This window comes from Parasphingomonas zepuensis (genome assembly GCF_036663735.1).
Classification (GTDB): Bacteria; Pseudomonadota; Alphaproteobacteria; order Sphingomonadales; family Sphingomonadaceae; genus Sphingomonas.
This window is the reverse complement of the sequence record NZ_JAXOJO010000003.1, coordinates 741,789-795,682: the sequence shown is the minus strand read 5'-3', so window position 1 is coordinate 795,682 and position 53,894 is coordinate 741,789. Positions and strand designations below refer to the sequence as shown.

The 53,894-nt window shown below is 65.8% G+C and carries 60 protein-coding genes and 1 pseudogene (2 of these 61 cut by a window edge); 24 read left to right on the top strand and 37 right to left on the bottom strand.

Annotated elements, in window-relative coordinates:
* The 4 genes from rpsI to U1769_RS15060 all read right to left on the bottom strand — a co-directional run.
* On the bottom strand, positions 1 to 500 hold the 5' portion of the coding sequence (gene rpsI / locus U1769_RS15075; RefSeq protein ID WP_332717509.1) for a 30S ribosomal protein S9. Its footprint begins 49 nt before the window's first position; only the first 500 of its 549 coding nucleotides appear in the window; it begins with the start codon at positions 498 to 500; its stop codon lies beyond the left edge, outside the window.
* Positions 500 to 979 (bottom strand): 50S ribosomal protein L13, encoded by a 480-nt coding sequence (rplM, locus tag U1769_RS15070; protein ID WP_332717507.1) that lies wholly within the window; start codon positions 977 to 979, stop codon positions 500 to 502. The genes rpsI and rplM overlap by 1 nt, the downstream gene beginning before the upstream one ends.
* 120 nt (positions 980 to 1,099) lie before the next feature.
* Complete coding sequence (gene cutA / locus U1769_RS15065; RefSeq protein ID WP_332717505.1) at positions 1,100 to 1,420, bottom strand: divalent-cation tolerance protein CutA; 321 nt, start codon at positions 1,418 to 1,420, stop codon at positions 1,100 to 1,102.
* Positions 1,417 to 2,454, bottom strand: coding sequence for a COX15/CtaA family protein (locus U1769_RS15060; protein ID WP_332717503.1), 1,038 nt, complete (start codon positions 2,452 to 2,454; stop codon positions 1,417 to 1,419). The genes cutA and U1769_RS15060 overlap by 4 nt, the downstream gene beginning before the upstream one ends.
* A gap of 117 nt (positions 2,455 to 2,571) precedes the next feature.
* Between U1769_RS15060 and U1769_RS15055 the strand changes: the two genes are divergently transcribed.
* The 3 genes from U1769_RS15055 to dxs all read left to right on the top strand — a co-directional run bounded on the left by U1769_RS15055 (position 2,572) and on the right by dxs (position 5,648).
* Positions 2,572 to 2,967 (top strand): MerC domain-containing protein, encoded by a 396-nt coding sequence (locus tag U1769_RS15055; RefSeq protein ID WP_332717501.1) that lies wholly within the window; start codon positions 2,572 to 2,574, stop codon positions 2,965 to 2,967.
* 69 nt (positions 2,968 to 3,036) lie between these two features.
* Complete coding sequence (locus U1769_RS15050) at positions 3,037 to 3,498, top strand: Fur family transcriptional regulator (RefSeq protein ID WP_332717499.1); 462 nt, start codon at positions 3,037 to 3,039, stop codon at positions 3,496 to 3,498.
* Between the two features lie 224 nt (positions 3,499 to 3,722).
* Entirely contained in the window at positions 3,723 to 5,648 is a 1,926-nt protein-coding gene (dxs, locus tag U1769_RS15045; RefSeq protein WP_332717497.1) for a 1-deoxy-D-xylulose-5-phosphate synthase, read from the top strand.
* A gap of 17 nt (positions 5,649 to 5,665) precedes the next feature.
* On the opposite strand, the gene U1769_RS15040 is transcribed toward dxs, so the two are convergent.
* Complete coding sequence (locus U1769_RS15040) at positions 5,666 to 6,076, bottom strand: group II truncated hemoglobin (RefSeq protein ID WP_443030364.1); 411 nt, start codon at positions 6,074 to 6,076, stop codon at positions 5,666 to 5,668.
* A gap of 150 nt (positions 6,077 to 6,226) precedes the next feature.
* Here U1769_RS15040 and U1769_RS15035 point away from each other — a divergent pair, with 150 nt between their 5' ends.
* Positions 6,227 to 6,463 carry a hypothetical protein gene (locus tag U1769_RS15035; protein ID WP_332717495.1) on the top strand — a complete coding sequence of 79 codons (237 nt, stop codon included), beginning with the start codon at positions 6,227 to 6,229 and terminating at the stop codon, positions 6,461 to 6,463.
* Between the two features lie 137 nt (positions 6,464 to 6,600).
* The gene (locus U1769_RS15030) at positions 6,601 to 7,008 is read left to right on the top strand and encodes a CHRD domain-containing protein (protein WP_332717494.1); all 408 of its coding nucleotides are present in this window, start codon (positions 6,601 to 6,603) and stop codon (positions 7,006 to 7,008) included.
* 4 nt (positions 7,009 to 7,012) lie between these two features.
* Here the strand turns inward: U1769_RS15030 and U1769_RS15025 are convergent, their stop codons facing one another.
* From U1769_RS15025 to U1769_RS15015, 3 genes are all read right to left on the bottom strand, one after another.
* A complete protein-coding gene (locus U1769_RS15025; RefSeq protein WP_332717493.1) occupies positions 7,013 to 7,234 on the bottom strand; it encodes a hypothetical protein in 222 nt (73 codons plus the stop codon).
* Between the two features lie 3 nt (positions 7,235 to 7,237).
* On the bottom strand, positions 7,238 to 7,654 hold the full coding sequence (rnk, locus tag U1769_RS15020; protein WP_332717492.1) for a nucleoside diphosphate kinase regulator: 417 nt from the start codon (positions 7,652 to 7,654) through the stop codon (positions 7,238 to 7,240).
* Positions 7,655 to 7,902: 248 nt separating this feature from the next.
* Positions 7,903 to 9,372: a CYTH and CHAD domain-containing protein gene (locus U1769_RS15015; protein WP_332717490.1), complete on the bottom strand. Its 1,470-nt coding sequence runs from the start codon at positions 9,370 to 9,372 to the stop codon at positions 7,903 to 7,905.
* Between the two features lie 338 nt (positions 9,373 to 9,710).
* Between U1769_RS15015 and U1769_RS15010 the strand changes: the two genes are divergently transcribed.
* The gene (locus tag U1769_RS15010; protein WP_332717488.1) at positions 9,711 to 10,274 is read left to right on the top strand and encodes an outer membrane beta-barrel protein; all 564 of its coding nucleotides are present in this window, start codon (positions 9,711 to 9,713) and stop codon (positions 10,272 to 10,274) included.
* Between the two features lie 66 nt (positions 10,275 to 10,340).
* On the opposite strand, the gene U1769_RS15005 is transcribed toward U1769_RS15010, so the two are convergent.
* Positions 10,341 to 11,003, bottom strand: coding sequence for a DUF4893 domain-containing protein (locus U1769_RS15005; RefSeq protein WP_332717487.1), 663 nt, complete (start codon positions 11,001 to 11,003; stop codon positions 10,341 to 10,343).
* Positions 11,004 to 11,349: 346 nt separating this feature from the next.
* Between U1769_RS15005 and U1769_RS15000 the strand changes: the two genes are divergently transcribed.
* The gene (locus U1769_RS15000; protein ID WP_332717486.1) at positions 11,350 to 14,772 is read left to right on the top strand and encodes a hypothetical protein; all 3,423 of its coding nucleotides are present in this window, start codon (positions 11,350 to 11,352) and stop codon (positions 14,770 to 14,772) included.
* A gap of 41 nt (positions 14,773 to 14,813) precedes the next feature.
* Here the strand turns inward: U1769_RS15000 and U1769_RS14995 are convergent, their stop codons facing one another.
* Positions 14,814 to 15,161: an excalibur calcium-binding domain-containing protein gene (locus U1769_RS14995; protein ID WP_332717484.1), complete on the bottom strand. Its 348-nt coding sequence runs from the start codon at positions 15,159 to 15,161 to the stop codon at positions 14,814 to 14,816.
* A 279-nt stretch (positions 15,162 to 15,440) separates the two neighbouring features.
* Between U1769_RS14995 and U1769_RS14990 the strand changes: the two genes are divergently transcribed.
* Together U1769_RS14990 and fusA are read left to right on the top strand one after the other, a co-directional pair.
* Positions 15,441 to 16,319, top strand: a complete 879-nt coding sequence (locus U1769_RS14990) for an alpha/beta hydrolase family protein (RefSeq protein WP_332717482.1) — start codon at positions 15,441 to 15,443, stop codon at positions 16,317 to 16,319.
* Between the two features lie 380 nt (positions 16,320 to 16,699).
* On the top strand, positions 16,700 to 18,757 hold the full coding sequence (gene fusA / locus U1769_RS14985; protein ID WP_332717481.1) for an elongation factor G: 2,058 nt from the start codon (positions 16,700 to 16,702) through the stop codon (positions 18,755 to 18,757).
* Positions 18,758 to 18,870: 113 nt separating this feature from the next.
* Here the strand turns inward: fusA and U1769_RS14980 are convergent, their stop codons facing one another.
* The 6 genes from U1769_RS14980 to U1769_RS14955 form a co-directional block, all read right to left on the bottom strand.
* Positions 18,871 to 19,152: a hypothetical protein gene (locus U1769_RS14980; protein WP_332717479.1), complete on the bottom strand. Its 282-nt coding sequence runs from the start codon at positions 19,150 to 19,152 to the stop codon at positions 18,871 to 18,873.
* A gap of 95 nt (positions 19,153 to 19,247) precedes the next feature.
* Positions 19,248 to 20,312 carry a ribonucleotide-diphosphate reductase subunit beta gene (locus U1769_RS14975; RefSeq protein WP_332717477.1) on the bottom strand — a complete coding sequence of 355 codons (1,065 nt, stop codon included), beginning with the start codon at positions 20,310 to 20,312 and terminating at the stop codon, positions 19,248 to 19,250.
* A gap of 21 nt (positions 20,313 to 20,333) precedes the next feature.
* Entirely contained in the window at positions 20,334 to 20,606 is a 273-nt protein-coding gene (locus U1769_RS14970; RefSeq protein ID WP_332717475.1) for a hypothetical protein, read from the bottom strand.
* On the bottom strand, positions 20,603 to 20,797 hold the full coding sequence (locus tag U1769_RS14965; RefSeq protein WP_332717473.1) for a hypothetical protein: 195 nt from the start codon (positions 20,795 to 20,797) through the stop codon (positions 20,603 to 20,605). Before U1769_RS14965 ends, U1769_RS14970 begins: the two co-directional genes overlap by 4 nt.
* Positions 20,794 to 21,093 (bottom strand): hypothetical protein, encoded by a 300-nt coding sequence (locus U1769_RS14960; RefSeq protein WP_332717471.1) that lies wholly within the window; start codon positions 21,091 to 21,093, stop codon positions 20,794 to 20,796. The genes U1769_RS14965 and U1769_RS14960 overlap by 4 nt, the downstream gene beginning before the upstream one ends.
* Entirely contained in the window at positions 21,090 to 21,278 is a 189-nt protein-coding gene (locus U1769_RS14955; protein WP_332717469.1) for a hypothetical protein, read from the bottom strand. Before U1769_RS14955 ends, U1769_RS14960 begins: the two co-directional genes overlap by 4 nt.
* A 77-nt stretch (positions 21,279 to 21,355) precedes the next feature.
* Here U1769_RS14955 and U1769_RS14950 point away from each other — a divergent pair, with 77 nt between their 5' ends.
* Entirely contained in the window at positions 21,356 to 21,598 is a 243-nt protein-coding gene (locus tag U1769_RS14950; protein WP_332717467.1) for a DUF2171 domain-containing protein, read from the top strand.
* A gap of 2 nt (positions 21,599 to 21,600) precedes the next feature.
* Here U1769_RS14950 and U1769_RS14945 read toward each other — a convergent pair whose 3' ends face one another.
* The 4 genes from U1769_RS14945 to U1769_RS14930 form a co-directional block, all read right to left on the bottom strand.
* Positions 21,601 to 22,098, bottom strand: a complete 498-nt coding sequence (locus U1769_RS14945; protein ID WP_332717465.1) for an endonuclease domain-containing protein — start codon at positions 22,096 to 22,098, stop codon at positions 21,601 to 21,603.
* A 144-nt stretch (positions 22,099 to 22,242) separates the two neighbouring features.
* Positions 22,243 to 24,183, bottom strand: coding sequence for a ribonucleoside-diphosphate reductase subunit alpha (locus U1769_RS14940; protein ID WP_332717462.1), 1,941 nt, complete (start codon positions 24,181 to 24,183; stop codon positions 22,243 to 22,245).
* A 404-nt stretch (positions 24,184 to 24,587) separates the two neighbouring features.
* Positions 24,588 to 25,982 carry an ATP-binding protein gene (locus U1769_RS14935; RefSeq protein WP_332717460.1) on the bottom strand — a complete coding sequence of 465 codons (1,395 nt, stop codon included), beginning with the start codon at positions 25,980 to 25,982 and terminating at the stop codon, positions 24,588 to 24,590.
* The gene (locus U1769_RS14930) at positions 25,979 to 26,644 is read right to left on the bottom strand and encodes a response regulator (RefSeq protein ID WP_332717458.1); all 666 of its coding nucleotides are present in this window, start codon (positions 26,642 to 26,644) and stop codon (positions 25,979 to 25,981) included. Before U1769_RS14930 ends, U1769_RS14935 begins: the two co-directional genes overlap by 4 nt.
* A 123-nt stretch (positions 26,645 to 26,767) precedes the next feature.
* On the opposite strand from U1769_RS14930, the gene U1769_RS14925 reads away from it, so the two are divergent.
* Positions 26,768 to 27,340 carry a hypothetical protein gene (locus U1769_RS14925; RefSeq protein ID WP_332717456.1) on the top strand — a complete coding sequence of 191 codons (573 nt, stop codon included), beginning with the start codon at positions 26,768 to 26,770 and terminating at the stop codon, positions 27,338 to 27,340.
* A gap of 126 nt (positions 27,341 to 27,466) precedes the next feature.
* Here the strand turns inward: U1769_RS14925 and U1769_RS14920 are convergent, their stop codons facing one another.
* Positions 27,467 to 27,964, bottom strand: a complete 498-nt coding sequence (locus U1769_RS14920) for a winged helix-turn-helix transcriptional regulator (protein WP_332717618.1) — start codon at positions 27,962 to 27,964, stop codon at positions 27,467 to 27,469.
* A gap of 71 nt (positions 27,965 to 28,035) precedes the next feature.
* Between U1769_RS14920 and U1769_RS14915 the strand changes: the two genes are divergently transcribed.
* From U1769_RS14915 to U1769_RS14890, 6 genes are all read left to right on the top strand, one after another.
* Complete coding sequence (locus U1769_RS14915) at positions 28,036 to 28,689, top strand: dihydrofolate reductase family protein (RefSeq protein WP_332717454.1); 654 nt, start codon at positions 28,036 to 28,038, stop codon at positions 28,687 to 28,689.
* Positions 28,686 to 29,345 carry a glutathione S-transferase family protein gene (locus U1769_RS14910; protein ID WP_332717452.1) on the top strand — a complete coding sequence of 220 codons (660 nt, stop codon included), beginning with the start codon at positions 28,686 to 28,688 and terminating at the stop codon, positions 29,343 to 29,345. The genes U1769_RS14915 and U1769_RS14910 overlap by 4 nt, the downstream gene beginning before the upstream one ends.
* Before the next feature lie 72 nt (positions 29,346 to 29,417).
* Complete coding sequence (locus U1769_RS14905) at positions 29,418 to 30,938, top strand: fumarate hydratase (RefSeq protein ID WP_332717450.1); 1,521 nt, start codon at positions 29,418 to 29,420, stop codon at positions 30,936 to 30,938.
* 3 nt (positions 30,939 to 30,941) lie between these two features.
* The gene (locus U1769_RS14900) at positions 30,942 to 31,433 is read left to right on the top strand and encodes a hypothetical protein (protein WP_332717448.1); all 492 of its coding nucleotides are present in this window, start codon (positions 30,942 to 30,944) and stop codon (positions 31,431 to 31,433) included.
* A 46-nt stretch (positions 31,434 to 31,479) separates the two neighbouring features.
* Positions 31,480 to 32,400 carry a DMT family transporter gene (locus U1769_RS14895; RefSeq protein ID WP_332717446.1) on the top strand — a complete coding sequence of 307 codons (921 nt, stop codon included), beginning with the start codon at positions 31,480 to 31,482 and terminating at the stop codon, positions 32,398 to 32,400.
* A gap of 10 nt (positions 32,401 to 32,410) precedes the next feature.
* A complete protein-coding gene (locus tag U1769_RS14890; protein WP_332717444.1) occupies positions 32,411 to 33,778 on the top strand; it encodes an MFS transporter in 1,368 nt (455 codons plus the stop codon).
* Positions 33,779 to 33,866: 88 nt separating this feature from the next.
* On the opposite strand, the gene U1769_RS14885 is transcribed toward U1769_RS14890, so the two are convergent.
* The 3 genes from U1769_RS14885 to U1769_RS14875 all read right to left on the bottom strand — a co-directional run bounded on the left by U1769_RS14885 (position 33,867) and on the right by U1769_RS14875 (position 34,960).
* Positions 33,867 to 34,211 (bottom strand): hypothetical protein, encoded by a 345-nt coding sequence (locus U1769_RS14885; protein WP_332717442.1) that lies wholly within the window; start codon positions 34,209 to 34,211, stop codon positions 33,867 to 33,869.
* 47 nt (positions 34,212 to 34,258) lie between these two features.
* The gene (locus U1769_RS14880; protein ID WP_332717440.1) at positions 34,259 to 34,723 is read right to left on the bottom strand and encodes a hypothetical protein; all 465 of its coding nucleotides are present in this window, start codon (positions 34,721 to 34,723) and stop codon (positions 34,259 to 34,261) included.
* A gap of 63 nt (positions 34,724 to 34,786) precedes the next feature.
* Positions 34,787 to 34,960 (bottom strand): hypothetical protein, encoded by a 174-nt coding sequence (locus U1769_RS14875; RefSeq protein ID WP_332717438.1) that lies wholly within the window; start codon positions 34,958 to 34,960, stop codon positions 34,787 to 34,789.
* A 184-nt stretch (positions 34,961 to 35,144) separates the two neighbouring features.
* Here U1769_RS14875 and U1769_RS14870 point away from each other — a divergent pair, with 184 nt between their 5' ends.
* Entirely contained in the window at positions 35,145 to 35,615 is a 471-nt protein-coding gene (locus tag U1769_RS14870) for a hypothetical protein (protein WP_332717436.1), read from the top strand.
* On the opposite strand, the gene U1769_RS14865 is transcribed toward U1769_RS14870, so the two are convergent.
* From U1769_RS14865 to U1769_RS14855, 3 genes and pseudogenes are all read right to left on the bottom strand, one after another.
* Positions 35,612 to 36,130, bottom strand: a complete 519-nt coding sequence (locus U1769_RS14865; protein WP_332717433.1) for a DUF3617 domain-containing protein — start codon at positions 36,128 to 36,130, stop codon at positions 35,612 to 35,614. The genes U1769_RS14870 and U1769_RS14865 overlap by 4 nt on opposite strands.
* A gap of 39 nt (positions 36,131 to 36,169) precedes the next feature.
* Positions 36,170 to 36,498: pseudogene (locus U1769_RS14860) on the bottom strand (DUF3617 domain-containing protein).
* 248 nt (positions 36,499 to 36,746) lie between these two features.
* Positions 36,747 to 37,304, bottom strand: a complete 558-nt coding sequence (locus U1769_RS14855) for a hypothetical protein (protein WP_332717430.1) — start codon at positions 37,302 to 37,304, stop codon at positions 36,747 to 36,749.
* Between the two features lie 62 nt (positions 37,305 to 37,366).
* On the opposite strand from U1769_RS14855, the gene uvrB reads away from it, so the two are divergent.
* Positions 37,367 to 39,559, top strand: coding sequence for an excinuclease ABC subunit UvrB (uvrB, locus tag U1769_RS14850; RefSeq protein WP_332717427.1), 2,193 nt, complete (start codon positions 37,367 to 37,369; stop codon positions 39,557 to 39,559).
* Positions 39,560 to 39,579: 20 nt separating this feature from the next.
* Here uvrB and U1769_RS14845 read toward each other — a convergent pair whose 3' ends face one another.
* On the bottom strand, positions 39,580 to 40,890 hold the full coding sequence (locus U1769_RS14845; protein WP_332717424.1) for an alpha/beta hydrolase family protein: 1,311 nt from the start codon (positions 40,888 to 40,890) through the stop codon (positions 39,580 to 39,582).
* Complete coding sequence (locus U1769_RS14840; protein ID WP_332717421.1) at positions 40,890 to 41,408, bottom strand: MarR family winged helix-turn-helix transcriptional regulator; 519 nt, start codon at positions 41,406 to 41,408, stop codon at positions 40,890 to 40,892. Before U1769_RS14840 ends, U1769_RS14845 begins: the two co-directional genes overlap by 1 nt.
* Positions 41,409 to 41,578: 170 nt before the next feature.
* On the opposite strand from U1769_RS14840, the gene U1769_RS14835 reads away from it, so the two are divergent.
* The gene (locus U1769_RS14835) at positions 41,579 to 42,502 is read left to right on the top strand and encodes a CPBP family intramembrane glutamic endopeptidase (RefSeq protein WP_332717418.1); all 924 of its coding nucleotides are present in this window, start codon (positions 41,579 to 41,581) and stop codon (positions 42,500 to 42,502) included.
* Between the two features lie 164 nt (positions 42,503 to 42,666).
* Positions 42,667 to 44,184 carry a PQQ-dependent sugar dehydrogenase gene (locus U1769_RS14830; RefSeq protein ID WP_332717416.1) on the top strand — a complete coding sequence of 506 codons (1,518 nt, stop codon included), beginning with the start codon at positions 42,667 to 42,669 and terminating at the stop codon, positions 44,182 to 44,184.
* On the opposite strand, the gene U1769_RS14825 is transcribed toward U1769_RS14830, so the two are convergent.
* Together U1769_RS14825 and U1769_RS14820 are read right to left on the bottom strand one after the other, a co-directional pair.
* Entirely contained in the window at positions 44,163 to 44,564 is a 402-nt protein-coding gene (locus U1769_RS14825; protein ID WP_443030358.1) for a PRC-barrel domain-containing protein, read from the bottom strand. The genes U1769_RS14830 and U1769_RS14825 overlap by 22 nt on opposite strands.
* Positions 44,565 to 44,577: 13 nt before the next feature.
* On the bottom strand, positions 44,578 to 45,852 hold the full coding sequence (locus U1769_RS14820; RefSeq protein ID WP_332717414.1) for an MFS transporter: 1,275 nt from the start codon (positions 45,850 to 45,852) through the stop codon (positions 44,578 to 44,580).
* A gap of 123 nt (positions 45,853 to 45,975) precedes the next feature.
* Between U1769_RS14820 and U1769_RS14815 the strand changes: the two genes are divergently transcribed.
* Complete coding sequence (locus U1769_RS14815; RefSeq protein WP_332717411.1) at positions 45,976 to 46,512, top strand: hypothetical protein; 537 nt, start codon at positions 45,976 to 45,978, stop codon at positions 46,510 to 46,512.
* A gap of 546 nt (positions 46,513 to 47,058) precedes the next feature.
* On the opposite strand, the gene U1769_RS14810 is transcribed toward U1769_RS14815, so the two are convergent.
* Complete coding sequence (locus U1769_RS14810) at positions 47,059 to 47,421, bottom strand: DUF4345 domain-containing protein (RefSeq protein ID WP_332717408.1); 363 nt, start codon at positions 47,419 to 47,421, stop codon at positions 47,059 to 47,061.
* A 35-nt stretch (positions 47,422 to 47,456) separates the two neighbouring features.
* Positions 47,457 to 47,954, bottom strand: a complete 498-nt coding sequence (locus U1769_RS14805) for a DUF2721 domain-containing protein (protein WP_443030357.1) — start codon at positions 47,952 to 47,954, stop codon at positions 47,457 to 47,459.
* A gap of 43 nt (positions 47,955 to 47,997) precedes the next feature.
* Between U1769_RS14805 and U1769_RS14800 the strand changes: the two genes are divergently transcribed.
* Both U1769_RS14800 and U1769_RS14795 read left to right on the top strand, forming a co-directional pair.
* Positions 47,998 to 49,071, top strand: a complete 1,074-nt coding sequence (locus U1769_RS14800; RefSeq protein ID WP_332717405.1) for a GNAT family N-acetyltransferase — start codon at positions 47,998 to 48,000, stop codon at positions 49,069 to 49,071.
* 272 nt (positions 49,072 to 49,343) lie between these two features.
* The gene (locus U1769_RS14795) at positions 49,344 to 50,039 is read left to right on the top strand and encodes a PilZ domain-containing protein (RefSeq protein ID WP_332717402.1); all 696 of its coding nucleotides are present in this window, start codon (positions 49,344 to 49,346) and stop codon (positions 50,037 to 50,039) included.
* 39 nt (positions 50,040 to 50,078) lie between these two features.
* Here U1769_RS14795 and U1769_RS14790 read toward each other — a convergent pair whose 3' ends face one another.
* The 4 genes from U1769_RS14790 to lnt all read right to left on the bottom strand — a co-directional run.
* Positions 50,079 to 51,452: a DUF418 domain-containing protein gene (locus tag U1769_RS14790; RefSeq protein WP_332717399.1), complete on the bottom strand. Its 1,374-nt coding sequence runs from the start codon at positions 51,450 to 51,452 to the stop codon at positions 50,079 to 50,081.
* Positions 51,453 to 51,687: 235 nt separating this feature from the next.
* The gene (gene trmB / locus U1769_RS14785) at positions 51,688 to 52,368 is read right to left on the bottom strand and encodes a tRNA (guanosine(46)-N7)-methyltransferase TrmB (protein WP_332717396.1); all 681 of its coding nucleotides are present in this window, start codon (positions 52,366 to 52,368) and stop codon (positions 51,688 to 51,690) included.
* A gap of 105 nt (positions 52,369 to 52,473) precedes the next feature.
* Positions 52,474 to 53,691 (bottom strand): methionine adenosyltransferase, encoded by a 1,218-nt coding sequence (metK, locus tag U1769_RS14780; protein ID WP_332717393.1) that lies wholly within the window; start codon positions 53,689 to 53,691, stop codon positions 52,474 to 52,476.
* A 70-nt stretch (positions 53,692 to 53,761) separates the two neighbouring features.
* Positions 53,762 to 53,894, bottom strand: the 3' end of a protein-coding gene (gene lnt, locus U1769_RS14775; protein WP_332717390.1) for an apolipoprotein N-acyltransferase. 1,451 nt of this gene lie beyond the right edge of the window; the window shows 133 of its 1,584 coding nt (coding positions 1,452–1,584); its start codon lies beyond the right edge, outside the window — the gene reads right to left on this strand; it ends in the stop codon at positions 53,762 to 53,764.

Sequence of the window (53,894 nt, the reverse complement as noted above, 5' to 3'; positions counted from 1 at the left end):
TTCTTGCGCTCGACCGTACGGCTGTCGCGGGTCAGGAACCCGGCTGCCTTGACGGACGCACGCAGGATCGGCTCGAACTTGGTCAGCGCCTGGCTGATGCCATGCTTGACCGCGCCAGCCTGGCCGGAAAGGCCGCCGCCCTTGACGGTGCAGACAACGTCATAGGCACCATCACGCTCGGCGACGCCGAACGGCTGATTGATGACGAGGCGCAGCGTCGGACGTGCGAAATACACTTCCTGGTCACGGCCGTTGATCGTGATCTTGCCCGAACCCGGCTTGATCCAGACGCGCGCAACGGCGTCCTTGCGGCGGCCGGTCGCATAGGCGCGGCCCTGCTTGTCGAGGATCTGATCGCGCAGCGGCATCGGCTCGCGCACGACGACTGGAGCGGAGGGTGCATATTCATCACCGGCAAGAACCGTGGACGTGGCTGCGACGGGTGCCGGCTGGTTGGTCAGCTCAGCGAGATCGGACAGGGACTGACGATTGTCGGACATCAATTGCCCACCTTGTTCTTGCGGTTCATCGAACCGATGTCGAGGACTTCGGGGTTCTGCGCTGCGTGCGGATGCTCGGTGCCGGCGAAGACGCGCAGGTTGCGCATCTGCTCACGGCCGAGCGGGCCGCGCGGGATCATGCGCTCGATGGCCTTTTCCAGGATGCGCTCAGGGAAGCGACCCTCGAGAATCTTGCCCGCTGCGACGCCCTTGATGCCGCCGGCATAACCGGTGTGGCGGTAATAGATCTTGTCCTTGAGCTTGTTGCCCGTGAACCGGATCTTGTCCGCGTTGATGACGATGACATTGTCACCGCAATCGACATGGGGGGTGAAGCTCGGCTTGTGCTTGCCGCGCAGGACATTGGCGATGATCGAGGCTGCACGACCGACCACAAGGCCGTCGGCATCGACGATATGCCATTTTTTCTCCACCTCGTGCGGCTTTACCGACTTGGTGGTCTTCATCAGCGCCTTCATGGGGCCAGACCTCTTTGCTTTAAACGACATGCGCCGCCCCATGCGGGACGGCGCTGATGGCGGGCTAATGTGCGGAAGGGCCAAAAAAGTCAAGCGAAAGGGCGGGTTTCATGACGGGTATCATGATACCGCAGTCGTTTCAGCGCTGATCCACGCGGCAACGGCCTGATCGACCTCGGCTTCCCACGCTTCGATCGCGGGCAACTCATAGCTATGTAGTCCCCCGAACGCCGCCATGAGGGCGGCACCGCGATCCTGCGTCGTCTTGAACAGGACGACGGTCTCGTCGTCGGTTTCGACCGTGCCCTTCCAGCGATAGATGGACCGAGTCGGTGCAAGCGAGGCGCAGGCGGCAAGGCGATCGTCGATCATCAGGCGGGCTATACGCGCGGCTTCATCCGGGTCGCCAAAGGTCGTCCGGACGAGCAGGATCCTGCTCACCGGGTCGTGCGGCCGATCGCATGGGCCGCGAAGGTGGCTGCCACCAAAGTCAGCGCCGCGTTCGCCTGATGCGCGATCGCGACGACGATCTGCACGCCGCTCATCAGCGTGGCGATGCCGAGGATGATCTGCAGCAGCACCAGCCAGACGAGCAGCCTGCCGGCAATGCCGGCGCCCTGCCGAATCGATCGCAGCGCCAGCACGATCAGCGCGGCGGCGGTGATAAAGGCGAACCAGCGGTGGATGAACTGCACCACCACCGGATTGTCGACCGCGTTGCGCCAGACGGGCTCGAGAAACGCGACGCCGGCCGGGAACAGCGTGTTGCCCATCAGCGGCCAACTGGAAAAGGCGTAGCCCGCGTTCAGGCCGGCGGTGAAGGCGCCGAACATGATCTGGCTGAACAGCAGCGCGAGCGCGAGCGCCGCGAGCGGGCGGAGCGATGCCGGGGTGGACAGGCGGCTCGCGGCTAGCGCGCGCAGGTCGAGCGCCGTCCATACCAGCCCTGAGAGGAGCACGAGTGCCGTGATCAGATGGACGGCGAGCCGGACATGGCTGACGTCGGTCCGAACCGACAGGCCTGAGGCGACCATCCACCAGCCGATCGCGCCCTGGAGTCCTCCAAGCGCGAGCAGCGCGACCAGCCGCCAGCCATAGCCGGGCGGAATCCGGCGGCGCACTGCAAACCACAGCAGCGGGAGGGCGAAGGCGAGGCCGATCACGCGGCCGAGCAGGCGATGGGCGAATTCCCAGAAAAAGATCGCCTTGAACCCGGCGAGCGTCATGCCGCTGTTGATCTGGGTATATTCGGGGATGCGCTTGTAGTTGGCGAACTCGGCCTGCCACGCCGCGTCGGTGAGCGGCGGGATAATGCCGCTGATCGGCTTCCATTCAGTGATCGACAGGCCCGACTCGGTCAGGCGGGTGATGCCGCCGATCACCACCATCAGCACGACCAGCCCGGCGACGGAAAACAGCCAGGTCGCAAGGGCACGCGGCCGGGACGGGTGAGCAAGCGAGGAAGCCTGAAGCATGCCCCGCTCCTAGCGCTACCGCGCGCGTGCGTCGATCCGGGATTGCGACAAGTGGCAGCGCAAAAAACAACGATGATATATTGTAACTTGCGATCGGCTGTGCCAAATGGGCTCGGCATGACAACGCACGTCCACACATCCTCGCCCGCTTTCGCGTGGTTCGAATCGCGCTTCGACCGATTCGCCATCGGCCTTTCGGGGCTGTGCGCGGTGCATTGCCTGGCGAGCTCGGTGTTCCTGGCGCTCGCCGCATCGGCGGGTGGCCTGCTGCTCAATCCGCTGTTCCATGAGATCGGCCTGACCATCGCGATCGGCTTCGGCGTGCTGGCGCTTGGCCGCGGGATCTTCTCGCACGGCTATATGATGCCGGCTGTCGTCGGTTCGCTGGGCCTGGGCATCATGGCGGGCGCAATCACCATGCCGCATGACGGCGGCACGGAGACGGTCTGGACACTGATCGGCGTCGCGATCCTCGCGCTCGGCCACGATCTGAACCGTCGCGCGACCTACTGAGCCTGCATCCGGGCCTGCGCCGGAGTCCACGCCTTGCCGCAGGGTGCTATCGCGCCTAAATTGACGTCCATGGCCGCACATCATCAGCATCACGAGCCGCAAGGCGCCGACCTCTCCCGGGCGGCACGCGAAACGCTCGAGAAATCGGGCGAACAGTGGACGACGATGCGCGCCCAGATCTTCGAGGCGCTGGCCGGTTTCGACAAGCCGGCCTCGGCCTATGATATCGCCGAGGCGGTATCGAAGGCCGAAGGGCGGCGTGTGGCGGCGAACAGCGTGTACCGCATCCTCGACCTGTTCGTCGGCGCGAATCTGGCGCGGCGGGTCGAAAGCTCGAACGCCTATATCGCCAACGCGCATCCCGATTGCCTGCACGATTGCATCTTCCTGGTCTGCGACAGCTGCGGCCAGACCACGCATCTGGACAATGACCGCATCACCAGCGGCGTGCGCTTGGCCGCTGAGGCCGCCGGCTTCTCGCCGGTGCGGCCGGTGATCGAGGTTCGCGGGAAATGCGCCGATTGCGAGTAGCCGGAGCGCAGGCCCATCCGGACGAGGGCTGGGCGACTCGCTGGATTTCGGTAGAGCCTGACCTGGGTTCGCGGGCCCGCCTGCCAGTCGATCGCCCTTGCCGGCAAGGCGATGAGCAAGGGTTTCCATGTACCCTTGTCGCGATCCGGTGCAGGTAACGTCAAGAAATGTCCGAATTGCTCCGCACAATCGACACCCATGGCGGCGTCCGCTAAGCAGGGTTGATGGCTGAAGTTTCTAAAACGCCGTTGCTCGACACGGTCCACACGCCCGCAGATCTTCGGGCACTTCCTCCGACCAGTCTGCGGCAGCTTGCCGACGAACTGCGCGCGGAAACGATCGCCGCTGTCGGCGTGACCGGCGGGCATCTCGGATCGGGGCTCGGCGTGGTCGAACTGACGACCGCGATCCATTACGTGTTCGATACCCCGCGCGACCGGTTGATCTGGGACGTCGGTCATCAATGCTATCCGCACAAGATCCTGACCGGCCGGCGCGATCGCATCCGCACCCTGCGCATGGGCGGTGGCCTCAGCGGCTTCACCAAGCGTAGCGAGAGCGAATATGATCCGTTCGGCGCGGCGCACAGCTCGACCTCGATCTCTTCCGCGCTTGGCTTCGCGATCGCCAACAAGATCAAGGACGTGCCCGGCAAGGCGATCGCCGTGATCGGCGACGGCGCGATGAGCGCCGGCATGGCCTATGAGGCGATGAACAATGCCGAGGCCGCCGGCAACCGGCTGGTGGTGATCCTCAACGACAACGACATGTCGATTGCGCCGCCGGTCGGTGGTCTTTCGGCCTATCTCTCCCGCATCGTTTCAAGCCGCGAGTTCCTGAACCTGCGCGAACTTGCCCGCCGGCTGGCGCGCAAGCTACCGCGTCCGCTTCATTCGGCGGCACGCAAGACCGACGAATTCGCGCGCGGCATGGCGATGGGCGGGACGTTGTTCGAGGAGCTCGGTTTCTATTATGTCGGGCCGGTCGATGGCCATAATCTAGACCAGCTGATCCCTGTGCTCGAGAATGTGCGCGATGCCGAACAGGGCCCGATCCTGGTCCATGTCGTGACCAAGAAGGGCAAGGGCTATGCCCCGGCCGAAGCGGCGGCGGACAAATATCACGGCGTGCAGAAGTTCGACGTGATCACCGGCACGCAGGACAAGGCGCCGCCCGGGCCGCCTGCCTATCAGAATGTGTTCGGCGCGGCTTTGGCGGCCGAGGCGGCGAGCGATCCCCGGATCTGCGCGATCACCGCGGCGATGCCGTCGGGTACCGGCCTCGACAAGTTCGCGGCGGCTTATCCCGACCGGTTCTTCGATGTCGGCATCGCTGAGCAGCATGCGGTTACCTTCGCCGCGGGCCTCGCCGCGCAGGGCATGCGGCCATTCTGCGCGATCTATTCGACCTTCCTGCAGCGCGCTTACGACCAGGTCGTGCACGATGTGGCGATCCAGAACCTGCCGGTGCGCTTCGCGATCGATCGTGCCGGGCTGGTCGGCGCCGATGGGGCGACTCATGCCGGCAGCTTCGACGTGACCTATCTCGCGACTCTGCCCAACTTCGTGGTGATGGCCGCAGCCGACGAGGCCGAGCTGGTCCATATGACGCACACTTGCGTGCTCCACGATTCCGGGCCGATCGCGGTGCGCTATCCGCGCGGCAACGGTACCGGCGTCGCCTTGCCGGCAACGCCGGAGCTCCTCGAGATCGGCAAGGGGCGGATCGTGCGCGAGGGCAAGAAGGTCGCGATCCTGTCGCTCGGCACGCGCCTTGGCGAGGCGCTCAAGGCGGCCGATGCGCTCGATGCGCGGGGGTTGTCCACCACGGTGGCCGATCTCCGCTTTGCAAAGCCGCTCGACGAAGCGCTGATCCGCAAGCTGCTGACTACGCATGAAGTTGCGGTTACGATCGAGGAAGGTGCGATCGGCGGGCTGGGCGCGCACGTGCTGACTCTGGCCAGCGATACCGGGCTGATCGATGCCGGGCTCAAGCTGCGCACCATGCGGCTGCCCGATACCTTCCAGGACCAGGACAAGCCCGAGAAGCAATATGCCGAAGCCGGGCTCGACGCCGATGCGATCGTCGAGACGGTGCTGAAGGCGCTGCGCCACAATTCCGGCGGCGTGGTCGAGGGCGCGCGGGCCTAATCCTGCGCTGCGCGGGATCAGGCCGATAGCGGCTGACTAGCCATCGCGCTGGCCATCCGGGTTAGAGCCTGCGCCATCTGGGCGGCGAGATCGGGCGGGATGGCCGGTTGAGCGCCGATCGCGCGATCCATCGCATTGATCCACTGGCCGGCAAGATCCGGCGTGATCGGTATCGCGCGGTGCAGCGACATGACGCAGGTGCCGGGCCTTTGCGTGAACCAGTCGCGTGGGCCGCCGAGCCAGGCAGTGAGGAACCCGGTCAGCGAGGCGCGCATCGGATCAAGATCCTCGGCATGCATCGCGCGCAGGCCCTGATAGCGCAGATCCTGGTCCATCAGATCGTAGAAAAGCTGGACGATCGCTGCGACCTGCTCGCCGCCGATCCGATCATAGGGTGTCTCTGGCATGGCCGACGCGTAGCGGCCCATCGGCGGGTCGCGGTTGATCGCCGTCAAATCCAGTCCGATCGCCAAGCATTTGGGCTCGATCGCTTTTAGCACCGATTCGGTGGTTGGCTTAGCAATCGGGTTACCAATGGTGACTAAGGTACAGATCGAACGCGGGGCGGGGGCAGGACGATGCGGCACGACGATCAGTGGCACCGGGCGGGGAAGCGCGGCCGGGGGGGCGGGCGCCGGGATTTCCGATCCGGGCGGCGCCGGTGGCACTGGTTCAAATTGTGCGTGACGGTCGCCATGGGGACGGTCGCCGGGCTGGCGGTGGCACAGGGGCTGAACGCGGCGGATCAGTCGCGCTATGATCGGCTCCTGACGGGCGCCGACCTGGCGCCGCCGCGCAGCGCCGGGATCGGCTGACCGGGCGCACGGGCGAGACGAATCGAGACGCGCGCGCATCGCCCAGATTGACCAGCCCTTGCACCGCGCCCACAACCGGGCCGGGAACGCCCGCGGGTCCGGGCCTGCGCAAGGCGTTCCGGATATGGAGGAACGCGATGCGCTTGATCCTGCTAACCCTCGCTGCGGTGATGTCTGCCGCTCCGGCGCTGGCCGCCGATCCCGTCAAACTCCAGGCGACTTTGGCCGGCAGCGCCGAAAGCGATGCCGACGGCACCGGATCGGCTACGGTGACGATCGACCCGGCCAAGAGCGAGGTCTGCTACACGCTGAAGGTCTCGGGCATCGAGCCGGCGACGATGGCGCATATCCACAAGGGCGCGGCGGGCGTGTCCGGGCCGGTCGTGGTGCCGCTCGACGCGCCGACCAGCGGCACGGCGCAGGGTTGCAAGCCGGCAGCGGCCGAAGTGATCGCCGCGATCGTGGCAAGCCCGGCGGACTATTATGTCAACGTCCACAATGCGACCTTCCCGAAGGGCGCGATCCGCGGCCAGCTGAGCCGATAGCGCGTCAGCGAAGCCGCACCAGCAAGGCGCCGCTTCCCACGACCTGGAAGGTCTGCGCACTGACATGGCGCACCAGCTCTCCGGTGGTGAGCGCCATCTGGCGCCTGCCGGCATAGCGTCGCGGCGGACCACGCTGGGACTGCCCGACATGGACATAGCGGAACTCGACGACGGTCACCGACGAGCCGTCGTCGCCGACGCAGCGATAGCGGGCGAGCTCCTCCATGGCTCAGCCCTCCCGCGCCGTGACGCTGACGATCTCGAGCCAGCGTTCATGGCCGTCGCGACCCGGCCAAAGGATGGATTGTCCGGTAGCAAGGCCGATCAGGCCGGCGCCGACCGGAGTCAGGATCGATATCTTGCCCGCGTCGATGTCGGCTTCCTGCGGATAGACGAGCTCCACCGTGCGGCTGGTGCCGCTGCCGCGATCGATGAAGGTCACGGTCGAATGCATGGAAACGATACCGGGCGGCAATGCCGGCGCGGGATAGACCTCGGCACGTTCCAGTTCCGCCAGCAGCAGCCGGGCGGTGGCCGGATGGCGGTGCGCGGCGGTCAGGGCAAGCGCGGCGATCGAATCATATTCGCTGTCGATGATGTGGAGCGGCGGCCGCGCAGGCGGCAGCGCATGAACATGGTTGCTCACTGGATGGATCTTTCATTTTTCGGGTGATGCGACCGCTCGGTTTCATCCTGGGAAACCGGCCGGCTTGGCGCTGATGCTGTGCCCGGGACTGGCGCGAACGACCGCTCCAGCCCGGGCTAGGTACGCGCGGGGAGTTGACCCGAATGGTGGCGGCTTTGCCGCTGTCTCGCCGAAATGATCATCTGCATGAGATGAGGTCTCGCCACCACGAAGTCAAATCCGCCAGGTCTCTTCGCTGAAAGCAGGCGTCAGGTGTCGGGCTCGCCGCGCCAGAAGCGCCTGGCATGTATCAACGCGTCATAGGCCTGCTCCGCCGCGTCGAGCAGATGCTTGCGCTTGCCTGCTTTCGGCAAAACGGCGTCGATCCCGAGCTGTGCCAGCAGGTCCGGGGCGACGGCGATATCGTTCAGCTCGCCCAGCAGATCCTGCAACGTCTCGATCGTCGCGATGAAGCGTGCGTGGCGCCGCGCGGGCTTTCCCGCCGGGTACAGTGCCGCGAAGAATTCGGCCGCGTAGCGGAGCTTCTTGACCTCGATCCGCACGGCGTGCCGATGCCGTGGGCCGAGGCCGGCCAGCCCCTTGCCGAGCCGTTTCACCCGCGCACGCTGGCGATCGAGCAGATCGTGGGCGAACGGGAGAATGGCGCGGTCGAGCGCCTCACCTGCGCCCGTTCGCCATGTGTCGAGCGCCAGCCATTCGGCGAGATCGAGCATCAGGAGCCTGGTCCGCGCCGAGGCGAGCTCGTCCCGGACCTGGTCGAAGCGTTGCGTCCGCGCAGCGGCGAGGCGGTCGCGGACGTCGCCATCGAACCGCCGGGCCAGCACATCGATGTTGCGCACTTCGCCCAGCTCGGCCGCGAGCCAGCGCAGCTCGCTGCGCAGCATCGGCGGCGGCCCGCCCTCCGCCAGGAAGGGGCCATATAACGACAGGGCCGACCGCAACCGGCGCAGTCCGACGCGTGCCTGGTGGAGCGGCTCGACGCCTCCGGACGGCAGCAGCAGCGCCTCGTTAAGCCGGAAATGGCGGATACAGGCCTGGGCAATGGCCTGAAAGGCATCGCCGGCATCGCCGGTGCGATCGAGCAGGATCGGCTCGGCCTTCACCGCAGCCGGGGGCGTATCGGCGAGCAGGGCATAACCGCGTTCCGATTTCGACCGCACGCCGAGCCGCAACGGCACGCGCTCGTTCAGCTGCCGCGCGAGATCGAACAGCGCGGCGGGTGAGCCGTCGCGCAGCTCCAGCTCCACCTCGCACAGCGACTCGGCGCATTCGCCGGCGCGGACCGCACCTTTATCGACCGCCAGCTCGATCGTCGCGCCGTCCTGCTCGATCCGGCATGCCGCACGTCTCATGTCGGTCGTGAAGACCGGCCCGATCCGTTCCAGCAGCGGGGCGCCGAGCGCCTCCGCGAGCGGGCCACAGTCCGGGTCGAACCGGGGGCGATCGTCAGCAAGGGCGCATTCCCATTCCGGGCGGACGAACAGCCCGGCGGATTGATCGCCTGCCGCCTTCACCGTCTGGATATGCTGCGCTCCGTTCCGGCGCACCCGCAGGGTGTAGCCCGCGGCCAGCAGGTCGTTATCCGGCGTATCGAAATAGGTCGAGACGAGATGACGGGTCTTCCCCGCCGCGCCTTTGAGCGCCGGCGCCGATCCGAGGCGCCTGCGATCGGCAGGGTCGAATTCAAGCTTCAGCTCGATCTCGATCGGATCGGTCATTGCCTTCTCCCGGCCCGTTCGGAGTTTGCCCCGGGACCGTTTCACAAGGTGCCACGGCCAGGCGCAAAGGCAAAGTGTCGGCCGCTTCTATTGCAGCTGCGAGACGCGGTTTAGCCGCGCATAACCGCCTCAGCTTCGCCCGATAACGCGCTGATTCCTGCCACGTTTCGTTCATCGCAGCGACAGAAACAGTTGCCTTGAGGTCACAATCCGCGCTGTTCCGGGCTTATTTGCGCTGCGATGCAACGCGCCCGTGGTTGAGGGGTTGGGAGGGGCCTCGGTGATGTCGGCATGCACGAGGCAGTCGATAGCCGGGCGAAACAACCAAAGGTGTATTCATGCGTAAGCTTTTCATCGTGACCGCCGCAGCGGCCGCGTTCGTCGCCGTCCCCGCGCTCGCGCAGGATTCCGGGACGTCAGAGTCCGCGTCCGAGAGCAGCGTATCGCGCTTCGAACCCTATGTCGGCGTGATGGGCGGCTGGGAGCAGTTCGACAACGAGCGCAACGCGGGCATCCCGCAGTCGGCCGATCGCCGCGACCGGCTTGACGGTTCGCTCGTCCAGGGTGTCGCCGGCGTCAATATCGGCCTGGTCGGCCCGGTGTTCGTCGGTGTCGAAGGCAATGCCGCCAAGGGCATCAAGGGCGATATCGATTGGGAATATGGCGCCGCCGGCCGCGTCGGCCTGCGCACCGGCACCAGCGGCCTGATCTATGGCAAGGTCGGCTACCAGTGGGTCAATTTCGACCGGTTCGGCGAGAATAGCCGCGACTATCACGCGATGACCTATGGCGCCGGCCTCGAAATCGGCATGAAGGGTGGCGTCCGCGTGCGCGGCGAAGTGAACACTTTCGGTAACGCGCACAGCGTGCGGCCGATGGCGGGTCTCGTAAAGGCTTTCTAAGCCTCGCAGACCAAGCGATCCGGGGCGGGTATGGCGATGGCCGTGCCCGCCCTTTCGTGTCGATCGTCACTCGTCCGCGGAAAGCTGCGCCTCGGCGGGAACTGGCGTGAGATCATAGACGGTGAGCTGCGCCGAGCCGTCGGCCGGCACGAGCGTCACGCGCCAGCGGAAATGCGCGATGCGCTCGACCACGCCCAGCGCATCGCGGCCCGGCAACGCCCCATAGGCCGGCGCGCGCGCCTTGCCCTCGGCAAAGGCACCGAGGAAGACGAGCCGTGTGTCGCCATCGGGATAGAGCCGGCCGGCGGGGCGCTCATTGCCGGTCTGCTTGGCGAAGGACTGGGCATCGTCCTCGCCGCCGACGTGACAGAAGCCGGGCGGGAAGGCGCGATAGGCGGGCTGGCGCGGCGCGGCGGGGCCGAGCTTCACCGCGCGGCAGCGATAGGAGCCGGGCGGCAGCGCCGGATAGCCGAGCGCGCGGCGAGGATCGAGCAGCGCGCCCTCCCGTGCCAGCGCGGTGGCGAAGCGTGGCCGGGCCGCGGCGCGGGCGGAAGACCATAGCATTGGCAGGGCGGCGAGCCTCTGCGCCGCCGCCGGATCGACTCGCCTTTCCCATTCCTTGCCGGGCTCGCGCTCGACGATCGTGGCATGGCGCCCAGCCGTGGTCGTGCAGCCGGCAAGCGTCGCGGAGACCAGGCAAAGGGCGGCAGAGCGAAGGTTGCGGCGCATCGGCATCCCTTTCGGCGGGCGATTCAGAATGATTGCCAATCCGTTAACTATGATAGGTCGCGGCGGTTAACGAAAGGTAAAAATGCTGCGGTGCGGCGGCATCTGAAGGCGATGCCCGACCGCCTTTTATCGCTATCCGGATAGCACCAATGTGGAGATAACAACTCCTGACCGGATCCAAAAATTCTGCATATTTACCATGACGGGTCGTTCGATCCGGCGGGGGACAAGGCAACACAGGTTCGTTCGCAATGCTGAGCGGCATTCGCCGCTGGGAGGGGCGTCACTGACGCAAACTTGCCCCGGCGGTCCTGCGTGGTTTCCGGAGTTCGATTGGGGGGAGCAAATGGTCAGCAAGCAGACGTCGACGATCATGAACCAGCTACGGTTCTTCCATTCGATGCCGAGTTCGGACGGCATCGCCAAGATCAACGACGTCACTGTCCAGAACAGCACGCAGCAGGAAAAACACAAGACCGCGACCGGGCTCCACATCATCATCGACGACAAGGATCCGGAACAGACGCTGTTCGGCGTGACTTCGGTTCCGCTCGAAACCCGCCTTGCCGCCGCCACGCGCGAAAAAGCCTGGCAGAAGGTCGCGAAGCTGACCGTCATCTGCGACACGCTGACCGTGCGGTGCGCCTGGTGGTTGCCCGAATGCGACCTGACGATCTACGCCCGCAAGATCGAGTTCGAGGGCGATGGGAAGATCGACACCAGCCCGCCCGCATGGTCGCTCCCCAAGGCGCAGGACTCGACCGGCACCACTCCCGGAGCGAACGGCGCCAATGGTCATGCCGGCGGCGATGCCATTATCTATGTCGACGAGGTGGTCACGCCGAAGGGCACTACCCGCAAACGCATCATCACAGACGGCATGGACGGCCAGGGCGGTGGCAAGGGCCAGAATGGGGCGCACGGCAGCAGCGTAAGCCAGCTCTATATCCCGGTCGGCTATATCGACCGGAAGGCCCATACCGACAGCTTCATCAAGACGACGGTCGCGGTGAAGCTCGACAAGCACGCCGGCCGCGAGGTCCTCGGCATCAGGCGGATCTGGCGGGTGGCCGAGTTCTTCGAGCGCAGCAACCTGGTGGAGGGCACGACGCAGAAGCCGACCAACGGGACGCCGAGCGTCGCCCCCGGCAATGCCGGCGACGGTGGCCCGGCAGGCCGGCTGATCACCAACCAGGCAGCGATCCAGAAGCTCTGGTCCGGCAAGCCCGGCAAGGCGGGCGCCGTTCCGCCCAAGGCGCTGGGCGGCGAGGGCGGCAGCCCGCGCGCCAGCGGCTTCTATACCTGCACCTATTTTCACGAGATCCATTTCACGAGCAACGACGACAACAGTTCGAGCGCAAAGATCGAATTCGCCGAACACAACACCCAGAACGGCAAGGATTCGGAAGGGAAGGCGGGCAAGGATGCCGGCCCGGCGAGCGAGACGGTGGAGCAGACGGATGCCGCGATCTGGCTGCATCCCACGCTCGTCCCGCTGGTGATGAACCATGTCCGCGAATGCTATCTGACCGAACAGCGCGACGCGGCGAAAAGCCTGATCGACACTTATGCCGGGGCCTTTCTCAATCCGCTGCCGACCGCCAACAAGGCGTGGAAGGGCAAGGACGAGATCTACTGGCGATCGATCCAGACCGAACTGGCGACGCTGGCCCAGCGGCTTGCATCGCGGCTCGATTATTTCGGCAAGCCCGCCGGCTATACGCCTTTATTGTCGCTCTCGAGCTCCTTCCAGCTCTACCGCATGGAAACCGACCTCGCGCTCGAAGTGCTGATGTTCACCAGCTGGGTCGCGGAGAAGCAGCGCGCACAGACCGAGGCGGCCCAGAGCAGCGAGGCCGCGGCACGGCTGATCCTGAAGGAGAATGCGAAGCTCGTCGACCAGATCGCGGCCGCCGAGGTCAAATCGGCTGAACTCACCCAGCGCATCGACGCGCTCGCCACGGCGCAGGACGCTATCCAGGACAAGCTCAACACCACCTATACCCGGCTCTACAACGCCGCCTCGAACGACGCAGCGAAGAAGGGTGAAATCAAGTTCGCGGTGAACCTGGCGGCCGGGCTGTGCCAGGTGATTCCCGTCGGCCAGCCGATCCTTGGCGGTGTCGCCTCGATGGCGGCCGACGCCACCGATCTGCTCGACAAGGAACCGGCCGAGGTGATCGCATCGCTCAAGACCAGGCTGAGCGACACGGCCGCCGCCTACAAGAGCGCGAAGAAGGATGCGGACGACGTCATCAAGAAGGCCAAGGCCGAGGCGAAGGAACTGGCTGGAGCCGAGGGCGGCAAGAAGCTGACCGTCGACCAGATCAAAAAGCTGTCGCAGACCAAGCCCTCCGCCTGGTCGACGGTGGGCAAGGGGCTCGCCCCGGCCGCATCGCATCTCAAGAAAGCCTATGAGAGCGTTCAGCTCTCGCAGTCGGAGATCGAGGCGCAACTGGCCAAGCTCGCCGCAAAGGACGAAGACTGGAAGAAGCTGTCCAAGGAGATCAAGGAGGTCATTGAACAGCGCGCCGCCGTGCATGACGAGGTGATCGAGCTCGGCCAGCAGGTCGGCCAGGGCTATGCCGATCTGGCCGACAATATGGATAGCCTGGCCGGGCTGTTCGACGTCGAGGCTTCGGCGCGGGCTCGCCTGCTCAACGGCAACGCATTCACCGCGATCGAGGGCATGCGCAGTCGCGCCCGCATCGCGCTCACCGAGGCGCTGTACAATCTGGTGCGGGCGTTCGAATCCTCGCTGCTCAAATCGGTCAAGGTCAACTGGTCGCTCGATACGCTGTACGAGCAGGTCAACACCCTGCTCAGCGACAAGCCGCTGCACAACTGGACCGACAAGGACGTGCGCGACCGCGTCGCCACGCTGAAGCCGCTGTTCAAGAGCAATCTGGCCGAGGTCCGGGCGAGCCTGATCCGGGACCTGGAAAAGCTCGACATGGTCGACCGGGACGTCGACCTCGTCCTCGATCATGAGACCCCCGGCGATCCGATCGCGCTGATGAACGAGGGCGCCAGCGCCCAGCTGGATACGCTTCGGCTCGGCGTGATCGAGCCCGACTGGCAGCGGCAGATGATGGCGGATATCAAGGTGAACCGCATCCTGTTCGACGCGCCGGCCGGGAGCCTGCCCGACAAGGGCGATGTCGAGATCATCATCGAGATCGGCGAACTGGGGATCGTGCGCAACGAGGATCAGCTCTACGGCCTCAGGCTGCCCGTCTCGCTCGTCCGATCCTATCGCTATCATTTCTCCAACGGCACCATCACCAAGGCGCAGCAGAGCGACCTGGCCAAGGACCTGATGAACCTGATCCTCGACGATGCCGACAACCGCATCAAACAGAAGATGGCGATGCCCTCCGCCTGGACGACGCTGACCTTGAAGGCGAACTTCAACGGGCTGGGCAACAAGCCGGCGCCGAGCATCAAGCGGATCGACCTGACCATGGTGGTCAGCAGCGTGAAGGCGAAATCCCGGCAGGTGGTGCTCGACATTGCTGCGTCGGACGGGTTTTCGGCCGTGGCGTTGCCCGGCCTGTCGCCCGATGGTTTTTCCGAAACCTATCGGATCTTCGACGGCAAGCAGGGCGATACGGAGATCAAGGTGGTGGACACTGGCGCGGGCACCAGCCTGGAGCGCTGGGTGATCCGGCAGGGCAAGAATGTCGAGGAGCGAACCGGCCCGTCGATCAGGCTGCCGATCGATCGCAACACGCGGATCGAGGCGGTGTTCGGGCCGGTATCGGCCTGACCGCGGCGGAGGATACCGTCAGCCAGGGCATGGTAGCGGGCTTAGAAGTGAACCCGACGCGGTACGCGGATGCGGGGAGCGCTTCGTTCACCGGTTGCGTTTCGATATGGTTCGCAGGCGATGCCGTCTCCGTCGCCGTCCATTTCGGGGCGATAGCCGGGCTGATCGCGATAGAGCGGCGCCGCACCGGCGGCCCGCACCGCATTGCAGCCCGAATACCAGATGTCGGGTGACGCGGCGCGTTCGGCTAGGGCCTCCCGCTCCGATCCGGACAGCGCGACCGGCGGCGCCGAGGGCCGTTCACCCGCCGATGGTGCGGTGAGCAGCAATACCCCGCCGAACATCAGCGCCGACGCCGTGGCCGTCAGGACGAGAAAGCCATGCTTCATCCGGCGAGCATGGCCATCGCTGGTTTAGAAAGGGTGATGCCGCGCGGGCCCCGGATTCCGGATGGCGTTATGGCTGCAACGATGAGAAACAAGCGGGGAAGATCCGCCGGGACAGCCTTTCTAGCCGGCTGGACGAAGCGGTTGAATCGAGGGTGGCTGTTGAAAATGTCATGCAGGTTCTGACATTTTGCGCGAAGGCCCACAACTGACTTTATCAATATAATTCAATTGCTTAATTGAATATCGTCACGATTCATAATGTCATCCGGGGGAAGGCCGATGAAGCGCTTTATCATGGCACTGGCCGCGACGGCTCTCGCGCCGATCGGACAGTCCGCCGCGGCGCAGGAGGTGCCGGCGGCGATCTTCACGGATCCAGTGCGCGATGCGAAACATCCGGCGCGGATGGAGGTGTTGCATATCCCGAGCGGCGGCGTGGCGATCAATGGCCTGGCCTATGTCGCGGCGGGCGCTGGACCGCATCCGGTGGTGCTGCTGTGCCACGGCCTGCCCGGCAACGAGAAGAGCCTCGATCTCGCCCAGGCGATGCGGCGGGCCGGGTGGACGGTGATCACCTTCAACTATCGCGGCTCCTGGGGCAGCCCGGGCAGCTATCGCTTCGCCCATGATCTTGAGGATGCCGACGCGGTGCTTGCCTGGCTGCGCACCCCGGCCAATGCGACGAGCCTGGGGATCGATCCGAAGCGCATCGTGATGATGGGGCACAGCCTGGGCGGCTGGGTGACCGCGCTGACGGCCGCGCATGATCCGGCGCTGATCGGCGCGGCGCTGATCTCGCCCGGCAATATCGGCCTTCTCGGCAAGATGCCGCGCGAGACGGCGGCTAGCTTCTTTACTGAGAATGGCATGGAAGCGCTGGCCGATACGAGCGGCGCGATCATGGCGGACGAGGCGATCGCCCACGCCGACGCCTGGGATTTCGTGAACGCCGCGCCGCGCCTCGTCGGGACGAATCTGTTCGTGCTAACGTCCGACGATGGCCTGGCACCGGAGGCCGACAGACTGGCGGCAGCGGTGAGGGCGGTCGGGGGCAGCAAGCTGTCGACGCTGCATGTCGCGACGGACCATAGTTGGTCGGACCGGCGGATTCGATTGCAGAGCGAGATCATCCGGTGGCTGGCGGGGTTGGGGCGGTAAGCCTGTGGAGCAGTGTGGTTGCTGTTCTCCCCCCGCGCCAGACTGGCTTGTCATTGACAAAGACGGGCTGTGCGGATAGCCGCTCGCCCCGTCGCGCGCCGCGACATCAACAGAGGTTGTAACATGACGGACGATAGCCAGCACCGGGAGTGCCGTTAACGCGTCCGTAGAGGCGTGTAACGCGCCTCCCTCTTGATGTCTGAGCGGTTGAACCGCCGGCATCCACTAGAAAATCGAGTTTCGTTCTTCAGCGCATGTGCAAGCTTTGTCTTGCGCCGCTCTCTCTTGTCCTGCGTCCGGTCTTCGGATGCGGGCCGATGGTGCGCGCCCTGTCGGCCGAACTCGCACATCATCAATGGATTTTATTTGCGAGAAAGATAATGACCCGCACCCTGCGCAATATCGGCATCATGGCCCATGTCGATGCTGGCAAGACCACGTTGACCGAACGCATCCTGTTCGACACCGGCCGCATCCACCGCATCGGCGACGTCGATGCCGGCAACACCGAAACCGACCCCCACGCGCTCGAAAAGAAGCACGGGATCACGATCTCGGCGGCCGCCACGTCGTGCGACTGGCGGGGTGCCTCGATCACGATCATCGATACGCCCGGCCATGTCGACTTCACGGTAGAGGTCGAGCGATCGTTGCGGGTGCTCGACGGGGCGGTGGCGGTGTTCTCCGCCGTCGCTGGCGTCGAGCCGCAATCGGAAACCGTGTGGCGCCAGGCCGATCGGTTCGGCGTGCCGCGTCTGTGCTTCATCAACAAGATGGACCAGATCGGCGCCGATTTCGACCGCACGGTCGCGATGATCGCTGACCGGCTGGGGGCGTTGCCGCTGCCGGTGCAGCTTCCGCTCGGCGTCGAAGCCGATCTGGAGGGCGTCATCGACCTCGTGTCGATGGAGGCGCTGCGCTGGGACGACGACGCTGCCGTGCCGATCCGTGCCGCTATCCCGGAAGGGATGCGCGATGCGGCCGATGCTGCGCGTGCCGGGATGATCGAGACGCTCGCCGAGGTGGACGAAGCGGTCATGGCGGCCTGGTTAGATGGGCCTTCAGCGATGACACCGGCAGCGCTGCGCGCGGCGATCCGCCGTGGCTGCATCGGCAACTGGCTGACCCCGGTGCTGTGCGGATCGGCCTATCGCAATATCGGCGTGCAGCCGTTGCTGGACGCGATCGTCGACTATGCCCCGGCGCCGGAAGATCGGCCGCCGGTTGAAGGCGTCGATCCGCGCACGGGCGAGACGGTCCACCGTTTCGTCCAGGCCGACGAGCCGCTTGCCGCACTCGTCTCCAAGGTGCAGGCGAGCCGATACGGCGCGCTTGCGTTTGTGCGGGTCTATGCCGGGCGGATGGCGCCGGGCATGACGGTCGTCAATGCGGCGGCCGGAAGGACCGAGCGAATCGGGCGGTTGCTGCGCATGCGCGCCGATGCCCAGACCGATATCGACGAAGCCCTTGCCGGTGACGTCGTTGCGGTGACCGGGCTGAAGGCAGTCGGTGCCGGCGATACGCTGAGCGACCCCGCGCGGCCGATCGTGCTGAGCGGGTTCGTGATCCCCGACCCTGTGATCGAAGCGGTGATCGCGCCGCTAACCGCACAGGACCAGGAGAAACTCGGCCAGGCGCTGGCGTCGATGGCGCGGGGCGATCCGTCGCTGCGTGTCATGATCGATCGCGAGACCGGCGAGACGCTGGTGAAGGGCATGGGCGAGCTGCACCTGCAGATCGTGGTGGAGACGTTGAAGGAGGATTTCGGCGTCGATGCGACGATCGGCGCGCCGCGGGTCGCCTATCGCGCGGCGCTCTCGCGGCGGGCGGAGGTGGATCATCTGCTGCGCAAGCAGAGCGGTGGTCCCGGCCAGATGGCGCGGGTGCGTCTTGCCTTCGAGCCTTTGCCGGAGGGCGAGGAGGGCCTGGTGTTCGTCAACCAGATCGCGGGCGGCGCTGTTCCGAAGGAATATTTGCCGTCGATCGAAAAGGCGCTGACGCAGGCGCTGCTGGATGGCGGGCCGGGCGGTCACCCGGTGATCGGGCTGAAAGCGACGCTACTGGACGGGGCTTCTCATGAGAAGGATTCGTCCGGCCTCGCCTTCGAGAACGCCACGCGAGAGGCGTTCAAGATCGGCTTTGCGCAAGGAGAGCCGATCCTGCTCGAACCGCTGATGCGGGTCACCGTTTCGACGCCGGGGGACTATCTCGGCGGCGTGATCGGCGATCTGCAGAGCCGCCGCGGCCAGCTGCTTGCAGCCGACGCGGCGGGGCGAGTGCATGAGGTGATCGCCGAGGCGCCGCTCGGTGAGATGTTCAACTATGTGAGTGCGCTCCGGTCGCTGTCGCAGGGCCGGGCGAGCTTCACCATGGCGTTCGCGCGCTACGCTCCGATGCCGCAAGGCCTGTGGGGCAAGGCGCTGGACGCTGCTGGTTGAGCACGGAGGGATGCGCGGCGCGCGCCGCGCATCCCTTTGCCGTTATCCAACTACGGGCAGTCTTTCCAAATATCGCCAATCTATCCCGGACTGGATCAGGCTCCGTATCTCACTCAACGTCGCCACCAGCCCATGATCATCGTCGACACGCCGGTCATCAGGGGATCCAGGCGGATGATGAACTCATTGACGAAATTACGCGGGCGGTCCCGCCACTCGACGAGCAGGAAGAATCGCCCGAATTCGAACATGTGCGGCTCATCGGCCTCATAAACACCTTGGATATCCTCATCGAGCCGGGCGCGAGACCAACTCTCGCTGGCCGTGTCGTGGACCTGAAAGCTGTTCCTCGGCCCCGCGCGACGCAGCGCCACCCAAATATACAACGCTATCATATGTCGCGAATGGTAGCTTCGTTGAGTCGATCGACGGATAGTTCTCACTCATCGAAATATCCCAACCCAAAGAAGCCACAAATGATTTTGATGACTTACTCCGCCGCCACGCCAGCCCGCGAGAACATGTCCCCGCCGCCGGTGCCGTCTCCGGCATCCTCGTTCGCCGCCGTTCCGGCCTTGGCCTTCTGGCGCTTGTCGAAGCCGTCCCACACTTCGTTCCAGTTCCCGCGCGTCGCGGCCTTCGAATATTCCGTAGCGCGCTGTTCGAAGAAGTTGGCATGCTCCACGCCATTGAGCAGCGGGGCGAGCCAGGGCAGGGGGTGTTCCTTGATCAGGAACATCGGCTTCAGGCCGAGCTGGCCCAGCCGCCAGTCGGCGATGTAGCGGATATAGCGCTTGATCTCGTCGGCCGTCATGCCGTTGACCGGGCCCATCTCGAACGCGAGATCGATGAAATTGTCCTCCAGCCCGACGGTGTGATGGCACATGTCGCGGATATCGGCCTTGACCGACTTGGTCAGGCAGTTGCGCTCCGCGCAGAAGGCGTGGAACAGCTTGATGATGCCTTCGCAGTGCAGGCTCTCGTCGCGGATCGACCAGGTGACGATCTGGCCCATGCCCTTCATCTTGTTGAAGCGCGGGAAGTTCATCAGCATGGCGAAGCTGGCGAAGAGCTGAAGCCCCTCGGTGAAGCCGCCGAACATCGCCAGCGTCTTGGCGATATCCTCGTCATTGTCGACGCCGAAGGTCTGCAGGTAATCATGCTTGTCCTTCATCTCGCTATATTCGAGGAAGGCGCCATATTCGCTCTCGGGCATGCCGATCGTGTCGAGCAGGTGGCTGTACGCCGCGATGTGCACCGTCTCCATGTTGGAGAAGGCAGCGAGCATCATCTTGATCTCGGTCGGCTTGAAGATGCGGCCATATTTTTCGTGATAGCAATCCTGCACTTCGACATCCGCCTGGGTGAAGAAGCGGAAGATCTGGGTGAGCAGGTTGCGCTCGTGATCGCTCAGCTTCTGCGCCCAGTCACGGCAATCCTCGCCGAGCGGCACTTCCTCCGGCATCCAGTGGATCTGCTGCTGGCGCTTCCAGAAATCGAACGCCCACGGGTATTCGAATGGTTTGTACTGCTTGCGGGCTTCGGTGAGGGACATGGGTACGCCTTTCAGTCGGAATTAGAAGAATATGAGGGCGAACATGGCGATGGAAACCAGGACAAGCAGTGCGCCTGCAACCCGGACAAAGCCCGTTCGGAAATTGAGATTATAGGTTTGCAGAGCGTGCAATTCCTCGAGATGCGCCTTGCTGCCGCGGCCAAGGCGACCGGCGAGGCGGCGATCAAGCCTCTTGCTCACGGCGGCGACCCAGAAGCCGGGCCGGACCAGCATCGCGGCGCCAAGGATCGCGGTGCCGGTGGCTTGCAGGGCGTACCAGCCGTCTGACATCATGACGCGCCTCCCCAGGACGCCAGCGCATTGGCGAAGCCGCCCAGGATCACCGCCAGCGCGATCAGCATGGTGCCGGCGATGCGGCGGCGATAGCGGCCCGCCTCGCTGCGCACTGGCCGCGTAACCACGACCAGCCCGGCAATACCGGCCGTCGCGGCCACCGCGGCCATGATGAACGGGGCGCGATTCATCCGCGGCGCGTCCGTACATAGACGGTGCGCGTGCCGCGCTGCGAGCCGACGCCGAAGAACACGATGCCGAGGAAATAGCCGAAATCATACCAGCCGCCATTGTTCGGCACCGCATAGATCGCGACGTCGGACATGAAGAGCGAGAGGAACCAGGCGACCGGGAAGATGAAGCCATGCCACAGGCCGAGCAGGAAGCCGGGGGCGGCCGGCTGCACCGCCGAGCCGACCTGCTGCGCGCAGGCGGCGAGCGTCGCGGCCAGAGTGACGGCGGCGAGGAGGCGGAGGCGCGCGGTCATGCGATTGTCCTGCGATAAAGGGCGTAAGCGAACAGGCCGAGTCCGGTGACGACCAGCAGCAGCCCGACGTTCCTCGACCGTCCGGGCGCGACGCTCTGGCCGAACGGATCCTGCTTTGCCGCGCGACCGCCGATCAGCATCAACGCGCCGGACAGGATCAGGAAGCAGGCGATCGTCACGACCATGCGGAATTATCCCCCCTTGCATCGAATCCGCTTTGGGTGCGTTTGGGGATCGCACCCGTAACGAAGGAGGACTGCACATGGCTGATGCGAGCGCAATCAAGGAACATATGGAAGTCATCGGCGCCGACGGCGTCCATGTCGGCACGGTCGACCATGTCGATGGCCAGCGCATCAAGCTGACCAAGGCCGACAGCGGCGAGGGAAGCCATGAAGGGCATCATCACTATATCTCGCTCGGCCTGGTCGCCGATGTCGAGGGCGACAAGGTACGGCTCAGCGCCAACGCCGACGTCGCCGTGACGTTCGAGGAAGAAGCCTGAGGTCACTTTCCCTCTCCCGCTATCTTTCCCTCTCCCAGCGGGAGAGGGAGGGGCCCATGCGGAGCATGGGAGGGTGAGGGTGAGTTGGTGAGGTGTGGCGCTTCGTCACCCTCACCCTTCCGCCGCTTCGCGGCTCCTTCCCTCTCCCGCTGGGAGAGGAAATTAGTGACCGCCGCTATCACTCCGTTAGTATTTCCCAGCACATCATTGTTCCAGAAGCGCAGGACCGTGTAGCCCTCGCCCTCCAGGAAACGCGTACGGGCGGCGTCATAGGTCGCGGCTTCGCTGTGCTGGCCGCCATCGACTTCGACGATCAGCTTCAGGCTGAAGCTCAGGAAATCAGCGAAATACGGGCCGAACGGGACCTGATGACGAAACTTCGCCGTCGGGAACGCCTCGCGTAGCGCGCGCCGCAGACGCTTTTCGGCATCCGTGGCGTTCTGGCGTAGATCCCTGGCGCGATCGACGCTGCCGGAGGGGAGGTTTCGGTAATTGCGCATCGCCCTCACCCTTCCGCCGCTTCGCGGCTCCCTCCCTCTCCCGCTGGGAGAGGGATTTGAGCAGCACGCTCCGCACACCTCTCCCAGCGGGAAAGGAGCATCGCGTAAGCGATGGGAGGGTGAGGGCGATCTAGACGAACCACCTCACTGACAGGCCAGACACTCGTCATAATCCTTCGATTCGACCTGGATTTCGCGCAGGTCGATCGTGTTATCGGCTTCCACCCCGCCGGCGAAACCGGCGCGCTGGATGCTCTTCGAGCGGAGATAGTAGAGCGACTTGATGCCGAGCTCCCAGGCGCGGAAGTGGAGCATCAGCAGGTCCCATTTCTCGACATCGGCCGGGATGAACAGGTTCAGCGAGGCCGACTGGTCGATATAGGGCGTGCGATCCGCGGCAAGCTCGATCAGCCAGCGCTGGTCGATCTCGAAGCTGGTCTTGAAGCAGTCCTTCTCCTCCTGGGTGAGGAAATCGAGATGCTGCACGCTGCCGCCCTGCTCGAGGATCGAGTTCCACACCGCATCGGAGTTCTTCGACTTCTCGTTGAGCAGCTTTTCGAGATAGGGGTTCTTGATCGACCAGGAGCCGCTGAGCGTCTTGTGGGTATAGACGTTCGCCGGGATCGGCTCGATGCAGGCGCTGGTGCCGCCGCAGATGATGCTGATCGACGCGGTCGGCGCGATCGCCATCTTGCAGCTGAACCGCTCCATCACGCCCATGTCGGCGGCGTCGGGGCAGGGGCCGCGCTCGATCGCGAGCTGCATCGAGGCTTCGTCGACCTGGGCCTTGATGTGCTTGAACATCTTCAGGTTCCAGCTCTTGGCCATGGCGCCTTCGAAGGCGAGGCCGCGGGCCTGGAGGAAGCTGTGATAGCCCATCACGCCGAGGCCGACCGAGCGCTCGCGCATCGCCGAGTAAGCGGCATGCTCCATGCCCGGCTCGGCGCGGTCGATGAAATCCTGCAGGACATTGTCGAGGAAGCGCATCACATCCTCGATGAAGCCCTTCTCGTCCTTCCACTGATCCCAGGTCTCGAAGTTGAGCGAGGACAGGCAGCAGACCGCGGTGCGATCATTGCCGAGATGATCCTTGCCGGTCGGCAGCGTGATCTCGCTGCACAGGTTCGAGGTCGAGACCTTGAGGCCGAGATCGCGGTGATGCTTGGGCATCGCCTTGTTCACGTGATCGGAGAAGATGATGTAGGGCTCGCCCGTGGCGAGGCGGGTCTCGACCAGCTTCTGGAACAGCGCGCGGGCATCGACCCGGCCGCGCTCGCTGCCGTCCTTGGGGCTGGTCAGCGCCCATTCGGCGCCCTCGCGCACGGCTTCCATGAAGGCATCGGGGATCAGCACGCCGTGGTGCAGGTTCAGCGCCTTGCGGTTGAAATCGCCCGAGGGTTTGCGGATCTCGAGGAATTCCTCGATCTCGGGATGCGAGATGTCGAGATAGCAGGCGGCCGAGCCGCGGCGTAGCGAACCCTGGCTGATCGCGAGGGTGAGCGAATCCATCACGCGCACGAACGGGATGATGCCGCTGGTCTTGCCGTTGAGGCCGACCGGCTCGCCGATGCCGCGCACATTGCCCCAATAGGTGCCGATGCCGCCGCCGCGCGAGGCGAGCCAGACATTCTCGTTCCAGGTGTCGACGATGCCGTTCAGGCTGTCCGGCACCGAGTTGAGGAAGCAGGAGATGGGCAGGCCCCGCCCGGTGCCGCCGTTCGACAGAACGGGCGTGGCGGGCATGAACCACAGGCGCGAGATATAGTCGTAGAGGCGCTGCGCATGCGCGGCATCGTCGGCATAGGCCGAGGCGACGCGGACGAACAGATCCTGATACTTCTCGCCGGGCAGGAGATAGCGGTCGGTCAGCGTGTCCTTGCCGAAATCGGTGAGCAGCGCGTCGCGCGAATGATCGACCTCGACCGGATAGAGCTGCTGCTTCACTTCCTTCGAATCGCCGCGTTCGGCCAGCTTGCGCGCCGCGCCGCCATGCGTGCTCGAGGTATCGACGGGCGCAGCGCTGGCGGCTTCGATCGTATCGGTGGCCATGGTTACGCTTGCCTCCTGGGTGTCTCTGAAATCCATCGGTCTGTGCCCCTGCTGTCCATCAAACATACTCGACCATGCCGCCTGCGGCGTTCCCGGTCCGTTCGAATCGGGGGCGAACCCCCATGATATCATTTCGAGGGCGCCCGCGGAGAACAAATTGTACCCTGCCCGAGCCTTGCGGCGCGAGGTTAGTAGGTTCCGCAATATGGGGTCGCGGTGGTTGTTCTACCAGTTCTTGGGTTCGCCCCCGAACTCAACCGCTACAGATTGTGCCCATTCGACCGGGACCGCAAGACGGTAAATGACAATTACGAGACTCGGTTCGTCGCTATTTTGAGTCGGTTCATGGCATCGCCAAACGGGTGCAATGCAGCGACGCGTGGACTTCCGCCGCGTGCGGGGAATGCAAGAGAACGAACGCGGAACCTGTGAAATTTTTGTCAGGATCGGGCAGCGGCGGGCGATCCGGCGGTTGGCAGCTTCACGATCGCCGCGAGCCCCCCAAGCGGGCTCGAATCAAGCGCGAGCGCGCCGCCATAGAGCTCGGCCAGTTCGCGGACGATCGCCAGGCCGAAGCCATGGCCGTCGCCGCGCTCGTCGAGCCGCCGCCCCGGCAGCAGCGCATCGGCGCGCGCCGCGGCGGGGATGCCAGGGCCGTCATCGGCGATCGTGATCCGCGCGCGGCCCGGGGCATCGGCGCGCGCCTCGATCGTGATGCGGTGCCGGGCCCAGCGCCACGCATTGTCGAGCAAATTGCCGAGCAGCTCGTCGAGATCCTGCCGGTCGACCGCCAGCGCCAGGTCCGGCGCGATCGACCGTTCGACCGCGATGCCGCGATCGGCATGGATCCGGCCCAGCGCATCGACCAGCCCGTCGAGAGCCGGGGCCAGCGCGGTGAGCCGCCGCGCGCCGCCGCCGGGCGTGCCCGCCCGCGCGCGCCCGAGATGATGGCGGATCGCCTGGTCGATCCGCTCGACTTCGCGGCCGAGCGCCCCGTCGGGGTCGCGCGCCGGATCGCGCAGGCCGAGCGCCAGCGTGGCTAGCGGCGTCTTCAGGCCGTGCGCGAGGTTGGCGACATGGCCGCGCGCATTGGCGAGCGCGGCGGCATTGTCAGCGAGCAGCGCGTTGAGCTCGCGGGCGAGCGGCTGAAGTTCGCTCGGCTGGTCGTCCGGCACCTGTTCCGCCGTGCCGGCGCGAACGGCGCCGATCGCGGTGCGCAGCCGGCGCAGCGGATGGAGGCCGATGCGCAGCTGCACCAGGGTCGCGGCACCGAGCGCAAGGCCGAGCAGGGCGAGCGAGCCGAGCAATGGCGTCATGGCGGCACGGATCGGGCGCTGGACGATGGCGCGCGGCGCGACGGCGGTGATCGTCACACTGCCGGCCGCGACCGGCACCGCGAGCCGGCGGCCATGATAGGGCTGGCCGCCGATACGGCCGTCGAACGGGTCCGGTCCCGGCGCGTCGTTGCGATCGTCCCGCCAGTGATGGGGGCGTTCGTGCGGGGGGCGGGCGGGATCGGTCAGCGCGGCGATGGCGGGCTGGGGTAGCGATCCGATCGCGAAGACGCCGTTCCGCTCGATCCACCACCCGCCGCTCCGGTCGTGGCGATCGGCGGCGGGCAGGACGACGATCCGGTTGCGATCGACGCTGCCGTCGGGCCGGACCGCCGCCGCCAGTACCGCGAGCTGCGCGTCGAGCCGCTGATCGAGCCCCTGCATCACGAAGCGTTCGAGCACTGCGCCGATCGCCAGCGCGGCAAAGGCCAGCGCGGCGAGCGTCGCGACGACCGAGGCAAGCAGCAGGCGGCCATAGAGCGAGCGCGGCACCAGCCTCATGCCGGCTGGTCCGTCAGGCGATAGCCGCGGCCGCGCACCGTCTCGATCAGGTCGCGGCCGATCTTGCGGCGCAGGCGGCCGACGATCACTTCGAGCGAGTTGGAATCGGGATCGGCATCGCCTTCATAGACTCGCTCCATCAACTCGAGGCGGTCGATCACCACGTCGCGGCGGAGCATCAGTGCCGAGAGCACGCGCCATTCGAGCGCGGTGAGGCGTAGTGGCAGGCCGTCGAGTTCGAACTGGCCGGTCTGGGAATCATAAGCGAGCGGGCCGCAGGTCATGCGCGTGGCGGCATGGCCGGCGGCGCGGCGGACGAGCGCGCGCAGGCGCATGACGAGCTCCTCGACGCGGAACGGCTTGGTCAGATAATCGTCGGCGCCGGCGCGGAACCCCTCGACCTTGTCCGACCAGCCATCGCGCGCGGTGAGGATCAGCACCGGGAGCGAGCGCCCGGCGGCGCGCCATTCCTTCAGCACCGTGATCCCGGGCTTCACCGGCAGGCCGAGATCGAGCACCGCCGCGTCATATTGCCCGGTATCGCCGAGATGCGCGCCGTCTTCGCCATTGGTGGCGATATCGACGGCGCAATGCTCCGCCCGCAGCGCCCGCGCGATGCCGTCGGCCAGTGCCGTGTCGTCTTCGATCAGCAGGATGCGCAAAGCTGCTCCTTTCCCGGCCCCGGCTACGCCTGTCGCGTAAACCGAAACTGAACAAGCGGGTTCAGCGAGGCGCCGGGCGCCATCGCTATCACGGCTCCATCGACAACCTGTGGAGTGAAACCGATGACGGACGAAATCGAAACGCGGCGCGGCCGCAAATTGCCCGGGCGGGCCATAGTGGCGGCCGTGGCGCTGCTCGGCGTGGGCGGGGCGGTCGGCGCGACTGCGGCGCGAATGGCCGGGCCAGCGATCGAGGTGGCGCCGCTCACGCCGGTGACGATTGCCTCGCTCAAGTCGGGCGAGGGGCTGGTGACGGTGCGCGGCAAGGTGGCCGAGACCTATGGATCCAGCTTCGTGCTGGCGGACGGCAGCGGACGGACGCTGGTCGAAGGCGGGCCTCAGGCGAGCGGGCTGGTGTCGGCCGGGGCGCCGGTGACGGTGCAGGGCTGGAACCGGGACGGCGTGCTGCGCGCGACTTTCCTTGTCGGCGCTGACGGCAAGGTGACGGCGCTTGGGCCGATGGGGCACGGTCCTGGCCATGGGCCGCGGCATGGCGGGCCGGACGGGCCTGGGCGTGATCATCCCGATGGTCCGGCCCGGGACGGTCCGGACGGTCCGGACGGTCCGCCGCCGCCTCCCGCCGCGGCGCCGGTTGCTCCAGCTCCAGTCGCGCCTGTCGGCAACAGCGCCGGATAACAACCCGACGCCCCCTCCGTCATGCCGGACTTGTTCCGGCATCCACCGTTCCGCGCAGCCATCCGCCGCTTGGTTTGCGGCGCGGTGGATCCCGGAACACGTCCGGGGACGGATGTGGGTGGGCTTCTACGCCCCCTTCATTGCCTCATAGGCCGCCTGCAGCCGCTCTCCCACGCTCGGCCGTCCCGTTGGCGGCGTGCCGAGATGGGCGGTGCGCAGTTCGTCCATGAAATCCGCCCACATCTCCGGACCGCCTTCCTCGAGCAGTTGCGCGCGGATCGCGAGATCGGGGGTGACGGGTAGGTGTCGCCGGCCCCAGGCGCCGAGCTGCGCCATCAGCGGCACCAGCTGGATCGCCGGCTCGGTCAGGCTGTAGATATGCTTCTGCTTGTGGCTGGGATCGTCGGTGATGGCGAGGAATCCGGCCGCGACCAGCTTCTTCAGCCGGTCGGCCAGGATGTTGGAGGCGATGCGCTCCTCCGATGCGCCGAACAGCTCGCGGAAATGCCGGCGATTGCCGAACATGATGTCGCGGATGACGACCAGACTCCAGCGATCGCCGAGCGCCTGGATCGTGAGGTTGATCGGGCAGCCCGAGCGTGGTTGATCGATCTGGATGGGCATCACTGGTTGCAATGTAGGAGCGGTTTGCTAGAAGGCAACCGGTTTTGATCCGCAAGCGGTTGGGAGAGATGATGACCCGAGTTCGCGTAAATGCCTTCTCGATCTCGGTGGACGGGTTCGGGGCAGGCCCCGCCCAGAGCCTGGCAAACCCGCTGGGTGTGCGGGGCGAAGAGCTCCACCAATGGGCGTTCCAGACCAAGACCTTCCGCACCATGTTCGGTCAGGAAGGCGGTTCGACCGGCGTGGACGAGGGTTTCGCAGCCCGGGCGATGGAGGGTCTCGGCGCCTGGATCCTGGGTCGCAACATGTTCGCGCACAGCCGCGGCGACTGGACCGATGACGGCTGGAGGGGCTGGTGGGGCGACACGCCGCCTTATCGTTGCCCGGTGTTCGTCCTCACGCATTATGCGCGCCCGCCGCTCGAGATGGACGGCGGCACCGTCTTCCATTTCGTCACCAGCGGGGCCGGCGAGGCACTGCGGCTGGCGCGCGAGGCGGCGGGCGACCGCGACATCCGCATCGGCGGCGGCACCGCGACGATCCGCGAATATCTCACTCTTGGCGCGATCGACGAAGCGCATCTCGCTATCTCGCCGGTGGTGCTGGGCAAGGGCGAGGCGCTGTTCGCCGGGCTCGATCTGCCGGCGCTCGGCTATACCGTTGGCAAACAGGTGCTGGGCGAGAATGCCACGCACATCATCCTGACGAAGCAGGAGGAGGCATGATGCTGAAGCTCTACGCGCACCCGCTGTCGTCCTATTGCCACAAGGCACTGGTCGCGCTGTACGAGAACGCGACGCCGTTCGAGTTCGTGATGCTCGACGGCAGCGAGCCGGCGGCAAGCGAATTCGCCGCCCTGTGGCCGATGAAGCGCTTTCCGCTCCTCACGGACGGCGCGCGGATCGTGCCCGAATCCACGGCGATCATCGAATATCTTGGCGTCCATCATCCTGGCCCGGTCAGGCTGATCCCCGACGATCCCGATGCGGCGATCGAGGTGCGGACGATGGACCGGTTCTTCGACAATTATGTGATGAACCCGCAGGCGCGCGTGGTGTTCGACTGCATCCGCCCGGACGGCACGCATGATCCCTACGGGGTCACCGAGGCAAAGGTGATGCTCGACACCGCCTATGCGTGGCTCGACGGCTGGATGGAGGGCCGCGAATGGGCCGCCGGCGGCGCGTTCAGCCTGGCCGACTGCGCGGCGGCGCCGGCCTTGCTCTATGCCGACTGGACTCACGCGATCCCGGAGCGGTTCGCCAATGTCTGGGCCTACCGGACGCGGCTGCTGGCGCGGCCATCCTATGCCCGGACGCTGGATGAGGCACGGCCCTATCGGCATTATTTCCCGCTCGGGGCGCCGGCCGACCGGGATTGAGTGGCCGGGGCCCCTTGGCCGCGCGCGGCGGCGGGCATAAGGCTGCGCGCGACTCAACCGCACGGACCCGATATGACCACCATCATCCGCGAAGCCGACCTGATCGAAAGCGTCGCCGACGCGCTGCAGTTCATCAGCTACTATCACCCGATGGATTATATCCGCGCGCTCGGCGTCGCCTATGAGGCCGAGCAGAGCCCGGCGGCGAAGGACGCGATCGCGCAGATCCTGACCAACAGCCGGATGTGTGCCGAGGGCCACCGCCCGATCTGCCAGGATACCGGCATCGTCACGGTGTTCGTGAAATGGGGCCAGGACTGCCGGCTCGAATCGCCCCTGTCGTTGCAGGAAGTGATCGATGAGGGCGTGCGCCGCGCCTATCTCCATCCGGAGAACAAGCTGCGCGCCTCGATCCTCGCGGATCCTGCTTTCACCCGCCGCAACACGAAGGACAATACGCCGAGCGTGCTGCACGTGGAGATGGTCCCGGGCAACACCGTCTCGATCGACGTTGCGGCCAAGGGCGGCGGCTCCGAGAACAAATCGAAGTTCAAGATGATGAACCCGAGCGATTCGATCCTCGACTGGGTGCTCGAGATGATCCCGCAGATGGGCGCCGGTTGGTGTCCGCCCGGCATGCTCGGCATCGGCATCGGCGGCACCGCGGAAAAGGCGATGCTGCTCGCCAAGCAGAGCCTGATGGGATCGATCGACATGGCTCAGCTCAAGCAGCGCGGGCCGCGCAACGATATCGAGACGCTGCGCATCCAGATCTTCGACGCGGTCAACGCGCTCGGCATCGGCGCGCAGGGGCTGGGCGGGCTGTCGACGATCCTCGACGTGAAGATCTTCGACTGGCCGACTCATGCCGCGTCCAAGCCGGTCGCGATGATCCCCAACTGCGCCGCCACCCGCCACGCCCATTTCACGCTCGACGGCTCCGGCCCGGTCTATCTTGAAGCGCCGAAGCTCGATGAGTGGCCCGATGTGAACTGGCAGCCCGACCAGGCGGCGATCCGCGTCGATCTCGATACGCTAACGCCGGAAGTGGTGCAGAGCTGGAAGCATGGCGACCGGTTGCTGCTCAACGGCAAGATGCTCACCGGGCGCGATGCCGCGCACAAGCGGATCAAGGACATGCTCGATGCGGGCGAGCCGCTCCCGGTCGAGTTTGCGGGCCGCGTGATCTATTATGTCGGCCCGGTCGATCCGGTCGGCGAGGAAGTGGTCGGCCCAGCCGGCCCGACGACCGCCACGCGGATGGACAAGTTCACCCGCATGATGCTCGAACAGGGCCTGCTCGCGATGGTCGGCAAGGCCGAGCGCGGCCCGGCCGCGACCGAGGCGATCCGCGACCACAAGAGCGCCTATATGATGGCGGTCGGCGGCGCCGCCTATCTCGTCGCGCGGGCGATCAAGGGCTCGAAGGTCGTCGGCTTCGCCGATCTCGGCATGGAGGCGATCTACGAATTCGAAGTCAGCGATTTCCCGGTGACGGTCGCGGTGGATAGCGAAGGACAGAACGTCCACCAACTCGCGCCGCTCGTGTGGAAAGAGAAGATCGCGCGGGAGAAGCTGCTGGCCGGGGTGTGAGCCATGGCCCGGCGCATCGTCCTTCAGTCTCCGCTCGCGCCGGACGCGGTCGCGCGGAAATTGCAGGAAGTGCTGGGAGACCGGAAAGCGACTCCGGTCAGGGGCGTGACCGGCCGCGGGTCCGAGCAGTCGATGCTGCTGTTCGTCTACCGCCCCAATATCCAGAACAGCTTCGAGACCAGCCTGAACGCGACAATGGAGCCGGCCGGCGGCGGCACACGGATCGAGGGCAAGATCGGTCCGCCGACCAGCGCGCGCATCTTCATGGGCTGCTGGTTCGGTTTCCTGACGATCTTCCTCGCGATAGCCGGTGGCGGCATGATTGCCTCGGGCGCGCGGCTCGGAGATGCGGCGCCGTTCCTGGGGATTCCCCTGGCGATGATGGCGTTCGGCGCCTTGCTCTGGCGGCTCGGCACCTGGACAGGAAAGAAGGACGAAGCGGCGATCCTGGCGTTCCTGGCCACGACCGTCTCGGCGCGGCCGGTTGGCGAATGATACGATCGTATTTCCCTCCCCATGCTTCGCATGGGGAGGAATAGAAGTGATCACCTCCCCCCTCTGGCTGCCCGCCACCATCGTCGCCGGCGCGCTGCAGGCGTGGCGCACGGCGGTGCAGAAGCGCGTCAGCCAAAGCATGTCGGTGAACGCCGCCGGGCTGGTGCGCTATCTCTATGGCCTGCCCTTCGCTTTGCTGCTGGCTGCCGGCTATGAACTGATCTTCGCCTCGGGCGGTTTTCCTGTGCTCGGACGACCTTTCGCGCTGTTCTGCGCGGCCGGCGGGCTGGCGCAGATCATTGCCACCAACCTGCTGCTCCTGGCCTTTTCCCATCGCAACTTCGTCGTGGGCACGGCTTATTCGAAAACCGAGGCAGTGCAGGGCGCGGTGCTGTCCTTCCTGCTGCTCGGCGAGCGGCTGAGTCCGCTCAGCTGGCTCGGCATCGGCTGCGGCGTTATCGGCGTGATGGTGCTGTCGACTGGCGGCAAGCGGATGGGGCCATTGGATTTCCTGCGCGCGCTCGGCCAGCCGGCCGCGCTCTGCGGCATTGCCTCGGGCTTCTTCTTCGCGCTGACCGCCATCGCCATCCGCCGCGCGACGCGCGAGGTGGTGACGCCCGATCCGATCCAGGCGGCACTGATCGTATTGGCGGTGACGGTCAGCCTGCAGGTGCTGATGCAGGGGACATATCTGATGCTGCGCGAGCGCGATCAGGTGCGCGCCGTGTTTGCCGAGTGGCGCACCGCCGGTCAGGTCGGGCTGCTCTCCTCGCTCGGATCGGCCTGCTGGTTCACCGGTTTCGCCACCGCGCCGGTCGCGCTGGTGCGGATCGTCGGGCAAGTGGAGGTCGCCTTCACCTTTGCCTTCTCGCGCTTTTACCTCGGCGAGCGCATGATGCGTAGCGAGGGGCTTGGCCTGATCCTGGTAGTGACGGGCGTGATCCTGGCGCTGGCCGGGGCGCTGTAGGGACGATCATATGGCACGCGCTGGCGGGACGACAGGCAGTACCGGCGCGCTGATCGCCACCGTGCTCGGGTCGAGCATCGCGATGATCGACGGATCGGTGGTCAATGTCGCGCTGCCGGCGATGGCGCGGGGCCTGAACGCCGACGGCAGCGGCGTGCAATGGATCGTCAACGGCTTCATGCTGCCGCTGTCGGCGCTGGTGCTGATCGGCGGGGCGCTGGCCGACCGGGTCGGGCGCAAGCTGACCTTCCTCTGGGGGCTGGCGGCATTTGGCATCACCACGCTCGGCTGCATGGCCGCACCGACGCTGGGCTGGCTGATCGCCGCGCGTATCGGTCAGGGCGTTGGCGCCGCGCTGCTGGTGCCGGCGAGCCTCGCCATCCTTGGCGCCGATTTCGCCGGCGCGGCGCGGGCCCGCGCGATCGGGACCTGGGCGGCGGCCGGGGCGATCGGCGGCGCGATCGGGCCGGTGCTGGGTGGATGGCTGGTCGATCATGTCGGCTGGCGATCGATCTTCGCGCTGATCCTGCCCATCGCGGCGGCGGCGTTCGCGATGGGCTGGCGCTATGTGCCGGGCGGGCATGACGAGGATGCCGTACCGCCGGACTGGTATGGCGTAGCGCTGGCGACCGTCGGCCTTGGGTTGCTGGTCTGGGGCCTGACGCTGCTGACCGCCGGCGACCGCGGCACCGGCGCCGCGATGATCGGCGGCGGAACGATCGCGATGGTCGCGTTCGTGTCGCTCGAGGCGCGGCTCGGCGACCGGGCGATGGTGCCGCTTGCGCTGTTCGGGACGCGGACCTTCACTGGCCTGACGCTGCTGACCTTCCTGCTCTACGCGGCGCTGGCGGGGACGTTGCTGCTGCTGCCCTATCTGCTGATCGCGCGCGGCTGGAGCGCGGCGGCGGCCGGCACGGCGGTGCTGCCGTTGCCGCTGATCATGGGTCTCGGCTCGCGCAGCATCGGCGCGCTTGCGGCGAAGATCGGGGCCCGGCCGCTGCTGGCGATAGGGCCAATGGTGACGGGCGCCGGCTTCGCGCTGTTCGCGACGATGCCGGCAGAGGGCATCGGCTATGCACGGCACGTGTTGCCGAGCATGCTGCTGATCGGCATCGGCATGACCATGGCGGTTGCACCGCTGACCACGACGGTGATGGCCGCGGTCGACCATCGCCACACGGGCGCTGCCTCCGGCGTCAACAATGCGACCGCCCGGATCGGCGGGATGATCGCGGTGGCGCTGGTCGGGCTGGTGCTTACCGGGGACGGGCGCGGGGTATCGCTGGCGGCGTTCCATGCCGCGGCGATCGTGGCCGCGGTGATGGCGGTGGGCGCGGGGCTGTGCGGGTGGCTGATGGTACGGGGCGAGCGGGTTTAGTTGTCCAGTTCTTGCGGCGATCCGTGACGCAGGCGATAGAGGCGCGGTACGATCACGGCGATCGCAAGGACGAGGAATATCGCCGCGGTCAGCTGATCCTGTTGCCATATGACGGGCGCGTCATGATCGAGCGACCATGTCTTGATGACATAGCAAAGGTACAGGAAAACAGCCCTGCCCAGGCGCCAAGGATGCCGGCGCGTGCGCTACCCAATGAGCCGTCGCTGTCGGAAGCACTCAACCAGCCGTTGCGATTTGCGGTGCCGGCGGAGAGGACCGGCCCCAGAAGTGCTGCGACTGCGGCGAGCGTTGCGTTCCTGTTATCGCCCAATATCAGAAACACTATTCCGGCTACGATGCCGAGCAGGCAAAGCGATGTCGTCACATAAGCCGCAGCCGACCAGCGGCTCACCATCTCCTCGTCCTGCGCCATTGAATCATGGACATGGGAATCTCCAACTCTACAATGCGTGTCGCCGATCACCAGAAATCGTCCAGTGGGGGCGGCGGGTTGGTGAACCAGATCAGATAGACGCTCGCGACTGCCTCGCGCGTCGCGGCGATGATCGCAAGCGCGCCTAGGAGCGTGTACGGCATCACCGTGATCGGCTGGTCGGCATCGAAAGGCCATGCCAGCACGATGAACGCTGTGCCTCCGAAGAGCCAGGCTGCATGCCCACCGAGTTTGGCAGCCCGTCGCACCCCTGCCGATGGTTCCCGCTCCATTCCCGGACTCCAGCCCTGAAGGTTCGCCCGTGAGCCGGCAACCAGCAACCCGATCCAGGCCACAAACGGCACGACGAAGTCGTTCCCGCTGTATCCGGATATCATAAGAAGAATCGCAGCTATGACGAAGGCGGAGCCGATGGCAGTCGCAATATAGGCGGACGGCTTCCACCGATTGCCCGGTGCTACGCCATCAGCGATTGCGTCCAGATTGGCCATCTGTCCTCCCGTCCTCCGAACTCTAACCCGTTGTGGCGTGCTGTTGAAGGCCTCTTGATTCAGCTACTCGTCCTCGATCGGGCGGGTCGCCCAACTTGCATGAAGCGTCGGGACCGTCGACCATAGAGACATCAGGTAAAAGGCGAGTGCCGCCAACTCGATCGCCTGGGTCCATATGTTCCAGCGGCTCATCAGCGTCAGGCCGACCAAGGTGAACAGGCCGAGCCCGGCAACCAACTGCTATCACCAGATGGGTGACTGAACCCGTGGCGACGGACGATCGTACCGAGCGCGGCGATGGTGCGCTGCCTCGATACGCCGCAGGGACCGTCCTCCGCCGATTCCGATGCGCTGGCGAAACGGATGGGCTTGGGCCGGGCGCGGACCGATGATATGGAGCCGCTACCGGGGGGTAGGGGCATTGACCGAGCGGGTCGCACTGCGCGGATACGACACGACGCTTGATCGGGCCGGACTTGCGCTCGGCGCGGGTGGACTCATGGGCGGTACGATCGCCAGCGTGCTCGTCGCGCTCGGCGGGCCGCCGTCCCTGCTCGGCATCGTGGTCGGCTTCGTCGTCGGCGCGGTAATCACGGCGATGACGGTGATCGCGGTCGCCGGGCCGCTATGGCTGGCCGCGCACGCGTTTGGCCGGCGCGGGCCGGGCAGCGCCGCCCTGATCGGCGCGATCGCCGGCTTCGCCCTGTTCCTCGGTGGGCAGACCTATGGCTTCGGCCTGTTCACCATGCCGCCGACCGATGCGCGCGCGCTGCTGTTCCGCTGGATCAGCGCGGCGGCGACCAGCCTCATCCTGGCCGCTGTCGCCGCGGCGATCGGGCTGGTGATGTGGCGCGTCGCCTATCGGCGTGTTGGCACCGAGGACCGGCGCTAACCCGGGCAGGCGCCGATCCGCCTGCCCGCCATCGTCATCCGCAGCTTGATCGCGGCCGCGGGGTCGCTGCCGCGGGCGGGCAGGGTCATCGCCAGATCGACGATCATGTCGATCCGGGTCGGCGTGAAAGTGCCGCGCATCGTGCCGACGGTTTCCATGCCGCGCCGGTTGCAGCGCGCCGTGCCGGCGATCCTGCCTTCGCTGTTTCTGAGTCGTTCGAAGCGGCAGCCGCCCTGGTTCCGCTGCACGGCCGTGCCGATATCCTCCCCGGCCTCCGCCTTGCTCATGCATCTGCGCCGGGTGGCGGCCGGCGGCGCGGCGCGCATCTGCTCCGCCAGACCGGGCGGGCCGCCCCGAACGTCCTGGACCGCCACCCGGGACACATATTCCCATTCGCCGGGAATGCGCGCCGGGCCGGCGGCCGTCGGGGCTGCGGCGGCGGTGCCGTTCGGCGCGGCTGGTCCGCACCCGGCGAGCGACACCGCCGCGCCGGCCAGCATCACGAGCATCCGCATTGTCGTTCCTTCGTCATGGCCGGGTGTCCGGCCGGTCGGTCAGCAGGCGCCGAGCCGCCGGGCAGCAGTGCGCGTCGTCATCCGCATCGGCATCCGGCCGGTGGTCGCTGAACTGCCGGTAACGGTGAGGGTGGTCGCGGTATAGGTGCCGGACGATCGCGCGGTCATCGCGCCCTGCCCGAAATCGCAGGACATCACGGCGTTGATCCGCCCGCCGGCGGCGTTGACGTGGAATAACGGCATTTGCCGCTGGTCGCCTGCATCAGGGTGCGCGGGCCGTTCGCGGCCTGGGCCGGGGTGACGCAATTGGTGAAGACCTGCGGCTTGGCGCGCATGCGATCGGCCATGCCCGGCGGCGCGTTCGGCATCTGCACATCGACGATCGTGACGATGCTCTGCCATTTGCCCGGCTGGATCGGCAGGTCGGCGGCCGCGGGCAGGAGGAGCAGGATGGGGGTGGCTGCGATCAATCGGTTCATCGCCATGTCTCCGGATCAGGGATTGCGCGCGACCGCTCCCGCCTTCGTTGCGGGTTGGCCGCCAATTGCCCTCGATTGGCGAGCGAAGGCAATGTGATTATCGCGCCGGCATGCCCCTCGCCACTACGGCGCCAGCGTCAGCCTTTCAGACGGCATGCGCCTGAGTAGGAGCTCACCGAAGTGAGCTTGATCCTTAGGCGGACTCCGTTTGAGACGCTGTCGATGGCGATGCTGCTCTTCATGGTGAGTGGAGTGTAGCTCGCCTTGATGTCCATCGTGGACCGGACGCCACGGCCATCTGCACCGCAGCTGGCGAACAGGCGCATTGCTCCGCCCCCGGCTGCCATATCGGGAAAATCGCAGTCGGCAATTGAGATTCCGGGCAGGATCAGCGCCCCATTGGCGGGAAGCAGATAGCCCAAGCAATCATCGGTCTCGAACGACGTTCCGATCTTTGCGCGCAGCTCGCTGGCCATCGCCTCTGGAACGGTGGTTACGGGGTCGACTGCTGAAGGGATCGCATCTTCGTATTTCAGAGTCGTGTGCCATTGGCCCAGTCTGAGGCCCATCTTTTCGACCAGCGCACTTTTCTGGACAGAAATGAGCTTCTGGCTGGGCAGATCTTCCGCCGACGCTCCGCAGGCGGCGAGGCTGAAAAGCAAAACGGCCCATTTCGACAACGGCGTCGCCAGCATAACCCCTCCATAGTCTCCACGCCGTTGCGGACGCCTGCGCCGTACCCCATATTTCCCAGAATATGGCAATCCAGATTCGCACCAGCCTTGCCGAGCCAGAGACCGGCGTCAGCTTTGTCCCCCATCGGCCCGAGCGGCCGCCCAAGGCGGAAGGCGGCAAGGCGTTCAAGCTCGTTTCCGATTACACCCCCTCGGGCGATCAGCCGACGGCGATCGCCGAGCTGGTCGAGCAGACCAATGCCGGCGAGCGCGATCAGGTGCTGCTCGGCGTCACCGGCAGCGGCAAGACCTTCACCATGGCCAAGGTGATCGAGGCGGTTCAGCGCCCGGCGCTGGTGCTGGCGCCCAACAAGATCCTCGCGGCGCAGCTGTACGGCGAGTTCAAGAGCTTCTTCCCGGAGAACGCCGTCGAATATTTCGTCAGCTATTATGATTATTACCAGCCCGAGGCCTATGTGGCCCGGTCGGACACGTACATCGAGAAGGAAAGCTCGGTGAATGAGTCGATCGACCGGATGCGGCACTCGGCGACGCGCGCCCTGCTCGAGCGCGACGATGTGATCATCGTCGCCTCGGTCTCGTGCCTCTACGGCATCGGCTCGGTCGAAACCTATTCGGCGATGATCTTCGATCTGAAAAAGGGCCAGACGGTCGATCAGCGCGAGATCGTGCGCAAGCTCGTCGCGCTGCAGTACAAGCGCAACGATGCCGCCTTCCAGCGTGGCAATTTCCGCGTGAAGGGCGACACGCTCGAAATCTTCCCATCGCATTATGAGGACACTGCCTGGCGCGTGTCCTTCTTCGGTGACGATATCGAGGAGATCGTCGAGTTCGATCCGCTGACCGGCAAGAAGGTCGCGAGCCTCGATTATGTCCGCGTCTATGCCAACAGCCATTATGTCACGCCCGGCCCGACGCTGAAGCAGGCGATGGAGGCGATCAAGCACGAGCTGGCCGAGCGGCTGAAGGAGCTGGTGCCGGAAGGGAAATTGCTCGAAGCGCAGCGGCTCGAGCAGCGCACCAATTTCGATCTGGAGATGATCGCGGCGACCGGCAGCTGCGCCGGCATCGAGAATTATTCGCGCTTCCTCACCGGGCGCATGCCGGGCGAGCCGCCGCCGACCCTGTTCGAATATCTGCCCGACAATGCCCTGCTGTTCGTCGACGAAAGCCATGTCACGATCGGCCAGATCAACGGCATGTCGCGCGGCGATCATCGCCGCAAACTGACGCTCGCCGAATATGGTTTCCGCCTGCCGTCGGCGATCGACAACCGGCCGCTGCGCTTCAACGAATGGGAGGCGATGCGCCCCCAGACTACCTATGTCTCGGCCACGCCGGGCGGGTGGGAGATGGAGCAGACCGGCGGCGTCTTCGCCGAGCAGGTCATCCGCCCCACCGGGCTGATCGATCCGCCGATCGAGATCAAGCCGGTCGAGGAACAGGTGCAAGACCTGATCGTCGAGGCGAAGAAGACGGCGGAGGCGGGATACCGCACGCTGGTGACGACCCTGACCAAGCGCATGGCCGAGGATCTGACCGAGTTCATGCACGAGGCGGGCATCAAGGTTCGCTACATGCATTCGGACGTGGAGACGCTCGAGCGTATCGAACTGATCCGCGACCTGCGGCTCGGCGTGTACGACGTGCTGGTCGGCATCAACCTGCTGCGCGAGGGGCTCGACATCCCCGAATGCGGGCTGGTCGCGATCCTCGATGCCGACAAGGAAGGCTTTCTGCGCTCCGAGACTTCGCTGATCCAGACCATCGGCCGCGCCGCGCGCAACGTCGATGGGCGGGTGATCCTCTATGCAGATCGCATCACGGGCTCGATGGAGCGCGCGATGAACGAGACCGGCCGGCGCCGCGAGAAGCAGCTCGCCTATAATGAAGAACACGGCATCACCCCGACGACGATCCGCCGCAACATCGGCGACATTATCAAGGACGTGGCGAGCCGCGACCAGGTCACGATCGAGATCGACGAGGACCGGCCGCACATGGTCGGCCACAATCTGCGCGCCTATATCGAGGATCTCGAAAAGCAGATGCGCGCGGCAGCCGCCGACCTGGAGTTCGAGACGGCCGGGCGGCTGCGCGACGAGATTCGCGCGCTGGAAGCGGAGGAGCTCGGCCTGCCCGCCGGAGAACAGCGCGCGCCGGTGATGGGGCGGGCGAACGAAGGCAAGCCCGGCACGCGCAAGACGCGCTACGGGAAGAGCCAGAAGATGCGGATGGGTGGCGGGCGGCGTTGATCCGCGGAGCGCGGGACCGACTATCGATCGACCTCTGCATCATCGTACGTCATCCCGAGAGGCTGACCGCTTGCGAATGTAGCCAGGAGGGTTTGCAGCGACGCCGGCTGCCGTGTCGAAAGCCGGGTCTCGCCATCGGCCTCGAAATCATAAAGGCCATGTTCCGCATGGGGATATAGAACGACCGTGATCGGGCTTCCGCGTTTTTTCAGGGCCAGAAGCCGGCGGCGAGTTTCGATGGGCGGTGCGTCGATATCCTCACCGCCGAGGATCCAGAGTTGCGGCGTCTTCAGCTTTTGCAGGACCGGCATCGGATCATAGTCCGGGATCAGTCCGGCGAACAGGCGCGGCCCGTTTGCGCGCAAGTCCGCCTCCGGGGTTTGCAGGATGATGCCGGTGACATTGCCGCGCACGAAGCGAAACCATGGCTCGCCGCGATATTTGTCGCGGGCGAGGCGAAATGCCTCATAGCCGGATTGGAAGTTCTGGCGGACGATCGCCTGGGCGGCCGATCCGATCTCGAGCGCCTTGGCGATCTCCCCAGCGCCGAATCCGTGCCGTGTCATGTCGAGGGCAAGGGCTTCGCGATCTTCCTCGATCGGCGATACGGCGAGTCCGTAACCCACGATGATGAAATCGGGCGGAGAGAGCGAAGCGGCGAGCGGTGCCGTCCACCCGCCCTGGCTCGTGCCATAATAGCCCATTCGTCCCGCTCGCACGCCTGCCAGCCTTTTCGCGACCGCGAGCGCGGCGCTCGCGTCAGCGGCCAGGAGATGAAGATCATGGGTAAAGGTGCCTCCCGATTGCCCGGTGCCGCGCTTGTCATAGACGAACACACCGATCCCCTGCGCCGGGAGCAGCCGCTGGAGGGCGAAGAAGCGAAGAGCCGAACTGTCTTCCGATCCATGCACCAGCACGACGATGGGCACCGTTCTTCGCCCTGCGGGCAGTATGAGGCGACCGGCAAGGTGCGCATCCCGGCTAACGAAAGTCTCTTCTTTGGTGTCGAAATCCACACGATGGCCGGGCACGCCGTCAAAGGTGATTTCGCCCTTGGCGCAGCCCGCAAGGTCAATGATTTTGCCGTCGGCGCGGCCGGTCCAGCCCATGCTGCTGGACCATTGGTCGCCGATGTCCGGCGATAAAAGCCCGGAAGTGCCGTCCAGTCGCCGCCACCGGTATTGGCCATCGGCGACAGGCGCGACGTCGACCCCGGAGCCATCGGCAAGCTGGTAATAGGTCGGGGTACATTCAGATGGCGCCGTCTCGGCAAGCGCGACATCCGGCGCCATCAGAATGGAAAGCATCGTCGCGAGCAGGCATCTGAACATCAGCATCCTCCGTCAGCGGCTTGACGCTGCTTCGCCAATTGCGCGTCCACCCTCTCGCGCAGGGACCGGACCCGGAGCGCTTCGAGAGCGTCGTCGAGAACCTCGACGAGATTGACGCCCGTTTCGGCAAACAGATCGTCCATTGCGCGTGCATGCGCCCCGATATCCGCACGGATCGCAGCCGCTTCCGCCCTCCCGGCCGGCGTAAGCGCGTATGGGCGCCTCCTGGCGTCGTTCGGATCGGCTGATCTTTCGATCAGTCCGAGATTCTCCAGCGGTTTGAGCCGGGAGGCCAGGAGTTGATGCGACTGGCCATCGGTTCGCGCCATTTCTGTCAGCGTGGCGGTCCGCTGATCGAGTAGATACAGCAAGATCGAGTGCGTCCGAACCGGGGCCTTATAGCCGGCCTCGTCGGCAAGCATCTGGGTGGAGGCACATAGAGCTTCGGTCATGCGCTCCGCCAGATGGGCCACAAAGGCAGGCCGCAATTCGCCGAGAAACTCGAGTGCCCGCGCCAAGACGTTTTCCTTTAGGCAAATTATTGCGCAAAGATTTGCATATAAATATGACTGTGGCAAGCTGGCGTCATGCGGCCCGGGCGTCTTGAATGACGGCGTGAATATCGCGTGAGGACGCCGGGCTATCCAGGGTCTCGGAATGTGGTACGCTATCGTAACGATCCGGGGGGATGACCATGTCCGAAAGCACCAGCAGACGCGCCGGCCCGATCGCTGCGCTACTGTACCTGCTGCTATGGGCGCTCTCGACTTTTTATCTATATCGCACGGGCGCGGACTGGTCGTTTCCGATCATCTCGCTCGGAATTTTCGGCATTGCTCTTTCCGGCCTCGCCTGGGTCCTGACCCGGCGTTCGAAAGCCCCGCCCGTTCCGGTCGCGCGGCCGCGGATCGAAGCGGCGGCTCTGCTGCTGTATCTGCTCTTCTATGCCTTTGTCGTGCTGGGCTGGGCCATGGGGGCAGTGAAGGCTGCCGTGCCGCCCGGCCAGGCGCAGGAGCTAGCCACGCTCGCCCTGAAGCTGCTGGTGCATGTCGTCGCGCCGATCGGGTTGCTGCTGCTGTTACGCGCGCCGATCCGGGCGATGTTCGATACCGGGCTGAGCCGGCCCGGTTTCTGGCCGACGCTGATCGTGCTCGGCGCGATCCTGCTTGGCCTGCTCGCGGTGGTCAGCCCCAGCCTGACCCAGATCGCGGCGCTGGGGCTCGCCCCGCCGGCGCTGGCGCTCGGCATCGTCGGCGCCTTTGTATGGATCGCGCTCGAAGCCGGGCTGTGCGAGGAATTCCTGTTCCGAGCGGCATTGCAGTCGCGCCTCGCCGCTCTGCTTGAATCGCCCGCTGCGGCGATCGTCGTGACGTCGCTTCTGTTCGCGCTCGCTCATGCCCCGGGCCTGTATCTGCGCGGTACGCCCGAGACCGACGGCTGGTCGACCGATCCGCTGCAGGTCGCGGCCTTCACCATCGCCACCCTCTCGCCGATCAGCATCCTGTTCGGCATCTTGTGGGCCCGGACGCGCAGCCTGTTGCTGGTGGTCCTGCTCCATGCCGCGATCGACGTGCTGCCCTTCACGGCCGAATTCGTCAAAACCTGGGGCTGAGAGCCCGTCCGAGGGGCGTCCGCCCGCTTATCGGCAGTTGGTACACGGCGATAGCGCCACTCCGGCTGCGATCGCGAGCAACGGACGGGAGGGTCGCGCGTTGCCGGCACAGGCGGCTTGAACGCGAGGGGCGATGATCTCCCGCGGCGCCGTCGGGAGGATCTATGTCGGCTTTTTCTTCCCTCTCGCGGCGATCGGCCTGCGGCCTCACGCTCATGCTGTTGCTCGCCACCTCCGCTTGTGGCGGTGGCGGTGGTGGGGACGGCGGTGGTACGCCCACCCCGACGCCTGCAAATCAGGCACCGAGTTTCACGTCGGCGGCGACAGCCAACGTCGTTGAGAATACCACTGATGCCTATCAGGCCGTCGCGACGGATCCGGATGGTACCGCGCTGACCTACAGCATCGCCGGCGGGGCCGATGCCGCGCGCTTCTCGATCACGGCGGCCGGGCTGGTACGCTTCGTGTCGCCGCCCAATTTCGACTCCCCGGCCGATGCCGGGCAAGACAATGTCTATGACGTGCAGATCGGCGTGACCGACGGGCAGGCCAGTGCGACGCGATCCGTCGCGATCACCGTCACCAACAGCCGGGAGGGCATCCAGGTCCGCCGGGTCGGCACTGCCTTCAACCAGCCGCTCTATGTCGCGCCGATCCCCGGCGACACCAGGGTGTTCGTGGTGGAGAAGGGCGGCGGCGTGCTGACGCTCGATCCCGCGACCGGGGCGAAGGCCCCCTTCATCACGGTGGCTAATATCTCCACCGTCAATGAACGCGGGCTGCTCGGCCTGGCGGCGGCGCCGGACTATCAGACGTCGGGTTTCGTCTATGCCTATGTGACGAACGGCGCGGGCGATATCGAGGTGCGCCGCTATCGCCGCGCGACCGGGGGCACGACGCTGCTCGACGCGACGATCCTCACCATCCCGCATCCCACCAACAGCAACCATAATGGCGGCTGGCTCGCCTTTGGGCCGGACGGCAATCTCTGGCTCGCCACCGGAGACGGCGGCGGCGCGGGCGACGCGCCCAACAATGCGCAGAACACCAATGTCCTGCTGGGCAAGATCCTGCGCATCACGCTCAATCAGCCCGGCGGCAGCGCACCCTTCTATACAATCCCGGCCGACAATCCCTTCGCCGGCGGGGCGGGAGGAGCCCCCGAAGTCTATGCCTATGGTTTCCGCAACCCGTTCCGCGCGTCCTTCTGGGGGAATAATCTGATCATCGGCGATGTCGGCCAGAATCTGTGGGAGGAAGTCGATCTGCTGCGCCCGCAGGACAAGGGCGGCAATTATGGCTGGCGCTTCCGCGAAGGCGCGCACGCCTTCACCGGCACCGCGCCCGCCGGGCTGATCGATCCGGTGCTCGAATATGGCCATGGCACCGGGCCGAAACAGGGCAGCACGATCACCGGCGGCTATGTCTATCGCGGGCCGGTGACGTCGCTGGCCGGCCATTATGTCTTTGCCGATTTCGGGCGCGGTGCGATCTTCACCGTGGCGGCCAGCGCCTTCGTGCAGGGACAGACGCTGGGCGGGGCTGCCTTCGAACGGCGCAACGAGGATTTCACGCCCGACACAGGCACGATCGATCAGCTCGCCTCGTTCGGCGAGGATGCGGCCGGCAACCTCTACATCGTCGATCTCGATGGCGAGATTTACAGGTTGATCTCGGCCTGACCGGCACCGAGCGACAGGTCTTCAAGCGGGGTGCCGTAATAGCTGGCGAGGCGATTGGCATATGCCTGGTCGAACAAGGGCGGGTTGGCCGCCCAGCTCGGGCCGCCTTCTAGCGCGCGGCGATCGATCCTGACGATATAGATGTCGGCGGCGGGATCGAAGGCGAGCAGGCTGAACGGCATCGGGTAATATGCCTTGCCCATGCCGAGAAAGCCCCCGATCGTCAGCACGACATAGATCGTCTGGCCGGTCCGCTTGTTGATCAGGAAGCTGTGGACCGAACCCACCTTCTCGCCCTCGCGAGTCTTCACCTTGATGACGTCGGTCTGGTTGGAATGGGTGAGCAGCTGGATCGGTTGCTGGTCGGTCGACATCGTCATTCTCCAAATATGCTCAATCCTCGAGGATCAGGCTGGTCTTCTTGGTTTCGGGCAGCATCAGAAAGGCGATGGTCGCCGCACCGATGATTACGGTGACATACCAATAGAAGCCGGCTTCGATCCCTTCGCTCTTGAACCATAGCGCAACATATTCCGCTGTGCCGCCAAAGGCTGCGTTGCCGATCGCGTATGGCAGCGCCACGCCGAGCGCGCGGATATGCGCCGGAAACAGCTCCGCCTTCACCAGCGCGCTGATCGACGTATAGGCCGACAGCAGCAGCAGCGGGATCAGGATGATCCCGAAGGCGGCCACTGGATCGGTCGCGACCGCGAGCGCGCTGAACACGGGCACCGATACGATCATGCCGCCGAAACCGAACAGCAACAGCATCGGCTTGCGCCCGAACCGGTCGGCCAGCATGCCGCATAATGGCTGGCTGAGCATGAACACGATCAGCGCCGCGGTCATGATCTGGGTCGCGGTCTGGACGTCGAAGCCGCTGGTGTTGACCAGGAATTTCTGGAGATAGGTGGTGTAGGCGTAGAAGGAGAGGCTGCCGCCAGCGGTGATGATCGCGACCAGGATGAATTCGCGCGGGTGCGCCCGCCACAGCGCCAGGAAGCCGGATTTGGGTCGGTCCTTCGCCTGGTTCTCGAACGACGCGGTCTCGGCCAGCCGTCGGCGCAGGATATAGACGCCGAGCGCCAGCACAGCGCCGAAGGCGAAGGCGATGCGCCAGCCCCAAGCCGCCATGTCGCTCTTGCTCAGCACGGCCTGGAGCAGCATCGTGACGGCCAGCGCGGTGAGCTGCCCGCCGATCAGCGTGACATATTGGAAGCTCGACCAGAACCCGCGCCGCTCGCGCGTCGCCATTTCCGACAGATAGGTCGCGCTCGCGCCATATTCGCCGCCGACCGACAGGCCCTGCAGCATCCGCGCGATCACCAGGATGATCGGCGCCGCGACGCCGATCGTGGCGTGGCTTGGCACGACGGCGATCATCAGCGATCCCAGGCACATCAGCCCGACGGACAGCGCCAGCCCGGCCTTGCGGCCATGCGTATCGGCGTAGCGCCCCATCACATAGGCGCCGATCGGCCGCATCAGGAAGCCGACCGCGAAGATCGCGGCGGTGCCGAGCAGCTGAGCGGTCAGGTCGCCCTTGGGGAAGAAGGTCGCGGCGAATACGAGCGACAGCGATGAATAGGCATACCAGTCATACCATTCGACCAGATTGCCCGCCGATCCCCCAACGATTGATTTCAGGCGCTTGCCTTCGATCGCCATATCGCCTCTCCCCACCCGCTCAACCCGAATTGTCGCACGGCCCGGCGGCACCAGAGTCGAATTCTCGCAGCCGCGCAAGACGGGCGGTTGAGCCGCATCGCCGCTTCGTGCACAGAGGCTGCAATGCGTCTGTATCCTCTTCTTGCAGTGATGGTCGCCCTGGCCGGTTGCGTCGGGCCGACTGCGCCGACCAGGCCCGCACCGGAGCCTGTTCCAGTGCCCAGCTACACGCCGCCGCCGGTGCTGCCCCAGCCGCTGCCGGGCAAGGACTGGCGCGACTGGCCGATGACGCCGGGCGACTGGGTGTATCGGCAGGACAGCCGCGGTTCGATCGCGCTGTTCGGGCCGCGCGGTGCCGATGCGGTCCTGACCCTGCGCTGCGACCGGGCGGCGAACACGCTCTATCTCTCGCGCCAGGGCTATGCCCCGACTGCGGTGGCGCTGACGGTCCGCACCTCGACCCTGCTCCGCACGCTCTCCGCCGCACCGACGGGCGGCGCCCCGCCTTATGTCGCGGCCGCACTCCAGCCGCGCGATCCGCTGCTCGACGCAATGGGCTTCAGCCGCGGCCGCTTCGTGGTCGAGCAGGCCGGCGCGCCGACCCTGGTCGTACCAGCCTGGGCCGAGATCGAGCGCGTGACCGAGGATTGCCGGCGCTAAACACGAGAGCGCGGTCCAGTATCCACACGGCGAGACGACGCCGTGGCGGTTGTCATGCTGTGGATTTGGGAGGAGGCCGGGCGGCATGCCTCGGTTCGGCGCAGGCGGGAGAGAATCGTCGAAAATGCGCTGCATTACAAGACTTGTTTCTCTGATTCGGATGATTCAAACATGCTGCGTGCCCAGTCCTGGGTACGACGTTTTAACAAGCGAAAGGAGGTGATCCGATGTCTCATGGTTCAGCAGTGGGGTCGGTTCAGTTCGTTCGGGGGACGCACCGCTAGCTTTATCGGGATGACGGCGGGGGGTATTCTCCCTCAATCAACGCTGCCGTCTATCGAAGCTGCGGTTCGCATGGTCTCCCGGGCTGGAACTTCCGGCCGCTGACCATGTCAGGAGGTTGCCGGGTCTGCGGACCCGGCAGCCTCTTTTCATATCCGGGGTTAAGCCGGAGGGGTTGGGGTGGGGCAGTCCCGCAAATGCCACATTGGATGGCTGGCCGGGTCTCCCATCGCTACTCCCAACGCCTGTCCGAAAGGGATAGGCTTATGACGCGTAACGCCGCGCCAGTCCCGCCTGCCACAACAGCAGCAACGGCACGACGCCCAGTTCCATCGCCATCCCGAACACATGCCCCTTCGACGGCATGCCCACCGCCACCAGCGACACGACCCGCGACAATCCGCCCGCGATCACCAGCGCCCCCAACAGCCGGAAGCGCGGCCCTTTAGCCTCGATCCCCGGCACGCAGGTCGCGAAGGCCACGCCCACCGCGAAGAAGATGCCCGAGACATAGCGGAAATGGCTGTCGAGATCAGTCGGGATCACCGGCGCGTGGCCCAGAAACCCCGGCCCGGACAGGATGCTCCGTCCGCCGGTGATCAGCGGCACCAGGCACGCCATCGCCACCACGATCTGGAGCAGGCGCTTTTCGACCGCGATGGTCAGCGCCGGTCCTTTTCCAGCAATTCCGGCCGGATATGGATCGCGCGGAGCGACATGCGCACTTCGATCAGGAAAGCGGCGAGCGAGGCGGTCAGCAGGATCATCGCGAGGATGAAGGACAGCGCCACCACGGTGCCGATATGCAGCCGCGCCAATTCGGCTACGAACAGCAGCGCGACGACCATGCAGGTCATCACTGCGCTCGACACCGCCATCACCAAAGCCGCGTTGATGACGGACATGCGCTTGTCGAGCAGGCGCAATTCCCAGACATGGCGGTCATGTTCCGGTCCGGTCGAGCGCGGGTGGAGCGATTCCACTTCCCGCGCGCGATCGACCACACGCGATAGCCGCCCGGCCAGCACGTTGAGCAGCGCGCCGATGCCCGCCAGCATGAACACCGGCGAAAGCGAGAGCTGGATCGTCTGGGCGATCGTCGTGACGGCTGGCGAATATTCCACGTCGTGACTGTGGCGGTTGCGCGTCGCGCTGGTCAAGCGCGAACGGGATGGTAACCCATCGCGCGCTACTCTGACCGCCATGACCAAACCGATGCTGCTCGCCGACTTCACGCGCCTGCCGCCGATCATGCACGGGCTCGTGCTGGACGGTCTGTCCGGCGCAATCGATCTGGTGGCGCAACGCGCGCCGGAGACGCATCGGTTCCTGCGGTATCAATGGTTCGCCGCGGCACTCGCGGCCTTTGGCGGATCGGCGCGTACGATCCTGGTCGAGCGCGACGGCGATCCGGTGATCGCGTTGCCGATGATTCGTTTCGGTCCAGCCGCGGCGCGGTTCGCAGTGGTGCCGGGGAACGACCGGCCGTTCCGCAGCTTTCCGGCGGACGCCGATACCGATGCCGGCGCGTTCGACGCGCTGGTCGATCGGCTTGGCGACACAATCAATGCATTGCGGATCGGGCCGGTAGTCGACGGCGACCCGGCGCTCTGGCCGCTGCTCGCGGCGGCGCGGGCAAAGGGCTGGGCAACGCTTGGCCGGTTCGTCGCCGACAGCCATCTGCTCGATCTGCGCGCGACGCAGGGCGCGGGCGACTGGCCGCGCCCCTCGACGGTTCACCGGAACCGGTTCTACGAGAAACGCCTGGCCGATCGGGGCGTGCTCGACTGGCACTTCCTCGACGGCGCCGGTCTCGCGGCCGGCGGTTTCGCTGAGCTTGCTGCAGTCCCGGAGAAAGGTGCGGCGGGTAGCGATGGCGACCATGCCTTCTGGCAGGCGGCCGCGGTGGATCCGGTGCTGGCCGGGATGCTATGGGCGGCGTTGCTGACGGTCGATGGCGCCCCGGTCGCCTGGGCGCTGGACCTGCATGTCGGGGCAGTCAAATACCCTATCGCCAGCGGCCATGATCCGGCCGTTGCGCGCCATGCGCCCGTTCGCCTGCTCTATTACCGCAACCTCGCCCGCGCAGCGGCGGCCGGCATCGGCACGATCGACTGGGGGATCGGGGAAGGGCACCGGCGCGCGATCGATGCCGAAACCGGCCCGGCGCTCCGCGAGTGGCTGCTGGTGCGGCCAGGCCTGCCGGCCCTGCTCGGCCGGGTGCTGCGTGGCCTTTGGGAGCGCCCTGCGCAGCGCGACGTTCGCGGTGGTGGCTAAACCGCGGCTGGGCACCGACGGTCGCGATCATCCGCTCGATATCGTCGTTCACTCGACCGCCCCGCGGATCGGACGATTCGCCGCAGCGCGCGATTTTACCGACCATTTCGCCATTCGTTCGCGCAGCGCTCCGGAATCGCGATGTCGTTAAGATTTCCTAAGGGATTGTGGCGGATAGTCTGAACTGGAAGGGCGCTGTTCTGCGCGGAGGACGAAAGCTGTCCTTCACACTGCTGGCTATGCTCGACAGCATCGCTCCAATGAGGTGCCCAATGCTGGATCACTATGATGACGGTGAATTGACCACGATCACCTTTGCCAATGTGCCGCCGAATCCGTCGGAACGGCGCGACACACTGGGGCAGGTCACCGTGCTCCGCGTTGCGAAGCTGCTGACTCCGCACAGTGAGGAGCTGTGCCTGGTGCGCAACATCTCGGCGGCCGGCCTCATGGCGCATATCTATTCGGAGCTGAACGTCGGGGAACGGGTCTCGGCCGAGTTCAAATCCGGCCACACGGTTTCCGGCCGCGTGCTCTGGCGGCGCGACGGATTGGCAGGAATCGCGTTCAACACGCCGGTCAACGCGGCGCGCATCCTGGCGGACAATCACGATTATTCGGCCTCGGCTCAGCAGTCGCGGGCGCCCCGGGTCGGCATCGACGTGCGCGCGCGCGTCCGGGTCGGTGCGCGCTATTATGCCGCCATGCTCTGCAATATCTCGCAGTCCGGCGCGCGGGTGAGCTCGGGCGAGCCGTTCGAAATGGGGCAGAAGCTGATCCTGATGCTGAATGGCCTGCCGCCGATCGCCGGCTCGGTGCGCTGGTGCGACCAGGATCATGCCGGCATCGCGTTCGACAACCCGATCGCGTTCGAGACGCTCGCGCGCTGGGTGCCCACGGTCCAGGCGCAGGGGCGGCGCCGGCAGCTCGATTCCAGCGACGACGGTCAGGACGAAATCCGGGCCTGACGGCGACGATCGAGGCCGCAGGTAGCGGCCTGCCTGGATCTATTGGGGGGCCATGCCGCCCAGTCCGATGCCGATCGGCGTCAGCCGGCGGCGACGCCACGGCAACGGCCGGCGTTCGTCGATCGATCGCCACGCCCATTCCACCGGACCGATATCGAACCGGCGGACGTAGAGATTGGCGAGCAGCAGCAGGAATAGATCGATCCCGGTGGCGGTGAGCATCAACTGCATCAGCGTCATCTTCCCATACAGGCCCAGCGCGAACGGGGGGAAGAGGATCCAAAGGCAGATGATCGTCTGCAGGATATAGAGCGAGAGCGCCGTGCGCCCCGCCGCGACGAAGGGCTGGAGGAGCACGGCCCCGGCTTTGCGCGTCACCAGCCAGTTGACGAAGGCGACATGGCCGAGCGTCATCACCAGCCGCGCCAGCTCGTGAAACGGCGCGCTGACCTGGGGCGCATCGCTGAACCGCGTCATTTCCCAGCCTTCCCAGATGCGCAGCCCCCCTGCCACCGCATAGGCGCACAGGAAGAGCCACAGATAATAGCGCCGCGATCGGTTGCCCTGGAGGATGCCGAGCTTGAACAGCGCGGCGCCGATCAGGATGCACCCGCCCTCAGCCCAGATGAACCAGGGATACATTCCGCGCGAGACGACTTCGCGCATCGAGTGCCATTGCGCCCCCGCCCAGCTCATGAAGCTACCGCTGCGCGCCTTGTTCTCGGCGGCGATCAGGGTCCGCGTCGCCGCTTCGCTCCGGGCGTGCTGCGCCTTGCTTTCGGCCACCCGCTCCAGCAGCGCCCGGTCGGCGCTCCGCCCTGCTTCGAGCGCGGCAAGCTGTTGCGCGGTGCGCACGCTCTCGTGATAGGCGATGCCGCCGGAAACGAGCTTGAACAGCGCGCAGGACAGGCCGAGCGCCAGCAGCCAGCGCGGCTTCAGCCGCCGGAACAGGAAGGCCAGCAGCGCCGCCATCGCGTAGATGTGCAGGATATCGCCCGGCCACAACAGGATGAAGGCGTGCACCAAGCCGAACAGGAACAAGATGATCGTGCGCCCATAATAACGCTTCATCACCTGCCATTCGCCACCAGTCCGGGCGAACCGATCGGTCAGGATCACCAGGCCCGCGCCGAACAGCATTTCCAGCACGCCGCGCGCGGTGCCGGTGGAAAGCACCTGGCGCAGCCACCACGCGATCTGATCGGGCGGCGACCAGCCCAGGGCCCCGGGTGCGCGGCCCCATATCGAGGCGCCCATCCCATCCACGTTCATGAACAGAATGCCAAGGATCGCGAGTCCGCGCAGGATGTCCAGCGTAACCAGGCGCGCGGCGCCTTCGGACTGGGGTATAGTGGGGAAAGCCGTTGCTATGGTCACGGTGCGGGCGTGCCAGAGCGGGGTTTGGCGAGCCAATGGCTTCGCGTTGCAATCGTAATGCGACGATCCGTTGTTACGGGCGTAACATGATTTTCAAGTGGCTTCGGACTCAACGGTAGCCGCCGAAAGGAAGCGGACGTCAGTGCTGGCTTGCGCGCATCTGCCGCGCGCTTGTTCGCCTTGCCCGTCGCCCTTTACCTTCCGTGGCAATCGCGATGGCGGGAAGCGGTGCTGCGAGTGAAGGGCGCGAACGGATGTCGAAGGCCGCCGATTACGGTCGAAGATACCTGAAATACCAGACTTCATGGCCCTGGCGCCGGGCCTTGCGTTCGTAGCGTGTCTCCGGCCAATCATCGGGCCGGGTCAGGAAATCGCGGGGGTGCTTCGCCTGCCAGACGAAATCGGTCCGTGCGTTCATCACCATCATCGACCAGCGGCAATAGGTCGGATCGTCGGTGCCGAGGCGAAACTCGGCGCCCGGCTTCAACTTGCGCGCGATCAGGTCGAGGGGGCCGTGATTGACCATGCGCCTCTTGGCATGGCGCGCCTTACGCCAGGGATCGGGGTGGAGCAGATAGACCCGGTCGAGCGATTCGTCCGGGAGCCGCTCGATCACGTCAAGCGCATCGCCCATGTGCAGCCGGACATTCTCCAGCTCGCTGTCGCGAACATGGTTGAGCGCGCCGACCACCCCGTTGAGGAATGGCTCGCACCCGATGAAGCCCACATCGGGCCGCGTGATCGCCTGCCCGGCGAGATGCTCGCCGGCACCGAAGCCGATCTCCACCTCAAGCGGCCGGTCATCGCCGAAAAGGCTCATCGCGTCGATCGGCCCGGTCTCGGGCACGCTGATCTCGGGCAGCAGTTCCTCGACGAGCGCCGCCTGGCCCAGGCGCAGCTTGTGCCCCTGGCGGCGGCCATAGAGGCGGCGGATGGTCGTCGGATCGTTCATTGCCGCGCGGCATAGCCATGCGGGCTGCCGGTGCAAGCCTTCAAACGACAGCGGCGCGGCTCCGTCAGGAACCGCGCCGCATCGTTTCGGCCAGATTGGAGAGGCTTAAGCCACCGCCGCCTTGAGCGCGTCGACCAGGTCGGTCTTTTCCCAGGTGAAGGAATCGCCGTCCGGCTTGCGGCCGAAATGGCCGTAAGCTGCGGTCTTCTGGTAGATCGGCGCATTGAGCTTGAGGTGCTCGCGGATGCCCTTGGGCGTCAGGCGCACCAGCTTCGGCAGCACTTCCTCGAGCTTCGCTTCCGAAACGGTGCCGGTGCCGTGCGTATCGACATAGACCGACAGCGGCTCGGCGATACCGATGGCATAGCTCAGCTGGATCGTGCAGCGGCGGGCGAGGCCGGCGGCGACGACGTTCTTGGCGAGGTAGCGCGCGACATAGGCGGCCGAGCGATCGACCTTGGTCGGATCCTTGCCGGAGAACGCGCCACCGCCGTGTGGGGCTGCGCCGCCATAGGTGTCGACGATGATCTTGCGGCCGGTAACGCCGGCGTCGCCGTCAGGTCCGCCGATTTCGAAGCGCCCGGTCGGGTTGACGTAGATCTTGGTCTCTTCGTCGACATAGCCTTCGGGCAGGACTTCCTTGAACACGCCGACGACATAGTCGCGCAGTTCCTTATAGAGCTCCGGATTGCCTTCGGTGCCGTCGTAGAAATAGCCCGGTGCGTGCTGGGTCGAGACGACCAGAGCCGTCGCGCGGACTGGAACTTCGTTGCGATACTCCAGAGTCACCTGGCTCTTCGCGTCAGGCTCGAGAAACGGCACGACCTTGTTGTGGCGGTCATGCGCGAGCTTCTCGAGGATGCGGTGCGAGTAATAGAGCGTCGCAGGCAGCAGGTCCGGCGTCTCGTCGGTTGCGTAGCCGAACATGATGCCCTGATCGCCGGCGCCCTCGTCCTTGTTGCCGCTCTCGTCGACGCCCTGTGCGATATGCGCCGACTGGGCGTGCAGGTGATTCTCGAACGAGAAGTTCTTCCAGTGGAAACCGTCCTGTTCGTAACCGATGCGCTTCACCGTCGCGCGGACCGCAGCCTCGATCTCTTCCTTGGCGCCCGGCGCCCATTCGTCATTCTCGAACACGCCCTTGCAGCGGATTTCGCCCGCCAGCACGACGCGGTTGGTCGTGGTCAGCGTCTCGCATGCGATGCGCGCATAAGGGTCCTTGGAGAGAAACAGATCGACCACTGCGTCGGAGATCTGGTCGGCAACCTTGTCCGGATGGCCTTCGGACACCGATTCGGAGGTGAAGAGAAACGAAGCGCGCATCAAATCTTCCCTTGCTGGGGCGGCCCGACTGATCGGGAACCGCCATATAAAGCTTTCCTTATATGTCGCCCTAGCGAGCAGTCCGGCGGAAGGCAACGGCCAAGAGCAGCAAAGCGCCCGCGACGAGTGACGCCATGACGTTACCGAGCCGCGCGAACAGCGTCGGTGCGGTAGCCTGGGGCAGCGGCAGCTCGATCGCGCCG

What these genes read in the sequence shown, in the direction of transcription:
- rplM (WP_332717507.1), bottom strand. Translation starts at nt 979, where the DNA reads ATGAAGGCGCTGATGAAGACCACCAAGTCGGTAAAGCCGCACGAGGTG.
- U1769_RS15060 (WP_332717503.1), bottom strand. Translation starts at nt 2,454, where the DNA reads ATGCTTCAGGCTTCCTCGCTTGCTCACCCGTCCCGGCCGCGTGCCCTT.
- U1769_RS15055 (WP_332717501.1), top strand. Translation starts at nt 2,572, where the DNA reads ATGACAACGCACGTCCACACATCCTCGCCCGCTTTCGCGTGGTTCGAA.
- U1769_RS15050 (WP_332717499.1), top strand. Translation starts at nt 3,037, where the DNA reads ATGGCCGCACATCATCAGCATCACGAGCCGCAAGGCGCCGACCTCTCC.
- dxs (WP_332717497.1), top strand. Translation starts at nt 3,723, where the DNA reads ATGGCTGAAGTTTCTAAAACGCCGTTGCTCGACACGGTCCACACGCCC.
- U1769_RS15040 (WP_443030364.1), bottom strand. Translation starts at nt 6,076, where the DNA reads ATGGGCCGCTACGCGTCGGCCATGCCAGAGACACCCTATGATCGGATC.
- U1769_RS15035 (WP_332717495.1), top strand. Translation starts at nt 6,227, where the DNA reads ATGCGGCACGACGATCAGTGGCACCGGGCGGGGAAGCGCGGCCGGGGG.
- U1769_RS15030 (WP_332717494.1), top strand. Translation starts at nt 6,601, where the DNA reads ATGCGCTTGATCCTGCTAACCCTCGCTGCGGTGATGTCTGCCGCTCCG.
- U1769_RS15025 (WP_332717493.1), bottom strand. Translation starts at nt 7,234, where the DNA reads ATGGAGGAGCTCGCCCGCTATCGCTGCGTCGGCGACGACGGCTCGTCG.
- U1769_RS15015 (WP_332717490.1), bottom strand. Translation starts at nt 9,372, where the DNA reads ATGACCGATCCGATCGAGATCGAGCTGAAGCTTGAATTCGACCCTGCC.
- U1769_RS15010 (WP_332717488.1), top strand. Translation starts at nt 9,711, where the DNA reads ATGCGTAAGCTTTTCATCGTGACCGCCGCAGCGGCCGCGTTCGTCGCC.
- U1769_RS15005 (WP_332717487.1), bottom strand. Translation starts at nt 11,003, where the DNA reads ATGCGCCGCAACCTTCGCTCTGCCGCCCTTTGCCTGGTCTCCGCGACG.
- U1769_RS15000 (WP_332717486.1), top strand. Translation starts at nt 11,350, where the DNA reads ATGGTCAGCAAGCAGACGTCGACGATCATGAACCAGCTACGGTTCTTC.
- U1769_RS14995 (WP_332717484.1), bottom strand. Translation starts at nt 15,161, where the DNA reads ATGAAGCATGGCTTTCTCGTCCTGACGGCCACGGCGTCGGCGCTGATG.
- U1769_RS14990 (WP_332717482.1), top strand. Translation starts at nt 15,441, where the DNA reads ATGAAGCGCTTTATCATGGCACTGGCCGCGACGGCTCTCGCGCCGATC.
- fusA (WP_332717481.1), top strand. Translation starts at nt 16,700, where the DNA reads ATGACCCGCACCCTGCGCAATATCGGCATCATGGCCCATGTCGATGCT.
- U1769_RS14980 (WP_332717479.1), bottom strand. Translation starts at nt 19,152, where the DNA reads ATGATAGCGTTGTATATTTGGGTGGCGCTGCGTCGCGCGGGGCCGAGG.
- U1769_RS14975 (WP_332717477.1), bottom strand. Translation starts at nt 20,312, where the DNA reads ATGTCCCTCACCGAAGCCCGCAAGCAGTACAAACCATTCGAATACCCG.
- U1769_RS14970 (WP_332717475.1), bottom strand. Translation starts at nt 20,606, where the DNA reads ATGATGTCAGACGGCTGGTACGCCCTGCAAGCCACCGGCACCGCGATC.
- U1769_RS14965 (WP_332717473.1), bottom strand. Translation starts at nt 20,797, where the DNA reads ATGAATCGCGCCCCGTTCATCATGGCCGCGGTGGCCGCGACGGCCGGT.
- U1769_RS14960 (WP_332717471.1), bottom strand. Translation starts at nt 21,093, where the DNA reads ATGACCGCGCGCCTCCGCCTCCTCGCCGCCGTCACTCTGGCCGCGACG.
- U1769_RS14955 (WP_332717469.1), bottom strand. Translation starts at nt 21,278, where the DNA reads ATGGTCGTGACGATCGCCTGCTTCCTGATCCTGTCCGGCGCGTTGATG.
- U1769_RS14950 (WP_332717467.1), top strand. Translation starts at nt 21,356, where the DNA reads ATGGCTGATGCGAGCGCAATCAAGGAACATATGGAAGTCATCGGCGCC.
- U1769_RS14945 (WP_332717465.1), bottom strand. Translation starts at nt 22,098, where the DNA reads ATGCGCAATTACCGAAACCTCCCCTCCGGCAGCGTCGATCGCGCCAGG.
- U1769_RS14940 (WP_332717462.1), bottom strand. Translation starts at nt 24,183, where the DNA reads ATGGATTTCAGAGACACCCAGGAGGCAAGCGTAACCATGGCCACCGAT.
- U1769_RS14935 (WP_332717460.1), bottom strand. Translation starts at nt 25,982, where the DNA reads ATGAGGCTGGTGCCGCGCTCGCTCTATGGCCGCCTGCTGCTTGCCTCG.
- U1769_RS14925 (WP_332717456.1), top strand. Translation starts at nt 26,768, where the DNA reads ATGACGGACGAAATCGAAACGCGGCGCGGCCGCAAATTGCCCGGGCGG.
- U1769_RS14920 (WP_332717618.1), bottom strand. Translation starts at nt 27,964, where the DNA reads ATGCCCATCCAGATCGATCAACCACGCTCGGGCTGCCCGATCAACCTC.
- U1769_RS14915 (WP_332717454.1), top strand. Translation starts at nt 28,036, where the DNA reads ATGACCCGAGTTCGCGTAAATGCCTTCTCGATCTCGGTGGACGGGTTC.
- U1769_RS14910 (WP_332717452.1), top strand. Translation starts at nt 28,686, where the DNA reads ATGATGCTGAAGCTCTACGCGCACCCGCTGTCGTCCTATTGCCACAAG.
- U1769_RS14905 (WP_332717450.1), top strand. Translation starts at nt 29,418, where the DNA reads ATGACCACCATCATCCGCGAAGCCGACCTGATCGAAAGCGTCGCCGAC.
- U1769_RS14900 (WP_332717448.1), top strand. Translation starts at nt 30,942, where the DNA reads ATGGCCCGGCGCATCGTCCTTCAGTCTCCGCTCGCGCCGGACGCGGTC.
- U1769_RS14890 (WP_332717444.1), top strand. Translation starts at nt 32,411, where the DNA reads ATGGCACGCGCTGGCGGGACGACAGGCAGTACCGGCGCGCTGATCGCC.
- U1769_RS14885 (WP_332717442.1), bottom strand. Translation starts at nt 34,211, where the DNA reads ATGGCGCAGGACGAGGAGATGGTGAGCCGCTGGTCGGCTGCGGCTTAT.
- U1769_RS14880 (WP_332717440.1), bottom strand. Translation starts at nt 34,723, where the DNA reads ATGGCCAATCTGGACGCAATCGCTGATGGCGTAGCACCGGGCAATCGG.
- U1769_RS14865 (WP_332717433.1), bottom strand. Translation starts at nt 36,130, where the DNA reads ATGCGGATGCTCGTGATGCTGGCCGGCGCGGCGGTGTCGCTCGCCGGG.
- U1769_RS14855 (WP_332717430.1), bottom strand. Translation starts at nt 37,304, where the DNA reads ATGCTGGCGACGCCGTTGTCGAAATGGGCCGTTTTGCTTTTCAGCCTC.
- uvrB (WP_332717427.1), top strand. Translation starts at nt 37,367, where the DNA reads ATGGCAATCCAGATTCGCACCAGCCTTGCCGAGCCAGAGACCGGCGTC.
- U1769_RS14845 (WP_332717424.1), bottom strand. Translation starts at nt 40,890, where the DNA reads ATGTTCAGATGCCTGCTCGCGACGATGCTTTCCATTCTGATGGCGCCG.
- U1769_RS14835 (WP_332717418.1), top strand. Translation starts at nt 41,579, where the DNA reads ATGACCATGTCCGAAAGCACCAGCAGACGCGCCGGCCCGATCGCTGCG.
- U1769_RS14830 (WP_332717416.1), top strand. Translation starts at nt 42,667, where the DNA reads ATGTCGGCTTTTTCTTCCCTCTCGCGGCGATCGGCCTGCGGCCTCACG.
- U1769_RS14825 (WP_443030358.1), bottom strand. Translation starts at nt 44,564, where the DNA reads ATGACGATGTCGACCGACCAGCAACCGATCCAGCTGCTCACCCATTCC.
- U1769_RS14820 (WP_332717414.1), bottom strand. Translation starts at nt 45,852, where the DNA reads ATGGCGATCGAAGGCAAGCGCCTGAAATCAATCGTTGGGGGATCGGCG.
- U1769_RS14815 (WP_332717411.1), top strand. Translation starts at nt 45,976, where the DNA reads ATGCGTCTGTATCCTCTTCTTGCAGTGATGGTCGCCCTGGCCGGTTGC.
- U1769_RS14800 (WP_332717405.1), top strand. Translation starts at nt 47,998, where the DNA reads ATGACCAAACCGATGCTGCTCGCCGACTTCACGCGCCTGCCGCCGATC.
- U1769_RS14795 (WP_332717402.1), top strand. Translation starts at nt 49,344, where the DNA reads ATGCTGGATCACTATGATGACGGTGAATTGACCACGATCACCTTTGCC.
- trmB (WP_332717396.1), bottom strand. Translation starts at nt 52,368, where the DNA reads ATGAACGATCCGACGACCATCCGCCGCCTCTATGGCCGCCGCCAGGGG.
- metK (WP_332717393.1), bottom strand. Translation starts at nt 53,691, where the DNA reads ATGCGCGCTTCGTTTCTCTTCACCTCCGAATCGGTGTCCGAAGGCCAT.